Here is a 56,997-nt window from a genome sequence, read left to right as displayed (position 1 = left end):
TGGGCTTCGTTGGCGTCGTGGGTGGCACTGGCCGCGGCGCTGGTGGCCTGGGCGAGGAGGCTGTCGATGGCGGCGTTGTGGGCGGCGGTGTTCTGGTCGCGGCGGGCCGCGGTGAACTGGCCGACGGCCAGGAACTCGTGCGTCAAGGCCGGCGGCCCGTCCAGCGCGGCTTGTGCGCCGGCGACGACCTCGCGGGCCCCGGCGGCCCGGGCGGCCGACTGAACCTGGGCCACCTTCACCTGGTCGTCGATCTGCAGGGCGATGTACTGGCCGGTGTCGATGAAGTCCCGCAACGCCTTGGCGGTTCCGGCGTCCAGCGCGTTCTGGCCGTGCTGGACGACCACGGTGCGACCGGCCGCCCTGGCGGCGGACATGATCTGGCTGACCTGCAGGGTGTCATCCTGCAGCCGGCCGGGGTAGTCGCGGCTGCGCAGGAAGTTCCGCACGTCGATGTCCGTACCGGCAAGTGCCGTGGCGGCGGCCGTTTTGAAGCCGGACGTACCGGCGTCGGCGAGCTGGGTGAGGATGACGCGGTCGTCCTGCCCCGCGGCCGCGTTCAGGCCGGTGGTGATGAAGTCGACGGCTTCGTCGTCGACGGCGGCGACCGCGGCGAGCGCCGCGGCCTTGACCCAGGGGCCGCCCGTGTCCGCCAATTTCAACGCGACCTTGCGCGCATCACCGATGACGGTGGCGCGTGCGGTGCCCGGGGCGGTCGCTTCGGCGATCAGGCGGTTGGTGTCCGCGTCCCACGTGCCGGCCTGGTCCAGGTCCCACCGTGGCGGAACTGTCCGGGTTGCGTACATTGCGGCGGCAGCGAAGGCTGCGTCATCGGCTTGCTGTCCCGCCAGGGCGATCCGGTCGTCGTCGGCTTTGCGGGCCACCTGGGCGATCTGTGACGCCTGCTGCGCCGCCGTCACCGCCGTGTTCGCCGCCGCCGTCGCCGCATTGGCGTGGTCGGTGGCCTTCCGGGCCGCGTCCGCCGCGTTCCCGGCGAAGACCGCCGCGTCGGCGGCGGCGTTGGCGGCCGCCGTGGCGTTGGCCGCGGCCGCGTCGGCGGCATCGGCAGCCTGGCCTGCGGCAGTACCGGCCTGATCCGCCCACGACTGGCTGGCCTGCGCCGCGGCCACTGCACGCGCGGCCTGCGCACGCGCCTTGGCCGCCGCAGCCTGCGCTTGGCGGGCGTCGGCCCCGGCGGCCGCGGCGTTGTTCGCCGCATCCGTGGCCGCCTGCGCCGCCGTGCGCGACTGGTTCGCCGCGTCGGTCGCTGCCTGCCCGGCGGCCTTGGCCTGTTGCGAGGCCGTCCGGGCGGATCGCGCGGCATTGGCGGCCGTCGTCGCGCTCACCGCAGCGTCGCGGGCGGTCTGGGCTGCCGCGTTGGCATCCGCCGCCTTGGTCCTGTCGCCCAGTGCCGCCGCCGCAGCATCGTAAGCGTGGGAGGCGGCCCTGCCGGCTTGGGATGCGGCGGTCGCGGCTCGCGACGCGGCCACCGCCGCGGTATGCGCGGCGGCCGTGGCCGCGTTGGCCGCGCCGATCGCCCGGCGCGCGGTGATCGCGGCCTGATCAGCGGCATAGGCGGCCCGGTTCGCGGCGTTCGTCGCCGCGGCGGCGTTGCCCTGCGCCGCCGCGGCCGCGTCCTTCGCTTCCTGGGCGGCCTTCTGCGCAGCAGCGGCCTCGGTGACCGCTCGGTCCGATTCGTCCTTCGCCTGCTGCGTCTGAGTCGCTGCCTGTTCCGCAGCAGCTTTGGCCGTGGCCACGAGCTGGGTGATCGACGTGGTTTCCGCGTCCCGCGACTGCGCGATCGGCAGATCGATGATCAGGAACTGGTTCAGCGCATCGAGGGTCCCCGCGTCCAGCGCCTGCTGGCCTGCACGCTTCACCTCAGGGCCACCGCCGGATCTCGCGCGGCTGACCTTCACCGTCTGATCGATCTCGAACGGAACCTGCCACCCGGAATCGAGGAACGTCTTGAGCGCGTCGTCGGTACCGGCATCGAGCGCCTTTTGCCCGGCTTTCCTGACCTCCGCGCCACCGGCCGACATGACCTGGCTGACGCGCACAGTGAGGTCGATCCCGTGCGGCGTTTCCCAACCGGTGTCCAGGAACGCCTTCAGCGCGGCGTCGGTGCCGGCGTCCAATGCCTGCTGACCGGCCGAACGAGTAGCCGGCCCGCCGGCCGACATCATCCGGCTCACTCCCACGGTCCGGTCGATCGACGCATCCGTGTCTTTCTGCGTCGTCAGGAACCTCGTCACGTCCGCGTCGGTGCCCAGCAAGGCGAGTGCGGCATCACGTTTCGTGGCCGGGCCGCCGACCCGCCACAACAAGGCCACTTTCGCCCGATCCGAGCCGGCGGCGGTGGACGACGCCGTCTGCGCCGAGCGGATCTCCGCGGACGCCGCCGGAACGGCCACGCCCCCGGCCGCCAGCGCAACGGTCATCGTCATTGTCAGGGCAGCACGAAACCCGAGCCTTGCCGCACGCATCTGAGTCCCCCTCGATCGACCGGCGCGAAACTTCGCCCCGACGTAAATCGCGCAGAAGCAGATTTACCGGGCACGCGGGTAGCCGTCAACCGCCAAAAGATTGTGATCAACATCACAATGTAGTTTCGTGGATTTTTGCTTTAGCTTAGCGCTGCTACGCCGAGTCGGCCGTGAATACTGCCCGGGTCTCGCTGTGGCGATTTGTCGCAATTGCGACGAAGGGGGCACGAAAGAAGGGGGAGTAGGCAAGTGCGTTTGTTTCATCGGACGTCTTTCGTCATCGCAGCCGTCGCGGTCACGGCTGCGGTCGGCATCTCGGTGGCGGCGGCTGTCAGCGGAGCAGCGACCACGGCGGACGAGCAGCCGTCGACAGTGGAGGACTTCGGTTATCCCGGCGCGGCCGCGATCCTGGCCGCCGATCACGTGCAGCTGATCAGCGGCGACGGGCACATTCTCTACAAGACTTGTCCGCCGACGGAAGCTCCCGGCCTCATCATCGTCCGCACCAGCGACACCATCGGTCCCGGCGCGAGGGGGAGGATCTGTTTCCAGGTCACGGGCCCGGTCGGGCACCTCACCCTGAAGGTGCCCAACGTCTTCGCGGTCCGTGGTGACGGCACCTCCGGCGGGCAGGGGCACAAACTCAAAGCATCGCTGAGCACCGATGCGGGGATGCACACCACGGTAGATGTGAACCCCAACGCCGACACCGAAGTCGGGATCGCCGCCACGCCGCCCGGTGATCCCACCACATTGCTGCAATTGGACGCCGCGTCTTGAGGTGCACGACAGCAGATGTTCAGAGGGGATCTTCAATGCTTCGCCGTGAATTGAACGATGGCGCGCGTCCGGCCGGGGGCAAGGCGATTCGGCGGCTGACGGTGGTCGCGACGGGGCTGCTCGCCGCCGGAGCGCTCTCGGTTGCGCCTGCCGATGCGGTCGCCGGAGGCTCGGCGGCGGTAGACGGTTCGTACGGGTTCGTGGCCAAGATCAACGGCGCACTCGGGTGCACCGGCGCCCTGATCGACGCGGAATGGGTCATCACGGCCAAGAGCTGTTTCGGGACCGACGTGGTCGCCGGTGCTCCGGCAACGCCGGTCACGGCGACCATCGGAAAAGCCAGCCTTTCGGCCACCATCGGCCATACGGTGAACGTCGTGCAGCTGGTTCCGCATGCGGACCGCGACGTCGTGTTGGCCCGCCTCGCCCTCCCGGTCTTCGACGTGGCGCCGATAGCGATCGCGGCGACGCCGGTTGCGGCCGGCAACGTGCTCCGGGTGGCAGGTTTCGGGCGTACCACCACCGAGTGGGTGCCTGACAGGTTCAGCACCACCCAGTTCAAGGTCGACACCGTCGCTCCGTCGACGCTGGCCATCACCGGCACCGCTCAGGCCGACGCGACAACCTGCAAGGGCGACGCCGGTGGTCCGGCCTTCCGCGAGAACGGTGGGACGTTCGAACTCGTGGGGATCAACCTCAGCTCATGGCAGCACGGGTGTTACACGGAGAGCGAGACGAGAATCGGCACGACGGAAAGCCGGGTCGACGACTTGGCGAGTTGGGTCGCCCAATCGACCGCGGCTCAATCCGCGGTGATCAAGGGCAAGGCCAGCGGTCAGTGCTTGGACCAGGACTACACCGGTAACCAGGAGCATCCGACTGTGCAGGCTTGGCAGTGCTGGACGCCTACTACCGGGAACCAGCAGTGGACCTTGGTGCGGGTGGCCGGCGCGGACACCGTCCAGATCGTCAACAAGCTGTCCGGTAAATGCCTGGATCAGGCGTTCGCGAACAACCAGCCGACCGCGCTCGTGCAGGCCTGGCAGTGTTGGACCACTGTGCAGGACAACCAGCGGTGGGTCATCCAGCCCCACTATGAAGACAACACGATCACGCTGGTCAACAAGAAGAGCGGGCAATGCCTGGACCAGACCTTCACCAACGGCACGGCGCAGCCGGCCGTGCAGGCCTGGCAGTGCTGGAACCCGAGTACGCCCAACCAGCGCTGGGCGCGCAACTAGTTGCGGAGCTTTCAGGGCGTTCGTCGGGTCTGGTCATTCGGCTGGGTTGACGAACGCCCTGAAGGGCTGCTGCTTCGCAGCGATCAGCAGGATCCCGCTGGTCCAGGCCTGCGACGTGCCGTGTAACGTCTCTCGTCGTCGTGCATGTTGAGTACGCCTGGGTGGGGTCGACATTCGTTCGGCACGTGGTGAGGTGGCGGTCCAGGAGGCGCGGCGAGATCACCTCCCGGAGAGCGAAGGCAGTCCTAAGCCCATGCAGACCGCGACCGACATCACGCCAACGGCCGAACCTGAGCCTCGGCTGCCGACGTCGCGACGACGTCCTTGGCTCCGGCCGGTGATGTGGGTCCTCGGTATTTTGGTGCTGAGCGCCGCCGTCGTGGCGAGGGTGGGGCGGTTCGGCTTCAACCCCACCGACCAGGGTTTCGTACTGGCGCAGAGCTGGCGGATCCTGCACGGGGAAATCCCGCACATCGATCTCGGCTCCCCGCGGCCGCTCGGCTCGGCCTACCTGCACACAGTGGACTTCCTCGTGCCGGCGCCGCTGATGGTGTCGTCCAGCTTCGTCATGATGGTCCAGCTCGCCGTGGCCACCATCGCGTTGGCCGCGTTGCTCACCGGCACGTCGCCGCTGACGTGGGGTCCACTCCGGACCGCGTTGGTTGCCGCAGCGGCGATCGTGAACCTCAACACCTACCCTTTGATGGCCTGGCACACGGTCGACGGCGTCTTCCTCACGGCTGTCGGCTGGTGGGCGCTGGACAGCGGGCTGCGTTCCGGCGTCCGGTGGCAGCGGTGGCTCGGCCTGTTCAGCCTGGGTTTCGCGGTGATCGTCAAGCAGAGCTTCGCGTTCGCGGTACCGCTCGGCATCCTTCTGCTGCTGTTCCACTCCGGGACCGGGGCGAAGAACGGCCTTTGGTGGCGACGAAGCATCGTCGACCTGCTGTGGCTCGGTGCCGCGCCGCTGGGGTACTTCGGGTTGATCACCGTCCGGGGCGGGCTTCCCGAGGCGATCGCGCAGCTCACCGGCGGGCAGCAAACCTGGGGCGAGACGCTGTACGGATTCTGGTCGGCCGGCTTCCACGGATTCCGCAGCGACCCGCGTACGTTCATTCTGCTGACCGCACTCGGCGCGCTCGTCATCGCGGCGCTCTGGCTCTTCCGGCAGCGGCTCGGCGTGGCGGGTCGCGTCCTGCGCCTGGTGACTGCGGTCGCTATCACGGCGGTAGTGGCTTTCGTGCTGGTCAACGGCAAGTTCGAGCACGCGAACTCATGGCCGCTCGCCGTGCTGTGGATCTTCCTCGTGGCTGCCGGGATGGACGCTGTCGTCCGTCGGCGGTTCCCTTGGCAACAGCTGCTGGTCGCCCTGCTCGGCTGGATGTCGAGCCTGTCCTGGGGTTACCAGCTGCCATCGCTGGTCGCCGGGACGATGGCGCTGGGCACGCTCGACCTGCTGGTCGTCGCGCTGTCCGATCTGCCGAAGCCGAATGTGCGTCGCCTTTCGCTTGTCTCGTTCAAGGTCGCCGGGGCACTGGCCGGTGTGGTGGTTTTCCTGCTCGCCGGTGTGCAGTTGATGACGGCTCACGACAAGGCGCCGTACGCGGACCGCCCGCAGGGTGAGTTGACGAAGGACCTCGGCGATGTCGCCGCCCCGATGAGGTGGGTGCGCACCAATCCGAGCGTGTTCACCTATGTTTCGCAGATCCGCGACTGCCTTGCGCGGTATCCGGCGAAGAACGTCGCCGTCCTGCCGGACAACCCCTTCGCCTATCCGGTCTTCAAGGTGCGCAACCCGTTCCCGATGGACTGGCCGCTGCCGCAAGAGCTGGTCGGTAACACGAAGCAGCAAATGCTGGACACGGCGCAGCGCCTCGACCGCGATGGCGACTACCTTGTGCTGTTCCAGACCATTCAGGTCGAGGTGCTCATCGCGGCCGACCCGGTACCCACGGATGTCGCCCCCGACGCCGAGACCTTCGGCCGTTCCTACGTAGAACCCGCTGTGCGTAAGGCACTGCACGGCCAAGCCGTCAGTTGTGGGAACTTCGCCGGGGTGTGGGCCGCGGCGCGCTGACTTCTGCGAGTGGCTCACTGCGTTACGACCGCGTGCGTCAGCGGAACGTGTTCCGCGGGTCGTACTCCCGCTTCAGCCGGGCAAGGCGCTCGAGGTCCCGGGCCGGGTGGACGCTCTCGGCGACCTCCTCCGGCGCGTGCTCGCCGTACACGAACGGCAGCAGGCGCCCGGTCGTCCACGGCGCCAGCGCGTCGAACAGCTTCGCGTGCGTACGACGGACGGCCGCGACGCCGTCGTCGCCGATCACCGACAGCGCCCGGACGACGTACTCGGCCGAGCGGTCCCAGCCCACGCCCGGCGTCTCGGGTGTCCGGGCGAGCGCGCCGCCGAGCCGGTCGATGATGAGCACGGGCGGTGCGGCCGCGCCCGGGCCGGCGTGTTCGCCGATCGCGTCGAGCATGGCGTCGTTCAGCTGCGAGACGGTCGCGTTGGTGCCGTGGTAGCCGTGCGGCTGCCGCGGCTCGGCCGCGATCGACCCGGACTCGGTGAACGGCATCGGCCGCAGCGTGTCGAGCAGGGCGGGGGCGGCGGCCCGCAGCGGCGCGACGAGGTCGTCGCCGTCTTCGCCGAGGTAGGCGATCCGGACCTGGGCGATGTGCCGGCCGCGGACGGGCTCCGGCACCATCGGCAGGTCGGGGTACCGGATCATGGCGAGTGACGTCGTCAGCGTGTCCGGCGCGGCCGCCGACCACGTCCGCCAGGCCCGCAGCACGGCCGGCACGTCGGCGCTGTCGAAAGTGAGGCTGCCGCCGTAGAGCCGGCTGACCGGCAGGAGGCCGAACTCCATCGCCGTGACGACGCCGAAGCCGTCGCGGCCGCCGCGCAGCGCCCAGAACAGGTCCGAGCCCGGCTCGACGCGCCGGAGCTCGCCGTCGGCGGTCACGACGTCGAGGGCGCGGACGTGGTCGGCGGCGCGGCCGTACCGGCGGCCCATCAGCCCGAAGCCGCCACTGAGGGTGTAGCCGACGACGCCGACGTCCGGGGAGGAGCCGCTGAGCGGCGCCAAGCCGTGTTTCCCGGCGGCTTCGATCACGGCTTCCCAGCGGACGCCGGCTTCGACCCGGGCGGTGCCGGCCGAGGCGTCGATCTCGACGCCGGTCATCCGGCGGGTGCTGATCAAGAGCCCGTCGGTGCCCGCGGTCAGGCCGTGCCCGGTGGCCTGGACCGCGACGGGCAGCCGGTGCTCGGTCGCGTAGCGCACCGCGGCGGCGACGTCCTCGGCGCTTTCGGCGGCGACGACGACCGCGGGCGAGCTGGGCACCGCCGTCTGGAACCCGGCGACTTCTTCGGCGTAACCGTCCTCACCTGGGCGGAAGCTGGGCATTTCGGCTCCTTTCGTTGCGTTGCCTCCAGCTTGGGCCGACTTTGATCAGAAGTCCAAGATCTGATTTGTCTACTGACTAGAATCAACTCTTATGGAACTGCACCAGCTCGCCTACTTCGTCGCTGTAGCGGAGGAAGGCAACTTCACGCGCGCGGCGGAGCGGCTGCACGTCGCCCAGCCCGGGGTGAGCGCGCAGGTCAGACGGCTGGAGCGGGAGCTGGGGCAGGAGCTGCTCGATCGCTCCGGCCGGACGGTCCGGCTCACCGACGTCGGCGCCGCGGCCCTGCCGCACGCCCGGGCCGCGCTCGCGGCCGTGCAGGGGGTGCGCGAAGCCGTCGAGGAGCTGGCCGGGCTGGTCCGCGGCCAGGTCGCGATCGGCGCGGTGACGTCGGCGGGCCCGGTCGGGCTGCCGGACCTGCTGGCCGGCTTCCACGAGCGGTACCCGGCGGTGGAGATCACGCTGTCGGAAGCCAACTCCGACACGATGCTCGCGGCGCTGCGCGACGGACGGCTCGACCTCGCCGTCGTCGGCCTCGCGACCGGCCCGCCGCCCGGCATCGCGACGCAGGTGCTGCTCGACGAGCCGTTCCTGGCCGTCACCGCACCCGGCGGTCCGCTGGCTGACCGGGACCAGGTCGAAATCCCCGACCTCGACGGGCTGCCGCTGATGGCGCTGCCCAAGGGGACGGGCTTGCGCACGGCCTTGGACGCCGCCTTCGCGCGGGCGGGGCTGACGCCGCGGATCGCGTTCGAGGCGGCCGACCCGAACGTCCTGGTGCAGCTGGCGACCCGGGGTCTCGGCGTGGCGATCGTGCCGGAGTCACTGGCCCGGTACCACCAGGCGGAGCTGCGGGTCGTCGGCATCGGCGGCCCGGGGTTGCGGGGCGTGCTGGCGCTGGCGTGGCGGACCGAAGGGCCGTTGAGCCCGGCCGCGCGCGCCTTGATCGCGTTCGCCCGGGCTGCTTACCGCTCGGGACGCACCGGAGGCCCGTCTGAGAGTTGACCGCTTCGCGCGCGGACGAAAAGGTGGGCTGATGAGCGGCGATGAGGTCCGGCACGGCGTCAAGCTGAGCAGTCTCGACCAGGAGGTCTTCCCCGGCGCGGGGGTCACCAAGCGGGAGCTGCTCGACTACCTCGAAGCGGTGTCCGGCCGGATGCTGCCGGAGCTGCGCGACCGGCTGCTCAGCGTCGTGCGGGTGCTGCGCGGCCAGGGGCCGTTCATGCAGAAGAACCTGCCGAAGTACACGCCGGAGTGGGTGGAGCGCCGGGCGCTGTGGGCCGACCGGTCCCGGCGCGAAGTCACCTACGCGCTCTGCAACGACCTGCGCACCCTGCTGTGGTTCGGCAACCAGCGCGCGATCGAGTACCACACCACGTTGTTCCGCGGCGAGCCCGCGAGCGGGCCGACGCACCTGATCCTCGACCTCGACCCGCCGGAGGACAGCCCGTTTTCCCTGGCCGTGGGCGCCGCGAAGCTGGTGCGGGAGGCGTTGCGCAACGACGGGCTCGACGGCGCGGTGAAGACCAGCGGGTCCAAGGGCGTCCACGTCTTCGTGCCGCTCGCGCCAGGCCAGTCGACCGAGGACATCGCCGCGGCGACCCGGGCGGTCGCCGCCCGCGCGGAACGCATCGACCCGGCGCTCGGCACGACGGAGTTCGTGCGCGAGCGCCGTGAGGGCAAGGTGTTCCTGGACTCGACGCGGGCCGGGGGCGCGACGGTCGTGTCGGTCTACAGCCCGCGCCACCGCCCGGGCGCGCCGGTGTCGTTCCCGGTCCGCTGGGCCGAGCTCGACGGGGTCAAGCCGGCCGACTTCACCGTGCACACGGCCCCGGACCTGCTGGGCGCCGGCGACCCGTGGACCGAGGAGATGCCGGCGCCGTTCGTGTTGCCGGCGGACCTGGTCGAGGAGGGGCACACGATCCCGATCGCCCGGGTGGTCGCGATGCACGAGGGCAAACGGCGGGCCCGCGCGGCCCGCGAGTCGGGCTCCTGACGACGGTCAAGCAGCTTGGTTGTGGCCCGGCCGGACGTGGCCCATGGGGCGGCGCAGGGACGCGCGGGTGATCGCGACGATCCGGCCCGGCGCCTGCTCGACCCGGTGCCGGGCCAGCCACCGGACGTCCCGGCCGAAGGACCACACCAGCGACGTCAGCGCCGCGGCCACGAAAGCGAACAGGACGGCGGCCGGCAGCAGCTCGGACACCGCCACCACCAGCACCACGCCCTGCACCGCGGCCACCGTCTTGCGGGCCATGCTCGGGTAGAGCGGCGCGGTCAGCCAGGGCATCGCCCAGGAAGCGGCGACGAACACGTACCGCATCAGGCCGATCGCCAGCACCCACAGCCCGAGCGCGCGGGACACCTGGATGCACAGCAGCAGGATCAGGAACGCGTCGACTTCCATGTCGAACCGGGCGCCGAACTCCGAGGCCGTCCCCGTGCGGCGGGCCACCTGGCCGTCGAGGCCGTCCAGGAGCAACGCCAGCCCGACCAGCCCGACCAGCCACGCAATCGGAAAGCCGCCGTCCGCGATCAGCGCCGCGGCGCACCCGACGAGCAGCGCGCGGGCGAAGGTGATCCAGTCCGCCGGCCCGAAGGCCGGACGGCCGCTGCGGCGCAGGCCCCACTCCGTGAGCAGCACCAAGGCGAGGCCGTAGACGACTCCGGTCGCCCAGGCGAGCGGGGCGAGACCGCCCACGACGACCCCCGCGGCGAGCACCGGCGCCGGAATCACCGCACGCAGGAGAAGGTCCTGTTTGATCATCGTCGACTCCGCGGATTGCTCATAGGGTGGCGACACCAGCCTCCGGTCGCCTGCTGAGGAGAAACACGTGGAACAGGCTTTCTGGGTTCAAAGCCCCGGCTCGGGACAGCTGCGCGAGGAGCGGCTGCCCGAGCCCGGACCGGACGACGTGCTCGTCCGCACGCTGTGCTCCGGCGTCAGCCGCGGCACCGAAACCCTCGTCTTCCGCGGGGGCGTCCCGGCGAGCCAGCACGACGTCATGCGCGCCCCCTTCCAGGAGGGCGAGTTCCCGGGCCCGGTGAAGTACGGCTACCTCAACGTCGGTGTGGTCGAGCAGGGCCCCCCGGAGTTGACGGGCAAAACCGTCTTCTGCCTCTACCCGCACCAGACCGCGTACGTCGTCCCGGCGACCGCGGTGACGCCGGTCCCGGACGCCGTCCCGCCCGGCCGCGCGATCCTCGCCGGCACGGTCGAGACCGCGGTGAACGCCGTGTGGGACGCGCGGCCGCGGCTCGGCGACCGGATCGCCGTCATCGGTGCCGGGATGGTCGGCTGCAGCGTCGCGAAGCTGCTCGCCGGCTTCCCGGCCGCGCGGGTGCAGCTGATCGACGTCGATCCGGCCAAAGCGGACATCGCCGCGGCGCTCGGCGTCGACTTCGCGGCCCCGGACCAAGCGCTCGGCGACTGCGACCTCGTCGTGCACGCGAGCGCGAGCGACGCCGGGCTCGCCCGCGCGCTGGAGCTGCTCGCGCCGGAGGGGGAGGTGGTGGAGCTGTCGTGGTACGGCGATCGCCGGGTGAGCGTCCCGCTCGGCGAGAACTTCCACTCGCGCCGCCTGGTGATCCGCAGCAGCCAGGTCGGGACGGTCGCGCGCCCCGGCCGCAGCTACGCCCAGCGTCTCGGCGTCGCCCTGGATCTGCTGGCCGATCCCGCGTTCGAAGCGCTGGTCAGCGGCGAATGCATGTTTGAAGATCTCCCTTCCGTGTTACCCCGTTTGGTGGCGAATGAACTTTCCGCCCTTTGCCTCCGTGTCATGTATCAGCCGCAGTGACCACGTCCAACCGAACGCATCGGAGGTCTTGGTGTTCAGCATCACCGTCCGTGATCACGTGATGGTCGCCCACAGCTTCCGCGGGGAAGTCTTCGGACCCGCGCAACGCCTGCACGGCGCGACCTTCGTGGTGGATGCGACCTTCCGCCGCGCCGAGCTCGACGAGGACAACATCGTCGTCGACATCGGCAAGGCCACGGAAGAGCTCGGGGCGGTGCTGAGCGACCTGAACTACCGCAACCTCGACGACGAGCCGGTGTTCAAGGGGATCAACACCTCGACCGAGTTCCTCGCGAAGGTCATCGCCGACCGCCTCGCCGACGCCGTCCACGCCGGACGCCTCGGCGAAGGCGCGCGCGGCCTCGACGGGATCACCGTCTCGCTGCACGAATCGCACGTCGCCTGGGCGAGTTACGAGCGTGCTTTGTGAACCGCATCTACGTCGTTCTGCCCGGGGACGTCGACGACGCGTCCGTCCCCAGCGGCGGCAACACCTACGACCGCCGGATGTGCGACCGGCTCGCCGCCGCCGGCCTCGACGTGCACGAGATCGCCGTCTCCGGCAGCTGGCCGCGGCCGGACACCGAGGCCCGCGCGGTCCTCGGCCACCTGCTGGCCGCGCTGCCCACCGGCTCGGCCGTGCTGCTCGACGGCCTGGTCGCGTGCGGCGTGCCCGAGGTCGTGGTCCCGCAGGCGCGGCGGCTGTCGCTGTCGGTGCTGGTGCACCTGCCGCTGGCCGACGAGACCGGCCTGCCACCCGCGCTCGCCGCCGAGCTCGACGCGCTGGAACGCGACACGCTGCGGGCCGCCAGCTCGGTCGTCGCGACCAGCGAGTGGGCCGCGCGCCGCCTGATCCGCCACCACGGCCTGGCCCCGCACCGCGTGCACGCGGTCACGCCGGGGGTCGACCCCGCGCCGCCGGCCATCGGCACCGACGGCATGTCCCGCCTGGTCTGCGTCGCCAACGTGACCCCGCGCAAGGGGCAGGGTGTGCTCGCCCAGGCCCTCGAGACCGTCGCCGACCTGCGGTGGACCTGCGAATGCGTCGGCGGGATCCGCCGCGAAACCAAGTACGTCGAGCGGCTGCGCGAGCACCGGCTCGGCGCCCGTTTCACGCTCACCGGCCCCCGCACCGGCGCGGCGCTCGCCGCGACCTACCACACCGCCGACCTCGTCGTGCTCCCTTCGCGCGCCGAGACCTTCGGCATGGTCGTCACCGAGGCCCTCGCCCACGGCGTGCCGGTGCTGACCACCGACGTCGACGCGCTGCCCGACACCCTCGGCGTCGCGCCGGACGGCTCGGTGCCCGGGATGCTCGTCCCCGGCGACGACGTCGAAGCGCTCGGCGCCGCCCTGCGCCGCTGGCTCACCGAGCCGGCGCTGCGGACGCGGCTGCGCGCGTCGGCGAGACTGCGCCGCGAGACCCTGACCGGCTGGGACGACACCGCCCGCCGGATCGCCGACATCCTGCAGCGGCAGGAGGCGGTGGCATGACCGCGTTCGCCCCGGACTGGCTCTACCTGCGCGAACCCGCCGATGCGGCGGCCCGCGCCACCGAACTCCTCGGCCCGCTGCGCTCGTTCTTGCCGTCGGACGAAGAGGTCGTCGTCCGCGACCTCGGGTGCGGCACCGGCTCGCTCGGCCGCTGGCTGGCCGCCCGCCTGCCCGGCGCCCAGCGCTGGATCCTGCACGACCACGACACCGACCTGCTCGACCACGCGCGCCGGAGCCTGCCGCGGACCGCGCTCGACGGCAGTCCCGTCGACGTCGTCACCGAGCAGCGCGACATCACCGCGCTGCGCGCGCCGGACCTCGCCGGGACGTCGCTGGTCACCGCCTCCGCGTTGCTCGACCTGCTGACCAGGGACGAGGTCACGGCGCTGGCCACGGCGATCGTCGAAGCGGGCTGCGCGGCGCTGCTGATGCTGTCGGTCACCGGCAAGGTGGAGCTGTCGCCCGCCGACCCGCTCGACCCCGCCGTCGCCGCCGCGTTCAACGCCCACCAGCGCCGGGTCACCGAAGACGGCCGCCGGCTGCTCGGCCCCAACGCGATCGACGTCGCCGCCACCGCGTTCGGCAGGCTCGGCGCCGAGGTCGTCCGCGCGGACAGCGCCTGGCGGCTCGGTCCGGACCAGGCCGAACTGCAGCGGCAGTGGCTCGAAGGCTGGGTCGGCGCCGCTGTCGAACAGCTGCCGGAGCTGCGCCCGGTCGCCGACGTCTACCTGCAGCGGCGGCTTGAGATGGCCGCGGCCGGCGAGTTGCACGCGGTGATCCACCACGGCGACCTGCTCGTCCTGCCGCCGAGCCTGGAGGCGGCGGCGTGAAGCGCGCACTGGCCTGGCTGCGGATCCTCGGCGCCGTCGGCATCCTCGCCGTCCTCGTCTGGCAGCTCGGCAGCGCCGCCTTCCTCGACGGGCTCGGCCGGATCAGCGCGCCCGGCGTCCTGGCCGCGCTCGGCATCGGCTTCGCGACGACGCTGTTCAGCGCCGGCCGCTGGCAGATCGTCGCGACCCGGCTCGGCCTGCGGCTTTCGCTGCGCACCGCCGTCACCGACTACTACCGCGCGCTGTTCCTCAACGGCGTGCTGCCCGCGGGCGTCCTCGGCGACGTCCACCGCGCGGTGCAGCACGGCCGCGACGCCGGCGATGTGCCGCGCGGCGTGCGGGCCGTCGTCCTGGAACGCACCGCGGGCCAGGTCGTGCTGATCGCGTCCGCGGTCACCGTGGTGCTGGCGTCGCCGGGAGTCGTCCCGGACGCCTTCCGCGAGGTCGTGGTGGTGGCCGGGGTGGTCGTCGTGCTGGCCGCCGTCGCCGCGCTGGTCGTGGGCCGCGTGCTCGGCGGGCGCTGGATCCACAGCCCGTCGAGGTGGCGCCGCGGCTTCGCCGTCACCCTCGCCGACGTCCGGCTCGGCCTGCTGACCCGCGAGACCTGGCCCGGCGTGAGCTTCCTGTCGGCCGCGACGCTGGCCGGGCACCTGGCGCTGTTCGTCGTCGCCGCCCGTGTCGCCGGCGTCGACGCGCCGGTCGGGCAGCTCCTCCCGCTGATGATCCTCGCGCTGCTCGCGATGGGGCTGCCGCTCAACGTCGGCGGCTTCGGCCCCCGCGAGGGCGTCTGCGCCGTGCTCTTCGGCGCGGCCGGGCTCGGGGCCGCCCAAGGTGTCACCGTCGCCGTCGTCTACGGAGTGCTCACGCTGGTCGCGAGCCTGCCCGGCGCCGGTGTCCTGTTCGTCCGGAGTGTCGCCGGGGTCCGCGCGACCCGCGCTCCGCACACCGGTGTCGTGCCCGCTCCGCGCACGGCGGCCGACACCGGGATCGAATCGGAAATGGGGTTGAAGTCATGACCGCAAGTGACGTCGTCGGGGATCTGCCGCACCAGGCCGTGGTCGAGCGGGTGGTCGACACCCGGCTCCCGACCCGGCACGGCACGTTCCGCGCGGTCGGTTACCTCGACCGCACCGGCACCGAGCAGGTCGCGCTGGTCTACGGCGACATCGCCGAGCTCGGCACCCTGACCCGGGTGCACAGCGAGTGCCTGACCGGGGACGTCTTCGGCTCGACGCACTGCGAGTGCGGCGACCAGCTGGCGGTGGCGCTGGACCGGATCGTCGAGGAGGGCTCGGGCGTGCTGGTCTACGTCCAGGGCCACGAGGGCCGGGGGATCGGCCTGCTCGCGAAGCTCAAGGCGATGCGCCTGCAGGACGAAGGCCTCGACACGGTCGACGCGAACGTGGCGCTCGGCCTGCCGGTGGACGCCCGCGACTACCACGCGGCGGCGGGCATCCTGACCGATCTCGGCGTCCGCTCGGTGCGGCTGCTGTCGAACAACCCGGCCAAGGTCGAACAGCTCACGCGCTACGGAATCCGCATCAGCGAGCGGATTCCGCTGCTGGTCCCGCCGAATCCGGAAAACCTGCGCTACCTCCGGACGAAGGCCGAGCGAATGGCCCACCTGCTTCCGCACCTGGACCAGGCCCTCACCGCCCGCTGACCCTCACCAAGGTGCGTGAAGCCACCTTGAGGGACTCAACGTCCCTCAAGGTGGCACTCACGGCCTTTCCGGCGTGCCCAGCACCTCCAGGACCCCGGCGAAGCGCTGGACCAGCGTGTCCAGCACGACGTGCCCCTTGGCCGCACTGGCCAGCGAGGGACGGCCGACCACCCCCGACTCCGTGTACGCCCGCAGGCCCAGCGTCAGGAGGTGGTCCCGGTCGGTGACGTGGTCGGCCGTCTCGTGCCCCGGCCGGACCAGGTGGGGGTGGGCGTGCAGCAGGATCGACGTCTCCAGCTCGCCCGCGTGCATGTCGTCGTCCAGCGACGTCCGCAGGCCGGCCGCGGTGTGCGCCGCCTGCCAGTCCGCGACGCCGGGGAACAGCGCCATCGCCCCCGCGGCTTCCTGGACCACATTGGACAGTACGTAGTTGCCGCCGTGCCCGTTGACCAGCACGAGCCGGTCCACGCCGGACGCTTTCAGCGACGTGGCGACGTCGGTGACCACGGCGTGCAGCGTGCGCGCCGAGATGCTCACCGTGCCGGCCCACGCCGCGTGCTCGTGCGAGCACGAGATCGTGATCGGCGGCAGGTGCAGGACGGGGTGGGCGTCGGCGACGGCCTTGGCGAGGGTGGCCGCGATCACCGTGTCGGTCACCAGCGGGAGGTGGGCGCCGTGCTGCTCGAAGCTGCCGACCGGCAGCACCGCGACCGACGCCCGCCGCTCCTGCTCGTCGGCGGTGGTGGCGAGCGGGAACAGATCGGTCATGGGCGCGTCCCTTCTCTATGTTGGTGGCATGACCGAGCATGCCGCACTACTGGACGTCGCGCGCGAAGCCGTGGCGAAGGCGACGGAGATCGTCCGTTCGCGCCCGAGCTTTTCCGTTTCCGCGAAAGGCGATCGCGACCTGGTGACCGACGTCGACACCGCGGTCGAGGACGCGCTGCGGGAATTCCTCGCCGCCGAGACACCCGAGATCGGCGTCCTCGGCGAGGAGCGGGGCCGCAGCGGCGCCGAGGGCGGCCGCTGGTGGGCGCTCGACCCGATCGACGGAACCGCGAATTTCGCGCGTGGAATTCCGCTCTGCGGGATTTCCCTGGCCTTGGTGGACGGCGAGCACAGCACGGTCGCCGCGATCGCGCTGCCGTACCTCGGCGTCACGTACACCGCCGCGCGCGGCGAAGGCACCTTCGCGAACGGGGAGCGCGTCCGTGCGTCTGTCGCGACCGAGATGCCGGACGCCATGATCGCCGTCGGCGACTTCGCGATCGGCGAGCTCGCCGAGGAGAAGAACCGCGCCCGGCTGACGCTGCTGTCGGACCTCGGCGCGCGGGCGCAGAAGATCCGGATGCTCGGCACCGCGGCGATCGACCTCGCCTGGGTCGCGGACGGAAAGCTCGACGCCGCACTGATCCTGTCCAACAACCCGTGGGACACCATGGCCGGTGTGCTGCTCGTGCGCGAGGCCGGCGGCGCCGTCGTCGACCGCGACGGCAGTGAGCACACGGTCGGTTCCGCGGCGACGATCGCCGTCGGCGCCGGGCTGCGCAAGGAGATCGTGGACGCACTTGATCGTGCGTACGGGGTTGTTCGTTAGGATTCCTGGGTACACCGTGGGCGGCGCCACTGCTCGTTTGCGCTGTCCGCGCAAGGTTTTCGGTTACGTTGGTACCGGTCGGCCGCCCAGGCTGGCATGCTGACCGGATCTCGTCGGCCACTTCGGAGAATGGTGGATGCTCGTGGAAAGTCGCCGGATCCGCGATCGGTACCGGCTGCTCGAGCCGATCGGCGGCGGCGCGATGGGCACGGTGTGGCGGGCCCAGGACGAAAAGCTCGACCGCACCGTGGCGATCAAGGAACTCCTGCTGCCGCACGACCACGACGAGCACCGCACCGAGGAGGCGAAGAACCGCGCGATGCGCGAAGCGCGGATCGCCGCCCGGCTGCAGCATTCCCACGCGATCACCGTCTTCGCCGTCCTCGAGGAGGAGGACCGGCCGTGGCTGGTGATGGAATACCTGCCGTCGAAGAGTTTGGCCGCCATGCTCGGCGAGGAGCCGGCCACGGTGGACGACGCCATCCGCGTCGGCGCGCAGATCAGCTCGGCGCTGGCCGGCGCGCACCGCGTCGGCATCGTGCACCGCGACGTGAAGCCGGCCAACATCCTGGTCGCCGAGGACGGCACGGCGAAGATCACCGACTTCGGCATCTCCCGCGCGATCGGTGACGTCAAGCTGACGGCCACCGGCGAGATCGCCGGCACGCCCGCCTACCTCGCGCCGGAGGTGGCCCGCGGCGAGGACGCGGACTTCGCCGCCGACGTTTTCTCACTCGGCGCCACGCTGTACGCCGCCGTCGAGGGTCAGTCGCCCTACGGCACCGCCGACAACCCGATCGCCTTGCTCTACAAGGCCTCCAGCGGCGAGATCGTGCCGCCGGAGAAGGCCGGCAGGCTGACCCCGCTGCTGCTGCGGATGCTCGCCACCGAGCCGGCCGAGCGTCCTTCGATGGACGAGGTCGAGCAGGAGCTGCGGGCGCTGCTGCCGGACGAGGAGCCGGGGGAGTCGGTGCTCGCGGCCACGGTGCCCGAAACCGAGCCGCCGGCGGTGCCGACCGTGCCGGCCGCGGTCACCGTGCCCGCGGGGGAGGTCACCGCGGTGTCGCCGGGCGCGCGCAAGGGCCTGATCGCCGTCGGGGCGGGCGCGGCGCTGCTGTGCGTGGCGGTCGTCGTGGCGATCCTGCTGGTCGTGCGGCAGAAGGCGCCGCAGGACACCGCCGCCCCGCCGCCGTCGGAGACGCCGTCCACCTCGGCTTCGCCGACTCCCTCGCCGACGCCGTCGTCGTCGCCTTCGCCGTCCGCCACACCGACGTCGGCGACCTCGGCTCCGACTCCCTCGCCGACGGTGTCGACGGTGTCCTCGTCGAAGACCGCGGGCGAGGCCCTGACCGCCTATTATTCGCTGCTCCCCGGCAACCTTTCGCAGGCGTGGAACCTGCTGACGGATCGTTTCAAGGCGTCCAAGCACCAGACCCTCGCGACCTATGAGGGGTTCTGGGGCCAGTACAGCCGGGTCAGCGCCTCGATCATCTCGGAGAGCGGTCCCGGCCGGGTGACCGCCCAGATCTCCTACGTGTCGAAGGGCGGGGGAACCAAGACCGACACGAACACCTTCACCCTGATCCAGGTGAACGGCGGCGTTTGGATGATCGACGCGCAGAGCTGAACCATCGCGGGCCGGGGTGCGTGTGACGTATGAGCCGTCACCGCCGTCGACCCACGCTGGAGGTTGCCGTGTCTGTTTCCGAACCCGACCTGCTCCGGCGCGCGCGATGAGGCCCGCGGACCCGATGGTGTTCATCCTCCCGGCCGCGCCGCCGGGCAGCGACACCTACGACAAGCGGATGTGCCAGAACCTGCCCGCCGTCGGGCAGCCGGTGCTGGAGCTGCCGATCGCCGGCGACTGGCCGGAGCCGGACGCGACGTCTCGCCGACGGCTGGCACGTTCACTCGCGGCGCTGCCGGACCGGACGGTGGTGCTGCTCGACGGCATGATCGCCTCGGGCGTACCCGAGATCGTCGTCCCGCACGCGCGGCGGCTGCGGCTGGCCGTGCTGGTGCACCAGGCCCTCGCCGACGAGCCCGGCCTCGCCCCGGCGCACGCCGCGGAACTGGACGCCTGCGAACGCGAGACGCTGCGGATGGCCGGGATGGTCGTCGCGACCAGCCCGTGGCTCGCTCGGCTGCTGATCGACCGCCACGACCTGGACCCGGCGCGCGTCTACGTCGCCAAGCCGGGCACCGACGCGGCCCCGCTCGCGGCGGGCGCGGACGGCGTGTCCCGGCTGCTGTGCGTCGGCGACGTCACCCGCCGCAACGGCCAGGACCTGCTGGTCCAGGCCCTCGGCGAGATCGACCACCTGGCGCTCTCGTGCGTGTTCGCCGGCTCACTGGAGACGGACCGGGCGTACGTCGAGGAGCTCGGCTGGTCGATCGAGCGGCTGGGCCTGGGCAACCACATCACCCTGGCCGGCGACGCGGTCGACCTCGCCGCGGCCTACAACGCGGCGGACCTGCTGGTCATCCCGGCGCGCGCGGCGACGTCCGGCATGTTCGTGGCCCAGGCGCTGGCCAGGGGCATCCCGGTCCTGGCCACCGAGGTGGGCGGGGTGTACGACGCGCTCGGCGTCGACGCCGACGGCGAGATGCCGGGCCTGCTCGTCGACCCGGACGACCCGTTCGCGCTGGCCGACGCGCTGCACCGCTGGTACGCCGACGCGGAGCTGCGCCGCTCCCTGCGCACGGCGGCACTGGGCCGCGGCAGCGCACTGGAGGAGTGGGACGTCGCGGCCCGCCGCCTCACCCACGTCCTGTCGCGGCTGGCGTCGGAACCCCGGATCGTCGCTTGACGGCCTTGCCGGTCTTGCCGGGGCACTGAGGATCGCCGTCTTCGGCTGCCCTGACCTGGCGGAACGGTTCGCCGGCGAACCGGCGAACCGGACCGTCACGCCAGGGTGAGCACGTAGATCTCCACCCGCGGATCATTCGGCAGGCTCACCGACTGCACGGTCTTCCCGCCGTCCAGCGCCGCCGAAATCCCGAACAGCCGGACCGGCGGGCCGTCGACCCCGCTGCCGGCCTTGATCCGGTGCGGCATCTCGAGCACCACCGGGCTGCCCGACCCGGCCCAGTCGCCGAACGTCACCGCGAGGTCGGCGCTCGTGCCGTCCGTGTAGTGCGCCGTCACCGTCGTCGACACCGGGCCGTTGTGCGACGACCCGACCAGCTTCAACGCCGTGTGCTGACCGGCCGGGAGCAGCAGCGACTGCCCGCGGGCCTCGACGAAGTTCGCCACCGTCCCCGAAGCGTCCGGCGCGGCGTACGTGACGCCGTCCCAGGTCACCGGGCCGGCCGGCGGGAGCAGGGCGGCGTCGTAGCTCCAGCCGCCGCCGTCGAAGTTGCCTTCCGACGACGACGCCACCGTGGCCGTGCCGTCGTGGTTGCGATCGCGGCCCAAGTCGACCGGGCACTGCGTCCCCGCGGCCAAGCACGCCGACGGCGCCCGGACCTCGATCGTCGCGGACCGCGTCACGGTGTTCGCACCCACGCCGGACACCTTGACCTGCACCGGATACGTCCCGAGCGCCGTCCCCGCGGGCACGCTCACCGTGATCGGCACCGTCTGCTGCACCGGCAGCCGTCCGGACCAGATCAGCCGCAGCGGCTGCACCTGCGTCTTCCAGTTCGAAGGAGCCGAGACCGACACCGTCACCGGCTGCACCACCGGGTTCTGCGCCAGGACGTCGAGGTCGAGGTGGACCTGCTGCGCCGCACCGCCGGGGATCACCACCGACGTCTGCCGCAGCGACGCGTCGACGTGCCGCCGAAGGTCACCCGCGGCGTTGTTGACCGAAGGCGGCGCCGCGGCCGCGGACGTGCCCCACTGGGAAGGCCGGGACCCGAGCTTGTGCGAAAGCGTCCCGCCGTGGGCCAGCGAAGACCAGTCCAGCGACGTCTGCCGGACGTCCCGGCCGTTGAGCGACACGCTCTGGATGTACCGGTTCACGTCGCTCGCGCCGGGCGCCGACACCGTGAGCGTCCCACCCTGCGCGGAGCCGTACTGTCCGATCCGGACGGTCGCCGACTCGAACTGCGGGCTCGACAGCGCGAGGAAGTTCGCGCCGCTCATCGTCGGGTACAGCCCCAGCGACGAGAAGACGTACCAGGCGGACATGGTGCCGAGGTCGTCGTTGCCGGTCATACCGTCCGGGCCGGTGGTGAACAGCGTCATCGCCGCGCGGACGACGGTCGCCGTCTTCGCCGGCGCGCCGACCCAGTTGTACGTGTAGGGCGCGAGCAGGTCGGGCTCGTTGTTCGGGTTGTAGGTCGGCTTGCCGTAGTAGTCGTACGGGCTGGCGATCCAATCCTTCCGCGCCGTGCCGGCCGGATCGGTCAGCAGCTTGTCGTACGCGAAGAAGGAGTCCAGGCGCTTCTCGGTAGCCGTGCGGCCGCCCATCAGCGAGACGAGCCCGCCCGGGTCCTGCGGCACGAGCCACTGGTACTGGTAGGCGCCGCCCTCGTGGAACTGGTGGTCGGCGTCGACCGGGTTGTACGGCGTGAGGAAGGTGCCCTCGGCGGTGCGCGGGCGGAACTGCTGGATCGAGGAGTCCCAGAGGTTCTGGTACCACTGGCCGCGGTCGGCGAACACCCGCGCGTCGGCCTGGTGGCCCAGACCCCGCGCCATCAGCGCGAGCGCCGCGTCGGCCGCCGAGTACTCCATGGTCGCCGACGCCGGGTGCTCGCAGTCGTTGTCGCCGCCCTTGGCCGCGCAGTCCTTGCCGAGTTCGAGCCCGCTGGGGACGTAGCCGCGGTCGTTGTAGTAGTTGACGCCGGAGCGCCCGTTGTACGGCGAATCGGCGGGCGGCGTGCTCGTCGCATTCTTCTTGAGCAGCGCGTACGCCTCTTCTTCGTGCCCGGCGAGCAGGCCCTTCGACCACGCCTCGACGAGGAACGGCGTCACCGGGTCGCCGGTCATGATGTTCGTTTCGCTCTCGGCCAGCGCCCAGCGCGGCAGCCAGCCGCCGTCCCGCCCGATGGCGACGACCGACAGCGCGACGTCCCGCGCGACCTGCGGTTCCAGCAGCTCGAGGAGCTGGTTCTGCGGCCGGTAGGTGTCCCACAGCGAGAAGTTCTGGTACGGCGTGTAACCGTTCGCGGTGTGCACCTTGCCGTCGAAGCCGGTGTACGTGCCATCGGTGTCGCCGGCCAGGTTCGGGTGCAGCTGCGCGTGGTAGAGCGCGGTGTAGAACGCCGTCTGCCGCTCGGTCGTGCCGCCGGCGATCTTGATCGCGCCCAGCCGGTCGGCCCATTGCTGGTGCAGCGCGGCACGGGTGGCGTCGAAGTCGTAGTTCGACGTCTCGGCCGCGAGGTTTTTCCGCGCGCCGTCGAGCCCGGTGTAGGAGAGGCCGACCTTGAGCACGACGTCGTGGTCGGTGGTCGCCTCGAAGCTCGCCCAGGCGCCGTTGCTCCCGGTGCCCGCGGCGTCGCGGCCGGCGGGCGTGCGCGTCGAGCCGCGCCAGGTGCCGAACGAGCTGAACGGCCGGTCGAAGGTCGCGGTGAAGTAGACGGTGTGTTCGTCGTGGCCGGCGCAGAACCCGCCGGCGCGGACGCGGCCTTCCAGGGTCCGGTCGCCGACGACGTGGATCTCGGAATCCTTGACGGACTGGTTCGCTTGGCCCGTGTTGAACAGGACGTTCGCGGCGCCGGTCGACGGGAACGTGTAGCGCTGCCAGCCGGTGCGCGCGGTCGCGGTCAGCTCCGCGTCGATCCCGTACTTCTCGAGGCCGACGCGGTAGTAGCCGGGCTCGGCGTGCTCGTCGTCGTGGCTGTAGGGCGACTTGTAGGCGTCCTTGTCAACGTTGTCCACCGCCCCGGTGGTCGGCATGATCGGCAGTTCGCCCATCACGCCGCAGCCGACGCCGGACAGGTGCGTCTGGCTGAAGCCGTAGATCGCGTTCTGCAGGTAGTCGTAGCCGCCCTGACCGCCGGTGTCCGGGCTGACCTGCACCATCCCGAAGGGCGCACTGGCCCCGGGGAAGGTGTTGCCGAAGTTCTGCGTGCCGACGAACGGGTTGACGAGGCTCACCGGATCGACCGGCGCGGCGGCGTGTGCGGTGGCCTGGGTCGTGGCGGCGACCACGAGCCCGACGGCCGCGGCGGCGACCAGCCGTCTGCTTTGCGACCCCATGGGGCGCACCTCCCAGTGTTGACAACGTTGTCAGGCGTGGCCTGTCCAGCAGCCTTTCACATCGCCGGGCCGTTTGGAAGGCGGCAACCAGGTCAAGCCGTTGTCATCGCCTGCCGCAGCAGCCGCGCGGCCGCTTCGACGCCGGAGTCGGCGAGGTTGCCGTAGCCGAGGACGAGCGCGGGCTCGCCCGGCGCGGTCCGGTAGCCGTCGAGATCGGCCACCTTGACGCCGGCCGCCTTCGCCTTCCGGACCACCGCCGCGGCGTCCTGGTCGAGGTGGAGCAGGAGGTGCAGCCCGGCGGCGGCCCCGGAGAGCCGCGCGGGCCCGAGCGCGGTGACGAGCCGGTCGCGCCGGGCGCGGTACCGCAGCCGGGCGCCGCGCAGGTACCGGTCGTAGCCGCCGCTTTCGACGAAGCCGGCGAGCGCGAGCTGGTCGACCACGGGTGGCGGGTGCGCTCGCACTGTCCACTGTGGAGGTAGCACGGCCCAGCCGAGCCCGAGCGCGGGGCTGAGCGTCTTGCTCACCGACCCGAAGAGCGCGACCCGCGCCGGGTCGGTGCCCTGGACGGTGCCGACGGGCCGCCGGTCGTACCGGAACTCGGCGTCGTAGTCGTCTTCGAGGATCAGGCCGTCGACGTCCCGCGCCCAGCCGAGGAGTTCGGCCCGACGGCGCGGCGAGAGGACCGAGCCGGTGGGGAACTGGTGCGCGGGCGTGACGAGCACGGCGCGGACGCCCGCCGGAATCCGCCCGACGTCGATGCCTTCGTCGTCGACCGGCACCGGGTCGACGGTCATCCCGGCGCCTTCGGCCGCCCGCCGCAACCGCGTCCACCCGGGATCTTCGACGGCCAGCCGCGTGCTGCCGCGCTCGACCAGGGCGCGGCACACGCCCGTCACGCCGTCGGTGACGCCGCCGCAGACCAGCACGGTGCCGGGCGCGGCGCCGCGGACGCGCCGCAGGTACTCACCCAGGACCCGCCGCAGCCGGGGGTGGCCGCCCGGTTCGGGCAACCCGAAGTCCGGGTGCGGCGTGGTCGCGAGGACCTCGCGCACCGCTTCCGCCCACGGCCGCCGGGGAAAGTTCCGCAGGTCGGGCAGGCCCGGAGCGAGGTCGTACCGGGGCGGCGCCGCGTGCGCCGGTTCCTTCGCCGCCACCGCGCCACCCACCGGCCGGACCCGGGTGGCCGACCCGGTGCGCCCGGCCAGGTACCCCTCGGCGACGAGCTGGGCGTAGGCCTGCGTGACCACCCACCGCGAGCACCCGAGGTCGGCGGCGAGCCGGCGGCTCGCCGGGACGGCGCCGGTCAGAACGCCGTCCCGGATCGCCTGGCGCAGGGCCCTGGCCAGCTGTTCGTGCTTGGGGCCCGGTCCGCTCAGCTCCAGCAGCACGCCCCAATCGGTCTGTGATTCCGGCACAGGATTGGACTGTAGTACCGGACCGATTTCGGCTTAGCGTGGTCGGCATGAAGAAGGTGGAACTGGGCCGGACCGGCCAGTACGTGAGCCAGGTGTCGCTGGGCTGCATGACGATGGGCACCTCGACGGACGAGCCGACGTCGGCTCGCATCCTGGACGCGTACCTCGACGCCGGCGGCGACTTCCTGGACACGGCGAACTGCTACGCCTGGTGGGCGGGCGAGGAGTTCTCCGGCGGCGAAAGCGAATCAATGCTCGGCAAGCTGCTGCGCGGACGGCGCGACCGGGTGTTCCTCGCCACGAAGGTGGCGGCAGGCATCACGGACCTCCCCACCGCTCGCACGGCTGACCGCCCGGACGGCTCGACGGACTGGGCGGTGCGGGAGCGCACGTACGAAGGCGCGAGTGCCGCGGTGATCGAGCGCGAGGCGGAGGCGAGCCTGCGGCGCTTGGGCACCGACCACATCGACCTCTACTACGTCCACGTCGACGACCGGGCCACGCCGCTCGAGGAGACACTGTCCGCATTGGACTCTTTGGTCCGGGTGGGCAAAGTGCGGTACATCGGCTGGAGCAACGTCCGGACGTGGCGGCTCGAGCGCATCCGTTCACTGGCGCTTTCACACGGTTGGGCCGCACCCGTGGCGGTTCAGCAGCAGCACTCTTACCTGCGCCCGGCGGCGGGGGCCGACGCGGCCTCGATCGCGGGCGGGGAATTGCTGGACTGGCTGTCTGTGTATCCGGACGTCTCGTTGGCGGCGTATTCGTCACTGCTGCGCGGAATCTACGACGACCCCGAGGCTCGGGAATCGAAGCCGATATGGCGCGCTTATGCGGGCCCGGACGCGGAAGCTCGCCTGGCCGCAGTGGCGAAGGTGGCCGCCGCGCTGGGTTGCTCCGGTGGCCAGGTCGCGCTGGCGTGGCTGCTGCGTCAATCCCCGACGGTGATCCCGCTGATCGGCCCGCGCACCTGGGAACACTACGAGTCGATCGCCCCGGCGTTCACCCTGGAGCTGCCGGACGAGCTGGTGTCCTTGCTGGACAACGCGTAGGCGGTGGCGAGCAGCGCGGCGACGCTCGGCTTGTGCTCGTCGCGCCGCCGCCACGTCATGGTGATCTCGGTGGTTGCCCCGGCCAGGGGAACGGCGACCGCGCCTTCGTGTCCGACCAGGGCGGGCACGATCGCGCACCCCAGTCCGGCGGCCACGCACCGCGCGAGGGCGGCGAGGCTGCCGACTTCGGCCTCGACGACGGGTCCGTCGATCCGGTCCAGCATCTCCCGGAAGCCACAACCTTTCGGGGTGGCGAGGAACCCGACGCCCCGGAGATCGCCGGGCCGGATCTCTTCCTCGCCCGCCAGCGGGTGTCCCGGTGGGACGATGACGACGAGCTGTTCGGTGCCCAGTGACGCACTGGCGAGAGCCGGGTCGGCGGGTGGGACGCCGAAGGTGAAGCAAACGTCCATTTCGGATCGTTGCACCGCCTGGTAGAGCTCGCCCCGCCCGCCCTCTTCGAGCGTGACCCGCACGCGCGGCCACCGCGTCCGGTACGCGCCGAAGAGCGCCGGGATCCGTTGGGCGCACAGCGTTTCGAGGGCGCCGATCGTCAGGTCGCCCTCCGGTTCACCGCGCTCCTCGTCGACCGCGGCCCGGGCTTCCTCGACGAGTTCGAGCACCTGATCGGCGTACCCGACGAGCCGTTCCCCGGCGCCGGTGAGCCGCAGCCGCCGCCCGCGTTCGAACAGCTTCGAGCCGAGTTCGGCTTCCAGCGCCTGGATTTGTTCGGTCACGCTGGACTGCGCGTAGTGCAGCTCGCCGGCGGCGTGCGTGAAGTTGAGCGTCCGCGCGACGACGCGGAAGGTGCGCAGGTGGCGCAGTTCCATGGCATCCCCCATCGGCGTTCCCGATACCCGCCATCGTAACTCCCTGCTTCCACCGGTGTCACCGAGCGTCCAGGCTTCTCGGGTGGCAAAACTCCTCACCGGCCTTTCGCTGGGCTACTTCCTGGTCATGCTGGATACGACGATCGTGACCGTCGCACTCCCGGCCCTTTCGTCTTCTTTGTCGGCGCAGCAATGGATCTCGAACGGCTACACGCTGACGTTCGCGGCATTTCTCCTGACGGCGGGAGCGTGGTCCGACCGCTTCGGCGCCCGTCGGGTGTTCTTCACCGGCCTGGTCTCGTTCGCGGCGCTGTCCTTGCTTTCGGCTTTCTCGGCGTCACCGGCGATGTTGATCGCGCTCCGGGCGTTGCTGGGCATCGCGGGAGCGCTGCTGGTGCCTTCGTCGCTGTCCCTGATCGCGGCGGCTTATCCGGTTCCCGCTTCCCGCGCCAAGGCGATGGGCGTGTGGGCGGCGTTGAGTGGAACGGGCCTGGTCGCGGGCCCTCTGCTGGGCGGAATTCTGACGGAAGCCTTCGGCTGGCGCGCGATCTTCCTGGTGAACGTCCCCGTGGCGGTGGTCGCGCTCGCGCTGTCCCGCACCGCCCCCGCGACCCCCCCGAAGCCTGGCCGCACCGACGTGACGGGCCAGCTGTCGGCGGTGGTCGCTTTGTCGACATTTACGTACAGTCTGGTCGAGGGCAATCCCTGGGTGTTGCCGGTGTCGGTGCTCGCGGCCGCGGTCTTCGTGGCGTCCCAGCGTCGTCCCGACGCGATGCTCCCGCCGCGCCTCCTCTCCTGGAGCCTGCCGGCGGGCGCGATCGTGAACTTCGGGCTGTCGGGTGTCCTTTTCGTCCTGTCGTTGTACTTCCAGGAAACCCGGGGCTACCCGCCCTCATCGGCCGGCTTGGCGTTTCTCCCCCTGACGATCCCGACGGCCTTCAACCCGATCTTCACCGGCCGCCTGGTCGCCCGGATCGGCCCCCGGATCCCGGCGGTCGCCGGTTTTCTGCTGATGTCCGCGGGCACGCTGATCCAGGCGTTCTCGCCTCCGGTCGCGCTCTCGGCGCTCGGGCTGGCGCTGCTGGGGTTCGGGGTTTCCCTGGCCATCCCGGCCCTGCTGACCGCGGTGGTCGGCTCGGCCCCGCCGGAGCTGGCGGGTCTCGCAGGAGGAGCGTTGAACGCCTCCCGTCAGACGGGCGCTGCCCTGGGGGTGGCTGTCCTCGGTGCTCTCGTATCCGGAACGTCGACGGCTTTCGCGTTGGTCACCGCCGCCGTGGTGCTGCTCGCCGGCGCCTCGATCGCCGCCGCGGCTCTCGATGAGTTGCCTGCTTGAAAGGCTCACTTTCGGGTGGCCGGCTGCGTCGTGAAGTGCTGCTAAGGTCGGGTCACCAGTTCGCCGCGCGGACGAAAGAAGCGGTCACGATTCTCATTCAGGACTACCGGGCGAAGGTCCCTCAGTTGAAATCCGGTATTACGCATGACCAAGACCAAGTTGACGGTTCTGATTCCGGCGGCCGTGCTGCTGGTGGCGGGAATCGTCGTCGTCGCGGGCGGGAAACTGCCGTGGTCAACAACTCGTCGCGTGATCGGTGCGACATCCCGGACAAAGTCTCTGGAGAGGCGGCTTCGGCAGCGGCCGCGCCGGGTGGCGGCGCAGTGCACGTCGTCGAACAGGGTTTCACCCAGGATCCGAACAGTGCGGTGAGCCTCGGGGCTGTCCTGGAGAACACCAGCAGCAGCGTCGCCTACCGAACCAAGGTCACTTTCCGCTTGTTCGACGCGGCACACACCGAGCTGCCCGAAACCGGAACTTCGCCGTTGACCGTGGAGGTTCCGATCATCCTGCCGGGTCAGCGAATCGGAACAGGCGAGGGTTCGTACCGCAAGGCGAAGGTGGCGTCCGTCGAGTTCGGGATCGGCGCGACCACGTGGGTGTCACGTGAGGCAGTGGGCAGTTTCTCTCCGGTCACCGCGACGTATGTGCGAACGGCCCGCTTCAACCCCCGGATCCCCACGAGCGTGGACATCCACTACAAGGAGACGTCGACAAACTGCCGCGCGCTGAACAGTCGCACAACGGCAGTGGTGTTCCGCGCCGCGACAGGAAAGCTCATCGGCGGCGGCGTAGCGTCTCCGGACACACCGATCACCTTCCGTGACGAGCAAGGCCGCGACCTGGGCGGCGAGACGCAGCCCCCACCAAGTCCGTCGTGCGCTCAGGGCGAGCGGGAAACCTGGATCGTCCCCCCGACGGGCAGCCCATCCGCCGACGACGCACGAACCGAGATCTACCCGTACTGCGACGTCGCCGGCGGGTGAGCCGCAAATAGCGGTCGGCGGACGACCCCCAGCCGCCCCTCGGGGTCGCGACGACGCGGCCGCGGTCGAAGAGACGGGTTGACGCCTCGCAGGCCCGCAACGGCCGCTGACGACAGAGGCCGCGTTCCGAGGGGAACGCGGCCTTTTTCGTGTGTTTCCTGTTTCCTGCTGCATTGTGAAACAGTAAACACCTTGTCGTCGAAAGGTTCATGACGAATCCTGATTGCAGGGCACGGGAACTCCGGAAAAGCCCTGAACAATCACCCTTTCCAAGGAGGATTCGCCATGTCCATGTCCAAAAAGCTGGCCAAAATCGGCGGCCCCGTGCTCGCCCTCTGCATCATCGCGGCGGCGCCGGTGATCGGCTCCACCTCGGCGTACGCGGACGGCGACGGCGGAACGCCCCCGCCGCCCGCCACCAGCACGCCGCCCCCGGCGGGCACCGACGGCAACCCCTGGCACGGGTGATCGGGGCCGGGCCGGTCGCGACCGGGTTCGCGGCCGGCCCGGCAATTGCGCGGAAGCCGGTGAAACGATGTGCTCGGTGTAGCCAGAATGGAGTTCCGCATGCCCAAAACATTCGGGGCCCTGTTGCGGGAATGCCGGGTCGCCGCCGGCATATCGATGAGCGAGCTGGCCAAGCGGGTCAACTACAGCGAGAGTTACATCAGCAAGATCGAACGACCTGAAGCCGCCGAACGCGATGCTGGCGCGGATCGGCGACCGCGTGCTGGACGCCGGTGGCGCGCTGGTCGGAGGAGCACGAGGCGCGGGCGCGGGTCGCGAACACGCTGGACCGCCGTCAGATGCCGGCCGGCGCCGGCGCTCGCCCGCGGCTGGCCGACCTCGGCCTGCCCGGCGACCCTGCTGGGCGGGGAACTGCCCCGGGTGCCGGCGACCAACCGCCGCACCAGGGCGCGCTTCGGCGTCCGCCGGTCACTGGCCCACGCGCTGGACAGTGACGTCACCGCGAGCAGTCACACGCCAGCGCCGAGCGCTCTTCGCGGACCTCTCCGGCCTCCGGCAGGTCGAGTTCGGCGAACCCGGCCTCGGCCGCCGTCCAGTGGGGCACCGCCTCTTCGTGCGCGCCCATCGCGTGCAGCGTTTCCGCGACACCCCGGTGCGCCCGGGCCTGATAAGTGCGGTTCCCGTCGCCGGCGGCCAGGTCCAGGGCCGCCTTGCCGGCGCTGAGCGCGTCCGGGTGCGCACCACGGGCCAGTGCCGTCGCTCCGCGGTCCAGGTACAGCTGGGTGCGCAGGTCGGCGTCCGGCACGTTCGCCGCGACCTCTTTCGCCTTGTCGTGGTAGCGCACCGCTTGGGTGAACCGGCCCTGCTGCCGGTGGACGTTGCCGATGTTGTTCAGCGCGTAGGCCTCGACGCAGTGATCGCCGATCCGGGCGGCGTGCCCGTGCGCCTCCGTGTAGCTGGCCAGCGCTTCGGCGAGCTGGCCGAGCTTCTCCTGCACCGACCCGAGGTTGTTCAACGTGTGCGCCACGCCCTGGACGTGTCCGACCTCGCGCAGCATCCGCGCGGCCGCCGAGTGCTGGCTCAGCGCGACTTCGAAATTGCCGTGCAGCTCGTTGAGGTACCCGAGCATGCTCAGCGCGTGGGCTTCGCCCCGCGGGTCCTCGGTCTGCTCGTACTTGGTCAACGCCGCCTCGAGGTGGGCCATCGCCTGGTCGTGCTGCCCCAGCTCCATGGTGGGGATGGCGAGCGCGCACAAGGTCGCCGCCTCACCGCGCGGGTCACCGACGCGGCGCCACTTGGGCAACGCCTGCGCGGCCAGCTCCAGCGCCTCGGCGAGCCGTCCGCTCCGGTCGTGGGCGGTCGCCAGCCGGAGCAGCACGTGGGCTTGGCCCAGGTCGTTGCCCGGGTCCGCGGAGACGACTTTCCAGGCGAGGTCGAGGGTGCCGATCCAGTCTTCGAACTGGTTGGTCGTGTTGAAGTAGCGCCACAACAGCACCGCGAGCCGCCACGTGTGCCCGGGCAGGTCGTGCGTGGCGGCGTAGTGGATCGCGGCCACGAGGTTGTCGCGCTCGGCGACGATCCACCGCAGCCCGGCGTCCGCGTCGGCGAAGACCGGGGTCACCGGACAGGAGCGGTCCGTCGCGGGCAGCTGGGCACGGTCGAACGGGTACGCGGCGCCGACCGCGGCCGCCAGCGTGACCAGGTAGTAGTCGAGCAGCCGCAGCAGGGGACCCGTCCGGTCGGACGGCTCGTGGGCGGCGAACTCCTTGAGCGGGTCCAGCATCTGGTACCGCTCCGGCGCGGCCTCCTCCAGCAGGCTGACCTCGTGCAGGTCGTCGAGCAACAGCCGTGCTTCGGTGGCATCGCAACCGGCGAGCGCCGCTCCGCCGGCGACGCCGACGTCCGGCCCCGGCAGGTTGCCGAGCAGCCGGAACAGCGCGCGCTGCGGCTCGCCGAGCTGCCGGTAGGACACCCGGACGGCGGCGATGCCGTCGGCCTCGCCCCAGGGGCCGCCCTCTTCGAGCAGGTGGAGCAGGTGCTCGAGGGGCCACCGGGGGTGCCGCCGGAACAGCGCGGCCGCCACCCGGATCGGCATCGGCAGGAAGCCACAGCGCTTGACGATCGACGCCACTTCGGCCGCCCGCCCGCGCAGCCGCGGCGGATCGGTCAGCGCGTGGAACAGGTCGGCCGCCTCGTCCGGAGACAGCGGGGAAAGCCGCACGGGTTCGCCGGTGTCGCCCATCCGCCGGCTGGTGACGATGGCCGAGCAGCCGTCCGCCTCGGGCAGCAGCGGCCGGATCTGCTCGGACGATGCGGCGTTGTCCAGCACGACCAGCGTCCGCGTGCCCCACAACGTCGTCTGGTACAGCGTGACCTTCCGGCCCACCGTCGCCGGGATCTGCTCGGCCGGTACGCCGAGCTCGACCAGCAGTTCGGTGAGCGCGTCACCGACGCTGGTCTCGGACACTCCGGGGGTGAACCCGTTCAGCCGGACCAGGAGCTGCCCGTCGGGGAACCGGTCGCGCAGCCGGTGCGCGGCCTCGACGGCGAGGCCGGTCTTGCCCACGCCGGGCGCACCGCTCACCCAGACCGCGCGGCGACCGCCCGTGGTGGCCGTTTCGATCGTGGCGAGCTCGGCGGCACGTCCGGTGAACGCACCGGGCCGCGACGGCAGCGAGCTCGGCGGATCGCCGCGTTCGGCGCGTGCGGCGAGGTTGCGCAACACCGGCCCGGGCGCCATGCGCAGTTCGGCGAGAGCGTCGCGGGTACCGGCGAAGACGCGCAGGGCCGCCATCCGGTCGCCGCCGGCGATCAGGGCGCGCATCAGGAGTTCGGCGTGTTTCTGGCCGGCCGGGTCGGATCGGACGAGCGGCCGCAGCCGGTCGCGCGCCGAGCGGTGGTCGCCGGCGGCCAGCTCCAGCTCGGCCAGGTCGCCCACGGCATCGGTGAGGCTCTCCTCGGGGACCACGACTTCCGGGCCGCCGACGCGGTCGATGTCGATGTCCTCGAGGAACCGGCCGCGCCACAGGCCGACGGCTTCCCGCAGGAGTTCGATCGCCCGGCGCGGGTCACCGGTCCGCGCTGCTTCGGCGCGCAGGCGGTCGAAGCGGACGGTGTCCAGCTGGTCCTCGCCGATCCGCAGCAGGTAGCCGGTCGGCGTCGTCTCGATGCCGACGTCGCCGGCGGCCTGGACGACGTCGCGCAGCCGCTTGATGTAGCTGCGGACCAGCGTCGGCTTGGCTTCGCGGTCGGCCCAGACGATCTCGGCGAGGCGGGCGGGCGTCACCGGCCGGTTCGCGTGCAGGAGCAGCACGACGAGGACGAACCGCTGCTGCTGGTCGCCCAGCGGCACCGGCACGCCGTCGTGCCACGCCTCCAGCGGGCCGAGCATCCGAAACTCCACGCGCAGCCTCCCCGACGTCAGCTTGCTGTCCTCGATTGATGTCGCGCAATCAGCCGTTGGGGTTTCGGTAATCAGCATTTCTTGCACATTCGATACACACGCGGTCGCCACACTCCGCCGGTCGAACAGGGGTGAAGGAGAAACCGGTATGGGGTCCGACGTGTTGCCGTGCTACGTGGCCTGTGACGTCTCGCTTTCGATGTCCGACCACATCGACGAGCTGAACACCGGGCTGCGGGAGTTCCGCGGCGCGGTGCACGCGGACGCGTCGGTCGCCGACCGCGTGTTCTGCAGTGTGGTCGGGTTCGGCGAGAAACCGCAGGTGGTCCAGTCACTGCTCCCGATGGACGACCTCGCCGAGCTGCCCGAACCGGCCCCCACCGCCGGCACGAACTTCGGTCCGCTGTTCACGTTCCTGCGCGCCCGGATCGACGGCGACGTCCGCGCCCTGGAGCGCCATCGTCTCCGCGTCCACCGCCCGATGCTGTTCTTCCTGTCCGACGGCCAGCCGACGGACCCGGTGACCTGGCCTTCGGCGTTCGCGTCGCTGACGGACCCCACCTGGCCGTTTTGCCCTCGCGTGGTGACGTTCGGCCTGGGTGACGCGGACCAAGAGGCGCTGGACCGCATCGGCACGTTCCGCACGTACCTGAGCCGCGACGGCGTCCGCCTGGGAACGGCGCTGATCGCCTCGGTGATGCACGTTCTGTCCACTTCCCGTCCACCGGCTGACCGCACCCTGTCCAAAAGGGGGTCCGCAAGGGGGTTGCCATGGAAACGCACTGAAGGAGAAGGCCGTGGAGCGCGCTGAGCTGATAAGGGAGCTGAAGTCCCTCCGCAAGGGCCGCGGTTTGCAGGCGACCAGGCTTCCGGACCGGGTAGGGCCTACGTTGAGGAAGGCCTGCGCGGTCTCGGAGTCGGACGGAATGGTGACGATCCGGGCCAAGGTGGCGGGCAGGTTGACGGAGCTGGCGGCTCACCTGTCCGAGGACCTCCGGCTGGCGGTGCTGGCGGCCTTCGCGATCTCACCGGAGGCCCGCCGCCCGCTCTACCAGGAGCGGGTGCGGTGGGCGGCCGACCGCTTGGACCGCGACCCCCGCACGGTCCGCCGTCGCGTGGACGAGGCGATAGATCTGCTGGCGGAGCTGGCCACGGGCACACCGGTGAGTGCTCCGCCGGGCAGTTGGCACACGGCGGCGTTGACGGTGGCGCTGGTACCGGACGAGTCGTGCGTGTTCGAGCAGCACCGGGTGGTGGCCGACCAGGACGGTCTCCGGTCGTTCGACCTGGCTGTTTCCGCGGGTGAGGGTCTGGTGCTGTACGGAGGAAGGTTGACGGAGGGCTTCGCCGTGGAGCCGCCGCGTCCGCTGTCCCGTGGCGAGTCGTGGGAGTTCGCGGCGGTGTTCACGGTCGAGTCGGTTTCGCAGATGGTCTGGGTCCCGCGGCACCGGTGCGAGGCGTTCGACCTGCGGGTGCGGTTCGGAAAGGAGGGGCCGGCGGAGGTGCTGGCGCTGGATGGGGCGTTCGAGAGGGACGTCGCGGACCCGGGTTATCGGGGCCGGTCGCAGCCGGTGGATGCGGCGGGGGAGGTGCATCTGCAGTTCCGGCACCTCACGCCTGGGCTGGTGTACGGAGCCCGGTGGGCGGAGGGGAGCGAGTGGGTCCAATGTGGACATTAATGGCCTGCTTGTAACGAATGCGGCCACCGGGTCCGATCAGTGGGTCATGCTTGTCAGTCTCACGCGCGTCGGCGCGTCTCGCCAGAGGTTCGACAAGACCTTCGCGGTCGTCGGGGTCAAGCCGGACGTCGTGACGCATGCCTTCGCCCAGGCGGACCTCCGGCTCGGTGGCGAAAGGCTGCGGGTGAGCGCTGGTGTCCCGGGTCTGTTCGCGGTCGGACTGCCGATGAGCTGGCTCGGCACCCGCCCGGCACGCGGCGACGTCTTCACCGAACTCGCGAGCGTCCTGGCCGAACTGGCGACGATCGCCGAGCGGATCGGCGGGGTGCTGGTCCCCGCCGGTGTCGCACCGGCACCGCACCCGGCGGTACCCGGCGGTGACCTGCATGTGCTGGAAGTCATCGGTTCGGTCGAGCAGGAAGTGCTTTGCAACCTGTTGCGCAGCTGTGTTCCGGCGCTCATCGCGATGACCGGTCGCGGCGTGACGGTGAGCGGAGGCCGGCCGGACCGCGTCGGTTCCAGGTGGCTCGCGGGATCCACCACCCACCTCGCCACGAGGTTTCTCGCTTCGACGGCAAGCGACCACCTGGACCGCGTCAAAGCCGAGCTGCGGCGCCGGGACGGGGTCGCGCAGCTCGACCGCATGGACATCTCGCCGGTCGAGTTGCCAGACGGCGGCCGGGGAGTTGTCGTGCGGTGCCTGGAATCGGCGCCGACGCTGGCCGCGGTCCGAGCGCAGGCGCTGGTGCTCAGTGCCTTGGCGATGCGCGCCCGCCGGCTGGTGCGCGACGGCAGGCGCGCCGGGCACGAACCCCAGCGAACGCTCGAGGAGAACCGCGCTCGCGCGGTGGCCGACGGATTCCGCGCCCGGTTCGTGGTGGAGGAACGCCCGCGCGGCCAGACCGGCCGGCGCCCGGAAACGAGCAGGCTCCCGGCGAGGGACGCGGTGCGGCGGCTGCTGCAGGAGACCGCCGTCGAGTTCCGCGGCCTCGACGCCGGCGTCGACGAGCTGGCGCCCTTTCTGCTCGCGGTCGATCTCGCCGGGCTCGGCCTGCGGAACGCCGCCGCTGAACGGGATTTGCTCACGCAGTGGGCCGGCGCCGGTGATGTGGAGCTCGTCGCACGATGCCGGGGCGCCCTCACCGACTCGAACGCCGGCGGGCCACTGCTCGCGGAGCTGACGGCCGCGGCGCCCGGCCGGGTAGCGGTCGTGCTCGGCGAGTGGCGCCGGACGTTCGCCGACGCCGTGGCCGAGCGCCCGCCGAAGCGGACGAGCGGCCGCTCCGCGGCGGATCGGCAACAGCGGCGGCGGGACCGGGAGGCTGCCCGATGAGCCAGGACGTCGAGCTGGTGCTGGACCTGCGAGAGCTGCGGAATTCTCCCACCGACCAAGAGGGTTTCGCGCGTCTGTGGGTCGACCTCGAGCTCGCGCTGACCGGGCGCGATCTGAGACGTCGCCCCGTTCACGAACTCGACGGAGCGGACGGCACGGTGCGGCTCGAAGTCGTCAGGTTGCCCTCCGGCACGACGGTCGCCGGGGCGGACACGACGTTCGCGGTCGTCGCGGTGCGGGAGCGTCCGAAGATCCGCTACCGGTGCCGCCACTGCACCCGGAAATCGCAGTACGCGCCCTTCGTCTGCAAATCCTGTCCGCCGGACGACAACGACAACCGCGTGTGCGAGCAGCACGTGTCGATCCTCGACGGCGCGCTCGTGGCCACCTGCCGAGACCATCGGCCGTCCTGTCACGGCTGTGGCGAACCGGCCGAGTTCCGGTGTGCCGGCCGGACGTGCCGGCGCGAGCGGGCGTGGTGCCGGGCGCACCGCCGTCCGCACCCGAGGGATGCGGACCTCGACTTCTGCCCTTCCTGCTACGAAGACGCGTTCCCCCGCTGCGAAAGCCCCTCCTGCACCGACCTCGGCTCCGTCCGCTGTGAGTACCTCACCCGCGACTTCCGCCGATGTCCCCGCCGGATGTGCACCAGGCACGCTCAACGGTGGCAGGTCTTCGGCGGTGAGCGCGTGGGACTCGGCCGGTGCGCCGCCCACCGGACAGTGAAGGCGGTGCCGCCGGCCGATCTGCTCTTCCAGATCGTCACGGGAGCTGGCCGGCGCCGGCGCAAGGAGAGGCTGCCGAGCCTGTCCGGATTCGGGCACACGCTGCGGAACTGCGAACACGGGAAGCTGGCTCGCGACTATCCGGCCATCCACCGGATCCTCCAGGAGCTGGAGCGGGAAGCCGGACGCGATCCGGCCACGGCGACGGCGATCGCGGAGTCCCGGCGGGGCTGGGACCGGCAACTGGCCGAAGCCGAAGAGGATCGGCGCGAAGGCGAACGGCTCGTCGAAAGACTCCGGGGGATCGTCAGCCCGAAGCTCGCGCACGTGATCCGGCTCGGCGAGTACAAACGCGCCAGCCAACGCCGGGACAACACGCGCAAAGCCATGCTGTTCGTCGAAGTGCCGCCGCACCTCAGAGGTGTCTTCATCGGACCGAAAGGGACCAGCATCCGCTCCTACCGGGAGCGCCTCGAGGTCGACGTCCAGATCGAGGGAGGCGACCGATGACGCCCCCGGCCGTCGCCGCATCGGACACCCACCGGCTGGCCGTGGTTCCCGGTGGCGGTCCCGTCTCGGGCACCCGGATCGGGGTTCCCGAGGGCGCTGGCGCCGGCCCGTGTGTCATGAGCGTCCGGTCAGGACAGGGGTGGCTGCGCACCGCCGTGCTCACGACCGAGCTCGCGGAGGTTCCCGCACACCACGTGGCCGTGGACGACGACCTCGCCGCGGACTGGGACCTGGATGTCGCGGACCGGTCGCAGTGGCAGCTCGAACGCGTCGAGCCGGCGCCGATCCGCAAGATCGTGCTGGAGCTGCCCACCGAACGCGACCCCCGCGACGCGGCCAAGGATGTCGCGCGGGCCGGCCTGGTGGGCGAACTGCTGTGGGTACCGCGGAACCACACGGACCTTTCGGTGCCGGTCGACGGGGTTCCGCACCGCGTCCGTGAACTCGACGTCGGCGGGCAGCACGGTGTCGTCGCCCGGATCACCAGGAGCACGGTGGTCGAGCTCTACGCACCAGCGGCCCGGGCCGGGGTCGACGTCGTCGTGCTGGCCGACACCAGCGCGTCGATGGCCGTCGAGGACCTGCCTGCCGGGCGAGACCCGGGTCACGGCTCGGGAAGCCGGTGGATCACCCGGATCGACGCCCTCCGGGAGTCACTGCGGCAGCTGCTGGAGATCAGGATGCAGGTCTCCGGCCGGGTGTCGCGGTTCGCGTTGCTCGAGTTCGATCGCCGGGTGCGGCACAGCTTCCCCAAGGGCGGCGGGATGGTGCAGCTCGACGCGGGCGCGGCCGGCCAGCTCGTGACCGATTTCCGCCAGGCCACCGCCTTGATGCGGCCATCGGGCGGGACGGACATCGGCAACGCGTTGCACGCCGCGGCCAACCTTCTCTACCAGCACGGCCGTCCGGGCAACGACAAGCTGATCGTGCTCGTCAGCGACGGCGCGAACTGGGTGCCGAAAGGCGAGGCCGGCACTGGTGAGGTCGTGCACACGGTCGAAGAGCCGGTGAGCCTGATGGCGCATTTCCAGCGCGATCTCGGGATCCGCCTGCACGCGATCGGCATCAGCACCGTCGCGATGTACCAGCAGCGCGGCGGCGACATGGCGCGGCCCGAACTGATCCCGAACCACACGCTGCTCGGTGAGCTGGTGAAGGTCGGCGGCGGTGATCCGACCACGATCGGCGGCCTCGACGTCGTCGCCGAATACTTCGGCGGCCTGGGCGGCGGCATCATCCACCGCGTCACGGACCGGCTCACCGACATGGCGAGACCCGGGCCGCTGCCGGAGCGCACCCGCGCCGCGCTGCGAGCGTTGCAGCACGGGGGAACGGAGGACTGGGACCGGCACCGGGAGGAGCTCAAAATCCGCATCATCGAGCTGGCCGGTCGGTGCGACACCGAGTTCCTGCGGGCCCACAACCGCAGTGTGTGGGTGGATCGCTTCATCCTGCAGTTGTCCGGCCGGGAGCTCGGCGCACTGGTGACGAACACCGCGGGCACGGCCGGCTTCCTCCTCGGTGTGTCGCGCGGGCTACGACCGCAGCAAAGCGACGCGCCCTTCGCGCCGCTTCGGGCCTTGCTCGACGAATTGGCCGTGATCGGTGAAGGGGGCGGGGCCGACTACGCCCGGGTGGCGGGCTTGTGCGGGACGCCGGCAGACTCGCCCGCCGGTACCCAGGTCGCCGTGATGCGCCGGCTGCACGACGTGCTCGAAGCGCTGCACCGGCAGCTCACCGTGCCGGTGGCGGCTCAGGCGCACGCGCAGCGGCCGGTCGTGCCGCCGCGGGCCGCCGAGCCGCGGCGCAACGACGTGCCGACCTTCGTCTACCGGGATTGACGGCATGGCGGACGTGACGGCGGGAATGCGGGTCGGCCCGGCGGGGGCCGCCGACCGGTACGAGCTGCGGGAACGGATCAACGAGGGCGGCGAAGGGGAGGTGTGGCTGGCCGCCACCGCCCGCCGCGACGGCGACACCGAACACCGCTGGGCGGTCAAGGTGCTGCACGCCAGGCATCTCAGCCAGGAGCACTACGAGACGCCGGATCAGGCGCTCGGGCGGTGGTATCGCCGGGCGCAGGAGGCCCGGGAGGAGACGAGCCAGCTCGTCGTCCCGGGTGTGGTCGGCGCGACCGAAGTGTTCGTCGGTGCCCCGCCGCACGCTCCGGGGAGCACGGAAGACAGCCGGACACTTTACGTCGTTTCACGCTGGATCGACGGCGACGACCTGACCAGGTGGGTGCGCAGGCGCAAGCCGTCCTTCGTCGACATCTGCGACGTCGCGCGGCAGCTCGCCGAGATCATCGACGCGATCGGCACGGGCCCGCTCGCCGTGCACCACCGGGACATTTCCCCGGCGAACGTGATGGTGAACGAAGCCGGCCAGGTCCACCTCATCGACTTCACGTTCGTGGTACCCACCCGAAGCGGTCCGGTGACCCGGGTGGGCACCAGCGGATTCACCGCACCGGAGGGCAAGGACAAGGGCACCGCCGAGGCGGACCGCTACTCCTTCGGCGCGGTGGTGTACTTCCTGCTCACGGGGCACGCGCCGCAGGAGACCGACGCCGCGTCGACCAGCCGGAACGCGTTGCGCCGGGCCGACTTCCCCGACGCCGTCGCCGGCCACATCGCGGCGCTGCTGGCCACGAACCCGCTGGATCGGCCGCGTTCCCTGCGCGATTGGGCCGCCACGCTGCGGGCCATGACCGCGGCGGTCGACGCGCGATCGGAGCGTCCGCGCATCGGTGACCTCGACCTGGCCGTCGACGGGACCGGAACGCCGACCGTCGTCGCGGTCGGCGCCGGCGTCGAGCGGGCCAGGCTCGCCGTCGGATCATTGTGGACACTCGTGGCCGACGCGGCCGCGCCCGGTTTCCCCATGGGCGTCCGGGCCGCCGTCGACGGGGCGGGGGAGACGGTCCAGTTCGTGATCGATCGCTCGGACCGGCTCTGGGTGGGCCGGTCGGCCCGATGGCACGAAGAAGGCATGGCCGTCCTGGACGGCGGGATCGCCGTCGTCCGGCAGGCGGACGGCGCTGTCACGGCCTTCGTGGTCGACCCGGACGGCATGCTGACGGCGGTCACCGCGGGCGTCGGCGGTCCGGTGCGCCGGATCGCGGAACGGCGCTACGTGCGAAAAGTGCTGGCGGCCGCGATGGACTCCGACGGCCGTCCCGCGATCGCCGTGCTCACCCCGGACGGCGATCTGGCGGTGACCAGCGGCGACCGCCTGGATCGGCTGTACCCGGGCAGCACGGCCGCGGCCGGCCTGTGCCTGAGCACCTGGGGTGAACTGCAGTGCCACTGCGTCCTGCGGGGCAGCCGCGAGCTCATCGTCTTCGAGCAGCAATACGGGGTGTGGAGCAAGCAGAGCACCGTGGAGATCCCCGGATCCGCGACGGACATCGCGTGCGTCGGCCAGCGCGACGGCGTCACCGTCGCGATCGCGGGTGACGACGGGCTGTGGGTGACGACGTCACCCGGCACGGCGGCGCCGGCGTGGCAGCGGCTGGCCGGGGAACCGAGCCACCGCGTCGCCCTCGGCGTCGGTGCGGCATGGCGCCTGCGGCTCGCCGCCGTCCTCGGTGGGCAGGTGGCCGTCGCCACCGAGGACTTCACCGGATCGTGGCCTGCCGCGCTGCGGAAGATCTGACAGGAGTTGCCGATGTTCCACGAGTACGTGTACCTGTCGGACGCCAAACTGCGGCAGTTCGTGCCCAGCGAGCCGTCGTGGTGGTCGAGGCTCCGGGTCCGGAAGTTCGCGGGCAAGGCGCGGGTCGCGTCCCTCGAGACGTCGGTCGAGATCGACGTCGCCGATGTCGCGGACGCCGAGGTCCGGAAGCTGATCGACCACCTCGGCGAAGACGCTCAGTGGTACCGGCAGGACGGGCTGATCCCGGGCACCTGGGTCTTCTTCGAAGGGCGGATCGGTTACCAGTCGTTGCCCGAAGGCGCCGCGTTGTTCTGCGAGGCCGGCAGCAGGGACAAGACTTCGACGCGCATCATGCTGCACGGTTCCGCGAACCACCTGGTGGGCAGGACGGCGGCCGGTCAGCCGAACGGTTCGTACTCGCACATCGACGACGTGCCGTCCGTGCTGCACTCGGCGGTCGCGAAGTCCGTGCTGCCGGGCGACGAGCGCGCGATCTGGGCACGTCTCGGCCGGCGACATGCACCGGCGCCCCGGCCGGCCGAGCTGGCGGATCAGGTCGAAGCCGTGTTCCGCCGGGCCGCGTGCACCGACTCGTACTTCGACGCGGCGCCGTACCTGGCCGGCTGCGCCCGCGTCAGCGCTGTCGTCCGGCCGGCCGGGCTTCCGTTCGACGTGGTGGTCGCGTCGCCGTTGTTCGTCCGCCACGCGCGCCCGTGAGCACGCCGGTCACCGGCTGCGGAACCACTTGCGGATCAGGCTGCCGGTGGTGGCCATGAGGAACAGGGAGATCCCGGCACGCCACAGATCGCCGCTGTCGCCGTAGCGCCCGGTGTAAGCGGCCGCGCCGTAGAAGAAGAACGCGATGTCGAGGACGACGAAGCTCAGCACCGACCAGCCGATCCAGGGACGGGGCCGCCGGGCCGGCACCGGCGGGTACGGGTAGACGTTGGTGGTGTTGTTCGTGGTGTTGATCTGCGGGCCGTTCTGGTTGACATAGCCCGTGGCGCCGGGGCCGAAGGTGTTCTGCTGGTTGTTCCGCGGGCCGGCCCGCGGGCGGGGGTGCGGGGTGTTCATCGCGACCTCCGGTCGTCGCTGGGCGACGAGATGCTGTTCACCTGGTGCCCTTGGTTCACGAAGACGGTGCTCCGGTCCGCGGTGATGTGCTGGACGTTCCGGCCCGGCTGGGGCGCCGGGGAAGGTGCCGTGCCAGGCAGTCCTTCGATCAGCTCGCACACGTCGGACTCGAAGCTGTGGTGCCGCACGTGCCGTGGCGCGAGTACCGGCGGGAGGTCCTCGGGACGGGGCTGCGAGGTGCTGTCGAGGAGGACAGGCACGACGGGGATCCGGTGTTCGAACGCCGTCCGCAGCTCGGCGCGGACCCGGTCGCCGGGGTCGTCGAGCCACCGCGGACCGATCAACGCCAGCACGACATCGCTCCGCCGCACGGACTCGCTGTCGCGGAACACGTTCTCGCTGCCGAAATGCCGGGCGAGCCGATTCCCGATCGCGGTGGCGACCGGGACGTTGTCGCCGATCCGGTGGCTGATGAACAGTTTTGGCACGGTACGCCCCTCCTGCGCTCGGCGAGCTCGTTCGGGCGGGTCGTCGGAACCGGTCGGCCATATGTTACAAGGCGGCTTTCCACGAATCGCGCCGGTGCGCACTTCGTCCGAAGTGGACAACTTCTGGACAGATCCGCGAATTTCAGGGTATCCGGCCCGGGTCGCTGATTTGTTAGCCGGGTTGTCGTAACGACCGGCCGGTCAGCCCGATAACTCACCCGTGGCCGGGCGGGCGGCCGGTAACCGAAGGGAAGGGGGCTGGGGTGACGCTGACCATCGAGGGCGCCGATCTCGGCAAGCTGGGCGACCAGCTCGGCCGTGGCGGCCAGGCGGTGGTGTTCGAAGCGCCGGACGTGCACCTGCCCGATGTGCCGGGACCACTGGTTTTCAAGGAGTACAAGAAGCCGCCGAATTCCGGTGACGAGCTGCGCAAGATCGTCCTGCAGCGTGACAAGCTGTCCGCCGTGGACCGTGCCCGGCTCGACGCGTACACCACCTGGCCCCTTCGGGTGGTGGAGCGCGCGGGTGTTCCGTGTGGGGTGTTGATGCGCCGAATACCGGCGGAATTCGGAGAACAAGTCAAAGATTGTTATACCGGGGCCACGAAGTGGAAGCCTTGCGAAGTGCAGTTCCTGTTCGTCGATCCCGATCGGCTCGGCGGTCCTCTCGTCGGACGGCGGGTGCCCACCTGGGAACAGCGGCTGACGATCTGCCGAGACTTCGCCGGAATGCTCGAGTTCTACCACGAGCGTGTGAACGCGGTATTCGGCGACATCAACCCGAAGAACGAGCTCTACCGGCTCGACGGCACGCCTTCGGTGATGTTCATCGACTGCGACGGTGTGCGGCTGATGAGCCAAGGCGCCAGCAATGTCCAGCTCAACGTCGACGATTGGCGCCCGCCGGAAGGCGGCTCCCTCAACCGGCTCACCGATCGGTACAAGCTGGGGTTGTTCGTGCGCCGATCCCTGCTGCCGGGTGCCAGGGCGTCCATCGCGACCGATCCCGTCGCCATCGCCGGCGTGCTCGACGGGGAGGGGGTGGATCTGCTCACCAGGGCGATTGCCAAGGGCGCGGATCCGCGGCAGCGTCCGTCTCCGTACGAATGGTGGCGGTACTTCAGCCTCCTGCTCGGTGACGTCCTCGACCCGCCGACGCTGACACAGGCCTATGTCGATCGCTCTTTCGTGGCCGAGGGGCTGACAGTCGGGCTGCACTGGCAAGCGACCGACGCGGTCACCCTCGACATCGTCGCCGGCGGCCGGACCACCTCGATCGACGCCCGTCAGGGTGGTGGGGTCGTGCCGCTCCGGCTCGACCGCACCACCCACGTGACCGTGACAGCGGTCAATCCGATGGGGGTCGACACGCGGGTCCTGGACCCGGTGGCCGTCATCCCGCCGCCGAACGTGCTCGGCACCCCGATCGCGATGCCGGAACTGCCGCGGGTGGCCGCGCTCGTGGACACGCTGCCGCGGCCGGCCCTGCCACAGCTGCCGGACGTCGTGCTCCCAGAGCGGTTTTCTCCGCTGCTCGGTTCGACGACCGAGCCCGGCAGCCGCTTCGACTGGCCGGACTTCGAGGTCGCCGGCTTTCCCCTCGATCTGAACGATCTGCTTCTCGGTGGCCCTTCGCTCGTCGAAGAGCTGCTCACCGACTCTGAGGAAACGACATGAGACTGCGTCTAGCGCTGGCCGCACTGGCGGGCGCCCGACCGGAAATCCTGAAGAAAGCCCCTGGCGATCTCACCAAGCACGCCGTCATGGGCGGTGTCCTGCTGAGCACCGCGAGCCTGGCCGGGGTGGCGGCGTTCTTCACGCTGTCCAGCACCCTGGACCTGCCGTGGTGGGTCGCCGTGCCGAGTGCGCTGGCGTGGTTCGTGATCGTGCTGAACCTGGACCGGTTGCTCGTCGTCACGCTGAACGCCGCGTCGGGGTGGCGGGCGTTCGCCGTCGCCGTCCCGCGCATGGCGATGGCGGTGGTCATCGGTGCGGTGGTCGCCACCCCGCTGGTGCTGCGGATCTTCCAACCGGAGATCAACGCCGAGCTGGAGACCATGCGTATCGAGGCCGCCGCCACGGTGCAGGTCAAGATGAAGGACGCCTACCGGCAGGTCGACGACCTCGAGAAGCAGGAACGCGGCCTGCGGGACGCCATCGAGGGGCGCAACGGTGCCACGGTCTCGGCCGATCCGGACGTCAAAACCGCGCAAGCCGCCTACGACAAGGCGCAGGAGACCTACCTGCAAGCCGACCGCGAAGCGCAGTGCGAGCTCGACGGTACCTGCGGGACGAAACGACCGGGCGAGGGGGATTCCTACCGCGCCAAGCGGGCCGCCGCCGATCGGGCTCTCCAGGCGCGTGACGACGCCAAGGGCAAGCTCGACAACAAGATCACCGAAGTCGCCACCCGCATCCGGAACGGTTCGTCGACCGCTGCCGAAGAGGCGAAGAAGAAAATCGGTGCGGTGCAGGCCGACCTGGCCAGTGCCCAGGAACGCAAGCGCAAGGCGGAGAAGGAGGCGCTGGACGCCCAGGAGCTGAACAAGGGACTGCTCGCCCGTCTGGAAGCGTTGGACCGGATCACCGACGGTCATCCGTCGGCGACGACCGCGCGGCTCGCGCTCACCGCGTTGTTCTTTTTGATCGAAGTCCTGCCGGTGCTCACGAAGCTGCTGATGATGTTCGGGAAGCCGACGCTCTACGACAGCATGCTGGCCCGCATCGACAGCGCCGACGATCACCGGGACCAGGTGCGGTCCGAGGCCCGGCGGCGGGCCGCCGAAAACGAGGCGGATGCCTCCGTGCAGCTGGCGAAGCGGAAGTCCGACGCTCAGCTGCGGACCGCGCAGGCCACCATCGACGAGCTCGTCGACCAGCAGTCGCGGATCGCCATGGACGCCGTCCGCACCTGGGCGGAGGTGGCGAAGCTGCGCGCCGACGAGCAGCTCGACGAGTGGTACCGCGACCACGTCGGGCCGCACGTCCGCCCCGGTCGTCAGCCCGCCCCCGCCGCGTCCGTCACCTTGCCGGCCTTCACCCCGTCGATGCCGGGTCCGTCGGACGTGACGATGCCGTTGCCCGTCTACCCACCGGCGAACGGGTCGAGTCCCGTCTCGCACAACTCGCAACCGTGAACCCTTGATCGGAAAGGACGACGATGGAAAACGAGAAGGGCAAGCTTCTCCCGTTCTACCTGGTGATCGACGCTTCGTGGTCGATGGACGGCCAGAAGATGGCCACGGCCAACAAGATCATGCCACGAGTCCAGCAAGCCGTCGCCGATGCACCCATCCTCTCGGACAAAGTGCGATTCTCCGTGATCGATTTCGCCGATGACGCCAAGGTGCTGCTTCCGTTGTGCGACGTGCTCGAGAACGGCATACTGCTGCCCGCTCTCACGCCTCGCGGCGCCACCTCGTACGCCGCTGCGTTCCGGCTGCTGCGCACCCAGATCGAGATCGACGTCAAGCAGCTCAAGGCAGACGGGTACGCGGTGCACCGGCCCGCCGTGTTCTTCATCAGCGACGGCGAGCCCACCGACCAGGAAAACCAGTGGAAGTCCGCCTTCACAGACCTGACCAAGTACGACAAGGGCACGCTCGCCGGCTTCTCGATGTACCCGAACTTCGTCCCCTTCGGCGTGGACGCCGCCGATCCGAGAACGTTGAAGGAGCTCATCCACCCGACGACCGGGAACAAGCCCATGCGCATGTTCCTGCACGAGGACGGTGATCCGGGAGCGGCGATCGCGGCGATGGCGGAGGTGCTCATCTCCAGCGTGCTCGCCTCGGGCGAAAGCATGGCCCAGGGCGATTCGGGGATCATCCTGCCGCCCGACGAGGACCTGCCCCCGGGACTCGCCTCCTACACCGCCGACGACGACTTCGTGTGATGTCGACTGTGCAATCGAACTGGGAAGAACTGCCTGTCGCCGGCTACCCGGACGTCGATGGCGTGCCGACCGACGTCTTCCCCCTGCCCGCGGAGGTTCCGGTCGACATCCCGAACGTTCCGGGCCGGCACCGTGCCGAGCACGTCGAAAGCGAGCCGCCCGCGTGGACGGGGCAATACCTGCCGTACTCGGTGGGGGAACCCGGACGTGCGGCCACGGAGGTCGTCTCGGTGCCGGACCCGGAGAACTGGCATCGCCGCGACTCCGTCGTCGACGGGTTCGCGGTGCGTCCGGAGGGCGGGCCGCCGCTGGCCGAGTTGCGCGCGGCCAGCCTGCGCGGGCTTTCGCACCGGGCCTACGGCCGGACCCGTCAAGACGAGTACGCCTACCAGCTCACGCCCGACGGGCGCTACCTGGTGCTGTGCGTCGCCGACGGGTTGTCTTCGGGCTCTTGGTCGCACTACGCCGCCGAGGTGGCCGCCCGGACCGGGGTGACTCTGCTCGTGAACGCCCTTGCGCACACCGAGCCTGCCGAGCTCGGCTGGGATCGGCTCGTGCGCGAAGTCGCGGGGCACATCGTGGCGTTCGCGCGCAAGCGGTTGCCCGGCGGCTCCGAGATGGAGGTGTCCGAGGTGGCCGAGTGGATGTCCACCACGGCTGTCTACGCGGTGGTGGGACTCGCCGACGAGGTAGCGGATGTGCACGTCGGGTCTGTGGGCGACAGCTCGGCCTGGGTGCTGGCCGAGCACGGCTGGATACCGATGGCCGACGTGAAGAACGCCGACGCCGACGTGCACAGTTCCGCGGTGGGTGCGCTTCCGCTGGTGCCCGCCCAGCCGGTCGTCCGGCGTCATGCGCAGGTGGCGCCCGGCGAGGTGCTGGTGCTGATGAGCGACGGCGTCGGCGACCCGCTGCACAACGGAACGGGCGAGGTCGGCAGGTTTCTCGCGCAGTCGTGGCGAAATCCGCCGGACGATCTGGCGTTCGCGGCGCAGGTCGGGTTCCACAAGCGCAGTTACGACGACGACCGGACGGTCGTGGCGGTTTGGCCGCTCCCGCGGTGACGGAGCAGGCTCACCCCGGGCTCGAACCGATGAAGCCGGAGACCTGCGTCTGGTGTGGCCGTCCCCCGGTCGCCTCGTACGAAATCTCGATGCACGGAGAGCTCACCTGCGCCGGCCACGGCGTGGCTGAGCGCTGCGGCCTGTGCACGCGGCCGAAGCCGCCGGGCCCCGGCTGGAGCCGGTTCTCCGGTTCCGGGGTGCGCTGTCCCACCTGCGCGGCCGACGCGGTCGACACCCAGGAGCGGGCCCGCAGGTACATACCGCGGGTGCGCGAGCAGCTGACGGCGCTCGGAATCGAATTGGACCAGCGCGTCCGGGTGCGGCTCGTCGAAGCCATCCACCTGCCGGACGGCACCGCGGCCACGGGGCTGACCCAGGAGTGCGAGCAGTCCCGGACGGTCGCGGGTATCGAGGTGGTGCGCGGCCTCACGAGTGTCCATTTCGGAGCCACGGTCGCCCACGAGATCGGACACGCGTGGCTGATCCAGCGAGGCGCCCCGATCACCGGCCCGGTGCTGCTCGAAGGTGTGTGCGAGGTCTTCGCCTCGGCGTGGTTGAAACGCCAGCCCGGAAGGCTGCCGGCGGCACTGCGCGAAGCGATGGCAGCCAATCCCGACAACGTCTACGGCACGGGCTACCGACTGGTGCGGGCCGCGGTGGAGCGTTCGGGCATTCGCGCGGTGTTGCAGGAACTTTGCCGGTCGGGAAGGTTGCCGTGAACCGGTCAGCGAGGCCGGGACTACGCTGCCACTTCGTGACACGAGGTGACGGCATTACTGGCGTTGACGAACTGGATGGGCCGTGAGCGAGTACCAGTATTACGAGTTCCTGGCGATCGATCGGCCGCTGGACGATGGCGAATAAGCTGAGGTCAGGTTCTTGTCCACCCGGGCGAGGATCAGCGCCACCAGCTTTGTGAACGAGTACCACTGGGGCGAATTCAAAGGTGATCCTAGCCGGTTGATGGAGCGCTATTACGACGCGCACCTGTATGCCGCGAACTGGGGCACCCATCGCGTGATGTTCCGCCTGCCGTGTGCTGTGCTCGATCCGGATGTCGTCGAGCGGTACTGCGCCGGCGACGGGGCGAGCGCGTGCGCCACGGGCGAGTTCGTCGTGCTCGACCTCACCAGCGAGGACGACGGCGGCGAGTTCGACGACGACCCCGAGGACTTGCTGTCGGCGATCGTCGGAGTGCGCGCCGAACTCGCCGCCGGTGACCTCCGGCCGCTTTACCTCGCCTGGCTGGCGGCTTACGGCGCTTGGGAGCGCGACGAGGACGCTTTCGACCGCGAAGCCGACAACGATCTCGAACCGCCGGTTCCGCCTGGGTTGGGCACGCTCACTGCCGGGCAGCGAGCACTGGCTGACTTCCTCCGCCTCGGCGACGACCTCCTCGCCATCGCGGCCCAGGCGTCTCCGCCGCTGGAGGACACCGCTGACGATCCCGATGACCTCGCCGCTTGGGTGTCCCACCTGCCGGCCGCCGAAAAGGGCCGACTCCTCGTGCGGGTCTTGCTGGGAGAGGGCGCGCGGGTGCGGATGGAGCTGCTAGGCCGCTACCGCGGTGACACATCTCCGGTCAGTCCCTCCCCAGCCCGCCGGACCGTGGCCGACCTGCTCGACGCCGCGGCGCGCCGACGGGCCGCGGCGAGCATCGCCTGACCGTCCAGCGTGCGTCTGCCCTGATTGCAACCCGAAACCAGCGGACGCCGCCGCCGTCCGCTGCTCACCGATCTCCAAGCGCTCGCCGAACGCGAGGACATTTATGACAGGTTCGCCTTGCGTACCAACACACTGCGGCAAACATACACGCGCAAACCCACACTCATCGAACGCTTCAACCGAGCCGGCATTTGACCACCCTCGTTACGGTGGATTCCGTGGAAGACGATCTCCAGCCGGCGGAGGGTGACCGAAGCATCCGAGTGCGACTCGTTGAGGTGCCCCCGGCAGGATTCGAACCTGCGACACCCGCTTTAGGAGAGCGGTGCTCTATCCCCTGAGCTACGAGGGCATGTACTGCCAAGCCCAGACTAGCGGACGGGGGCCGCGAGGAGCACAGGGGCACGGATGGAGCAACCCGACTCTCGTCGTCACCCAGGTGAGTGGTTCTCGGGGGCTTCCCGCATCGTGGATACACCCACGCGCAAGGTCGACCGCACCTGACCTGGACGGACCAGCGCGTCACCTGGTCGTGTCTGGTTTCGAACTGCTGAACAACAGTAGGTAACCTTCGTTAACGGGACGCGGGGAGCCGCTCCCACCGGCTGTTGCGGAGGGCTTCGTTGATCAAGCTCATGTTCGCCGACGACGAGGAACTGGTGCGCTCGGGGCTGCGCGCGATGATGTCCGGGGCCCAGGACATCGAGATCGTGGGCGAAGCCTCCGACGGCAGATCCGCGGTCGAGGTCGCCCGCCGCTATCACCCTGACGTGGCCCTTCTCGACATCAAGATGCGCGCTCCGGATGACGGCATCCGGGCGCTCAGGGCCATCCTCGCCCTTCCCGATCCGCCCACCGTGGCCATGCTGACCACCTTCGACATCGACGAATACGTCAGCCTCGCCCTCCGGCTCGGCGCCAACGGCTTCCTCCTCAAGGACATCGACCCCGCCGCCCTGCTCAGGGCGGTCCGGGACCTCGCGCGCGGGGGCGCGGTGCTGGACCCGGGCGTCGCCGCGCGGATGGTTCAGACCCACCGGGACGAACAACGCGCTGCTCAGCCCGCCCGCAAGCTCCTTGCCTCGCTGTCCGAACGGGAACGTGAAGTCGTCGCGCTGATCGGCCAAGGGCTGAGCAACGCCGAGATCGGGGGGCGGTTGCACCTCTCCGAAGCCACCGTCAAGGGGTACGTCTCCGCCGTGCTCTCCAAGATCGGGGCGGCGAACCGGGTGCAGGCCGCGCTGCTGGCCTACCGCGGTGGGCTGCTCGACCAGTAGCGCATGCTGCTCACGGCGCTGGAGTTCGTCGGGCTCGTCGCCTTCGCCGCGTCCGGGGCGCTTGCCGCCGTGCGGGCGCGGCTCGACGTCTTCGGGGTTGTCGTCGTCGGGCTCACCACCGCGCTCGGCGGGGGTGTCATCCGGGACGTCCTGCTCGGCATCCACCCGCCCACGACGCTGCGGAACTGGTCCTACCTCGCCGTCTGTGCCGTGACCGCCCTCTTCGTGTTCGTCTTCCACCCGCAGGTTGCGCGGCTGCGGCGGGGCGTGCTGCTCGCCGACGCGCTCGGGCTCGGCGTCTTCGCCACCGCCGGGACGACCATCGCGCTCAACGCCGGCGCCACCGTCTACGCCGCGTGTCTGATCGGGATGACGACCGGCATCGGCGGCGGCGCCGTGCGCGATCTGCTGCTCCGGGAAATACCGCTCGTCCTGCGGAAGGAGATCTACGCCGTGGCCGCGCTGGCCGGCTCGGCGCTCGTCGCCGTCGGTCACTCAGCGCAACTTCCGCAAGGGCCGGTGACCGTGATCGCGGCCGCCGTCGTGGTCACCGTCAGGATGGTCGGGCTTTGGCGGCACTGGAACGCCCCGGTGGCGCGCGGTCCGGAGTGAGAAATCCTTTGTTAGTTCTGTGTGTGTTCTTAGGCGGGTCTCAGCACGCTGAGTAAAACTATCGCCATGCGCATCCTTGTGGTGGACGACGACCGCGCCGTCCGTGAGTCGCTCCGGCGGTCCCTGGAGTTCAACGGCTACCAGGTCCAGCTGGCCACCGACGGTGCGCAGGCGCTCGAAGCCATCATCGCCGACCGGCCGGACGCGATGGTCCTGGACGTCATGATGCCGCGGCTCGACGGCCTGGAGGTCGCCCGCCGGCTGCGCAGCACCGGCGACGACCTGCCGATCCTCGTGCTCACCGCCCGTGACACCGTCTCCGACCGGGTGTCCGGGCTGGACGCCGGCGCCGACGACTACCTGCCGAAGCCCTTCGCGCTCGAGGAACTGCTCGCCCGGCTGCGGGCACTGCTGCGCCGCGCCATCCCGGAGGGTCCGAACGGCCAGGCCTCGGAGGTCCTGTCCTTCGCGGACCTGACCCTCGACCCCGGCACGCGGGAGGTCCGCCGCGGTGACCGCGAGATCAGCCTGACCCGGACCGAATTCGCCCTGCTCGAGCTGTTCCTTTCCTACCCGAAGCACGTCCTCACGCGTGGCCGGATCCTGGAGGAAGTATGGGGTTACGACTTCCCGACGTCGGGCAACGCGCTGGAGGTCTACGTCGGCTACTTGCGCCGCAAGACGGAGGCCGAGGGGGAGCCCAGGCTGATCCACACGGTGCGGGGAGTGGGGTACGTCCTGAGGGAAACCCCGCCGTGACCGAGCCCGGCGATCCCCGCGGCACGCGCTGGGGAGCCCGCCGGTTCTCGCTGCGCGGCCGGGTGACGCTGCTCGCCGCCGCCTGTGTCGCCGGTGCCGTCGCGCTGGTGTCGATCGGCGCGTACATCGTCGTGCGCAGCAACCTCTACCAGCAGCTCGACGACAGCCTGATGGCGCGCGCGCAGGCGGCGGCCGACTCGCCGCAGGTGCAGACCGAGCTGCGGCAGGTCCCCGGCGCCTTCCTGGCCAGTGCCGACCTGCAGATCGGCCAGCTCAACGCGGCGCCCGACGTCCAGCACGCCGTGATGACCTACCCGCTGTCGAGTTCGGCCCCGCCGTTCGGGCAGGACGAGCTGGCCGTGGCGAACGGCGATTCGGCGGAGTCGCTGCGGACGGACTTCCGCTCCGACAGCCGCGTGGTCGCGCTGCCGACCGGGCACGGCGAGGCGATCGTGCTGGCGCAGTCGATGGGGCCGACCAAGCGCACGCTGAACGAGCTCGCGCTGGTGCTCTTCCTGATCGGCGGCGCCGGCATCCTGGTCGCCGCCGCGGCGGGCACCGCGGTCGCGCGCACCGGCCTGCGCCCGGTCGACCGGCTGACGTCGGCCGCCGAGCGCGTCGCCAAGACCGGCGACCTGCGGCCCATCCCGGTCAGCGGCGACGACGAGCTGGCGCGCCTCACCCAGACCTTCAACACCATGCTCGGCACGGTCGCGGACTCGCAGGAACGCCAGCGCCAGCTGGTCGCGGACGCCGGGCACGAGCTGCGGACACCGCTGACGTCGCTGCGCACCAACCTCGAGCTGCTGCTCGCCGCGAGCAAGCCCGGCGCGCCGCCGCTGCCGGACGAGGACCGGATCGACATCGTCGCGGACATCAGCGGCCAGCTCGACGAGCTGACGCAGCTCATCGGCGACCTGGTCGAGCTCGCGCGCCAGGACGAACCGCAGGAGCGCTTCGAACGCGTCGAGCTGCTGGAGGTCGTCGAGCGGGCGCTCGACCGGGCGCGGCGGCGCGCGGGCGACATCAACTTCGACGTCTCGCTGCAGCCGTGGGTGCTCACCGGCGACAACAGCGCGCTCGAGCGCGCGGTGCTGAACCTGCTCGACAACGCGGTGAAGTTCTCGCCGCCCGATGCGACGGTCTGGGTGCGGCTGTACCCGCTCGGCGACGGCACCGCCGTCGTCGAGGTCGCGGACGCCGGGCCGGGCATCGCCGAAGAGGACCTGCCCAAGGTCTTCGACCGCTTCTACCGCTCTTCGGAGGCCCGGACGCTGCCCGGCTCGGGCTTGGGGCTGGCGATCGTGAAGCATGCGGCCGAGCGGCATGGTGGAGCCGTGTACGCCTCGCAGGCGCCCGAGGGAGGCGCCTTGATGACGATCCGGTTGCCGGGCGCTCCCGGCTGATTCAGGCACCCGGCGACAGCACCGCGGCCGGGTTGCATTCACTGGGCCGGTGGTGGTCTTGTTCGCCTGGAAGGTGGTGCCCTGGACGCAGTTCGACCGTGACCTGCTGTTTCCTATTTCACCCTCGTCGACCCAGCGGATTCTGTGTTGAATCATGTAGGATTTTGTGTGCTTGGGGCAGACGGGACGGAGTTGAACGGTGCTGGCGCGGCAGCGACAGGCGGTGATCCTGGAAGAGGCACGCCGGACCGGTGCGGTCCGGGTCAGTGACCTCGTGACCAGGCTGGGCGTGTCCGACATGACGGTGCGCCGCGACCTCGACGTCCTCGCCGGGCGAGGACTCGTCGAGAAGGTGTACGGCGGCGCCACTTCGATCGTCGGCAAGAGCACCGACGAACCCGGGTTCGAGGCCAAGTCCGTGCGCCAGCGGGCGCAGAAGGAAGCCATCGCCGAGCTCGCCGCGACCCTGGTCCGGCCCGGCACCGCGATCGGCATCTCCGCCGGCACCACCACGTGGACGCTGGCGCGGGCCCTCGACGCCATCCCCGGGCTCACCATCGTGACCAACTCGATCCAGGTCGCCGACGTGCTCCGCGGGTCGACGCAGCCGGACCGCACGGTCGTGCTCACCGGTGGAGTCCGGACGCCGTCGGACGCGCTGGTCGGGCCGGTCGCCGTGCACAGCCTGCGGTCGCTGCACCTCGACGTCGTCTTCCTCGGGGTGCACGGGATGGCCGACGGGCCGGGGTTCACGACGCCGAACCTCACCGAGAGCGAGACCGACCGCGCGCTGGTCGAGGCCGGGCGCAAGCTCGTCGTGCTCGCCGACCACACCAAGTGGGGCACCGTCGGGATCTCCACGATCGCCGACCTGGACGAGGCCGACGTCGTCGTCACCGACGACGGGATTTCCCACGAGGCCAAGGAAATACTCGCCGAAAGGGCAGGAGAACTGATGATCGCCGAAACGGCGGAGACGGTCGAGGCCGAAGAAGCGTGAAGCGAACTGTACGACACCTGGCCGACGGCCGGGAGATCATCTACTTCGACCAGCCCGGTGCGCCCGACCGCGTCGCCGAGGACACCCGCGACCTGCCGCCGGTTTCGGCCGCGTCGGAGATCCGGCTGGACCCGCTGACCGGCGAGTGGGTGGCGATGGCCGCCCACCGGCAGACTCGGACCTACAAGCCGCCCGCGGACCTCTGCCCGCTGTGCCCGAGCAAGCCCGGCAAGCCGAGCGAGATCCCCGAAAGCGACTACGACGTCGTCGTCTTCGAGAACCGGTTCCCGTCCTTCGCCGAGGACGTCGTCGGTGAGCCATCCACTGTGGATGGTCTCGGGCTGGTGCCGGTGCGGCCCGGCCGCGGCCGCTGCGAGGTCGTCTGCTTCACCAGCAACCACGACGGTTCCTTCGCGCAGTTGAGTCCGAAGCAGGTGCGGGCCGTGGTGGACGCGTGGGCGGACCGGACGGCCGGGCTGTCCGCGGTGCCCGGTGTGGAGCAGGTCTTCCCGTTCGAGAACCGCGGCGAGGAAATCGGCGTCACGCTGTCGCACCCGCACGGGCAGATCTACGGCTACCCGTTCGTCACCCCGAAGACCGAGCGGATGCTCGAAGTCGCCCGCGCCTACCAGGCCGAACACGGCCGCCCGGTGCTCGGCGACGTGCTCGCGGCCGAACTCAAGTCCGGCGCGCGCGTGGTGACCTCCGGCGAGCACTGGACGGCGTACGTGCCGCCGGCCGCCCGCTGGCCGGTCCAGGTCCAGATCGTGCCGCACCGGCAGGTTCCGGACATCCCCGCGCTGACCGACGCCGAGCGCGACGACTTCGCCGACGTCTACCTCGACGTGCTGCGCCGCTGCGACGCGCTGTACGACCGGCCGCTGCCCTACATCGCCGCGTGGCACCAGGCGCCGGTGCGCCGCGACCGTGAGCTCGGCTGGCTCCACCTGGAGCTGTTCTCCGTGCTGCGTGCGAAGGACAAGCTGAAGTACCTGGCGGGGTCCGAATCGGGCATGGCGGTGTGGATCAACGACGCGACGCCGGAGCAGATCGCGGAACGGCTCCGCGCGGCGGGCTGAACCCGGCCATACTCATCTCCGATGCACAGGTTCGGCTCAGCAACCTCTCAGGACCGTCCCGCAAGGTGATGACATGACCGAGAACGACCCCAGCACGCACGACCCCGCGGCGCCGCGGCACCCGGAGACCGGCCAGCAGCCGGCTCAGGGCGGTTGGGCGGGGAACCCGTACGGTGAGCAGGCCCAGCCCGAGTCCGGCGGTACACCGCAGTACTCCGAGCCGTCCTACCACGCGGTGACCGGGGCCGATCCGTCGTACGGCGCGCAGACCGCGAACCCCTGGTCCGCCCAGGGCGCGCCGATGCCGTCCGGCCAGCCCCAGCAGAGCGTCTACCCGCCGCCGAACCCGTACGGGCAGCCCGGCACGTCCGTCTACCCCGCACCCGCGCCGGAGCCCAAGCGGTCCGGCGGGAAGCTGCTCGCCGGCGTCGCGCTGATCGCGCTGCTGGTCGGCGGCATCGCGGGCGGGACGGTCGGGTACCTCACCGGCGGGACGTCCGGCTCGGTCGGCAACGCGCTCGACGCGCCGAAGCCGGCCCAGCAGACCGGCAACGCGCCCGCCGGCTCGGTCGAGGCCGTCGCGCAGAAGCTGTCGCCGAGCGTCGTCGAGCTGCAGGTCAGCGGCCAGCAGGGGGCCGGCGAGGGCTCCGGCTTCGTCATCAGCACCGACGGCTACATCCTGACCAACAACCACGTCGTCGAGGTCGCCGCGAACGGCGGGCAGATCCAGGCGGTGTTCCAGGACGGCAAGAAGGCCGCCGCCACGGTCGTCGGCCGCGACCCGACGACCGACATCGCGGTCGTCAAGGTCAACGGCGTCGCCAACCTGACCCCGGTGGAGCTCGGCCGGTCCGACGACCTGCGGGTCGGCCAGTCGGTGGTCGCCATCGGCTCGCCGTTCGAGCTGGCCGGCACGGTCACCTCGGGCATCGTCAGCTCGCTGCACCGGCCGGTGCGCGCGGGCGGCAGCAGCGGCGACCAGACGACGGTGATGGACGCGGTCCAGACCGACGCGGCGATCAACCCCGGCAACTCGGGCGGGCCGCTGGCGAACATGTCCGGCCAGGTCATCGGCATCAACTCCGCGATCTACAGCCCGCAGTCGGCGAGCGGCGGCCAGGGCGGCTCCGAAGGCGGCAACGTCGGCATCGGCTTCGCCATCCCGATCGACCAGGCCCGCCGCACCGCGGACACGATCATCAAGACCGGCCAGGCGGTGCAGACCTACATCGGCGCGGAGGTCAAGAACGCCCCGCAGGGCGGCGCCGAGCTCGGTGCCATCAAGGCCGGCAGCCCGGCGGAGAAGGCCGGCTTGAAGGCGGGCGACGTCGTCACCAAGATCGACGACCGCCCGATCGACTCGGCCGACACGCTGGTCGCGGCGGTCCGCACCCGGGCCCCGGACGAGAAGGCGACGTTCACGCTCGCCGATGGCCGTACAGCCGAGGTGACGCTCGGCGGGCAGCCCGTCCAGCCCAACTGATCCAGACGCTCGGCCGCGGTAGTGCGGCCGAGACCAACTTCGGCTCGACCCCCGTTTTCGGGGCCGGACCCACAAGGCCACGCGCGACCGGGCACTCCATGCCGGTCGCGCGTGGCCGCATTTATGCCCCGGGTCAGGTGCCGGGAGGGTTGGCTGGCGTGCCTGGGAGGTCGGCTTGCGTGCTTGCAGGTGTGGTTGGCGTGCCGGGCGGGTCGGTCGGCGTGCCGGAACCGTCGGCCGGCGTGCTTGCAGGGGCGGTCGACGTGCCGGACGGGTCGGCTGGCGTGCTTGCAGGGGCGGTCGACGTGCCGGACGGGTCGGCTGGCGTGCTTGCAGGGGCGGTCGACGTGCCGGACGGGTCGGCTGGCGTGCTTGC

49 protein-coding genes, 1 tRNA gene and 1 pseudogene (1 of these 51 running past the window's edge) are annotated in these 56,997 nt (G+C 70.9%); 40 read left to right on the top strand and 11 right to left on the bottom strand.

Going from position 1 to position 56,997, the window contains the following annotated elements; all coding sequences use genetic code 11:
* On the bottom strand, window positions 1–2,438 hold the 5' portion of the coding sequence (locus AB0M80_RS24240; RefSeq protein ID WP_364568902.1) for a polymorphic toxin-type HINT domain-containing protein. The gene continues 1,702 nt to the left of window position 1, outside the view; only the first 2,438 of its 4,140 coding nucleotides appear in the window; the start codon lies at window positions 2,436–2,438; its stop codon lies beyond the left edge, outside the window.
* Between the two features lie 294 nt (window positions 2,439–2,732).
* On the opposite strand from AB0M80_RS24240, the gene AB0M80_RS24235 reads away from it, so the two are divergent.
* From AB0M80_RS24235 to AB0M80_RS24225, 3 genes are all read left to right on the top strand, one after another.
* Window positions 2,733–3,263, top strand: coding sequence for a hypothetical protein (locus tag AB0M80_RS24235; protein ID WP_364568899.1), 531 nt, complete (start codon window positions 2,733–2,735; stop codon window positions 3,261–3,263).
* Between the two features lie 35 nt (window positions 3,264–3,298).
* On the top strand, window positions 3,299–4,504 hold the full coding sequence (locus tag AB0M80_RS24230; protein ID WP_364568896.1) for a trypsin-like serine protease: 1,206 nt from the start codon (window positions 3,299–3,301) through the stop codon (window positions 4,502–4,504).
* 253 nt (window positions 4,505–4,757) lie between these two features.
* The gene (locus AB0M80_RS24225; protein ID WP_364568893.1) at window positions 4,758–6,578 is read left to right on the top strand and encodes a hypothetical protein; all 1,821 of its coding nucleotides are present in this window, start codon (window positions 4,758–4,760) and stop codon (window positions 6,576–6,578) included.
* Window positions 6,579–6,615: 37 nt separating this feature from the next.
* On the opposite strand, the gene AB0M80_RS24220 is transcribed toward AB0M80_RS24225, so the two are convergent.
* Window positions 6,616–7,902, bottom strand: coding sequence for an FAD-binding oxidoreductase (locus AB0M80_RS24220; protein ID WP_364568890.1), 1,287 nt, complete (start codon window positions 7,900–7,902; stop codon window positions 6,616–6,618).
* Window positions 7,903–7,993: 91 nt separating this feature from the next.
* On the opposite strand from AB0M80_RS24220, the gene AB0M80_RS24215 reads away from it, so the two are divergent.
* Window positions 7,994–8,905 carry a LysR family transcriptional regulator gene (locus AB0M80_RS24215; RefSeq protein ID WP_364568887.1) on the top strand — a complete coding sequence of 304 codons (912 nt, stop codon included), beginning with the start codon at window positions 7,994–7,996 and terminating at the stop codon, window positions 8,903–8,905.
* 31 nt (window positions 8,906–8,936) lie between these two features.
* On the top strand, window positions 8,937–9,896 hold the full coding sequence (locus AB0M80_RS24210; RefSeq protein WP_364568884.1) for an ATP-dependent DNA ligase: 960 nt from the start codon (window positions 8,937–8,939) through the stop codon (window positions 9,894–9,896).
* Window positions 9,897–9,902: 6 nt separating this feature from the next.
* Here AB0M80_RS24210 and AB0M80_RS24205 read toward each other — a convergent pair whose 3' ends face one another.
* Window positions 9,903–10,667 carry a CDP-alcohol phosphatidyltransferase family protein gene (locus AB0M80_RS24205; protein ID WP_364568882.1) on the bottom strand — a complete coding sequence of 255 codons (765 nt, stop codon included), beginning with the start codon at window positions 10,665–10,667 and terminating at the stop codon, window positions 9,903–9,905.
* A 67-nt stretch (window positions 10,668–10,734) separates the two neighbouring features.
* Here AB0M80_RS24205 and AB0M80_RS24200 point away from each other — a divergent pair, with 67 nt between their 5' ends.
* Genes AB0M80_RS24200 through ribA form a run of 6 tightly spaced genes read left to right on the top strand, consistent with a single transcriptional unit; the run spans window position 10,735 to window position 15,684 of the window.
* Entirely contained in the window at window positions 10,735–11,697 is a 963-nt protein-coding gene (locus AB0M80_RS24200) for a zinc-binding alcohol dehydrogenase (protein ID WP_364568879.1), read from the top strand.
* A 31-nt stretch (window positions 11,698–11,728) separates the two neighbouring features.
* Window positions 11,729–12,127, top strand: coding sequence for a 6-carboxytetrahydropterin synthase (locus AB0M80_RS24195; protein ID WP_364568877.1), 399 nt, complete (start codon window positions 11,729–11,731; stop codon window positions 12,125–12,127).
* Window positions 12,124–13,191, top strand: coding sequence for a glycosyltransferase family 4 protein (locus AB0M80_RS24190; protein WP_364568875.1), 1,068 nt, complete (start codon window positions 12,124–12,126; stop codon window positions 13,189–13,191). The genes AB0M80_RS24195 and AB0M80_RS24190 overlap by 4 nt, the downstream gene beginning before the upstream one ends.
* Window positions 13,188–14,021: a class I SAM-dependent methyltransferase gene (locus AB0M80_RS24185; RefSeq protein WP_364568872.1), complete on the top strand. Its 834-nt coding sequence runs from the start codon at window positions 13,188–13,190 to the stop codon at window positions 14,019–14,021. Before AB0M80_RS24190 ends, AB0M80_RS24185 begins: the two co-directional genes overlap by 4 nt.
* Window positions 14,018–15,037, top strand: coding sequence for a lysylphosphatidylglycerol synthase transmembrane domain-containing protein (locus AB0M80_RS24180; protein WP_364568870.1), 1,020 nt, complete (start codon window positions 14,018–14,020; stop codon window positions 15,035–15,037). Before AB0M80_RS24185 ends, AB0M80_RS24180 begins: the two co-directional genes overlap by 4 nt.
* Entirely contained in the window at window positions 15,034–15,684 is a 651-nt protein-coding gene (gene ribA / locus AB0M80_RS24175) for a GTP cyclohydrolase II (RefSeq protein WP_364568867.1), read from the top strand. Before AB0M80_RS24180 ends, ribA begins: the two co-directional genes overlap by 4 nt.
* 57 nt (window positions 15,685–15,741) lie before the next feature.
* On the opposite strand, the gene AB0M80_RS24170 is transcribed toward ribA, so the two are convergent.
* Window positions 15,742–16,452, bottom strand: a complete 711-nt coding sequence (locus tag AB0M80_RS24170) for a creatininase family protein (RefSeq protein ID WP_364568864.1) — start codon at window positions 16,450–16,452, stop codon at window positions 15,742–15,744.
* Between the two features lie 28 nt (window positions 16,453–16,480).
* Between AB0M80_RS24170 and AB0M80_RS24165 the strand changes: the two genes are divergently transcribed.
* From AB0M80_RS24165 to AB0M80_RS24155, 3 genes are all read left to right on the top strand, one after another.
* Entirely contained in the window at window positions 16,481–17,281 is an 801-nt protein-coding gene (locus AB0M80_RS24165) for an inositol monophosphatase family protein (protein ID WP_364568861.1), read from the top strand.
* 136 nt (window positions 17,282–17,417) lie between these two features.
* Window positions 17,418–18,908: a serine/threonine-protein kinase gene (locus AB0M80_RS24160; RefSeq protein WP_364568858.1), complete on the top strand. Its 1,491-nt coding sequence runs from the start codon at window positions 17,418–17,420 to the stop codon at window positions 18,906–18,908.
* Between the two features lie 124 nt (window positions 18,909–19,032).
* A complete protein-coding gene (locus AB0M80_RS24155) occupies window positions 19,033–20,091 on the top strand; it encodes a glycosyltransferase family 4 protein (protein WP_364568855.1) in 1,059 nt (352 codons plus the stop codon).
* Window positions 20,092–20,186: 95 nt separating this feature from the next.
* Here AB0M80_RS24155 and AB0M80_RS24150 read toward each other — a convergent pair whose 3' ends face one another.
* Together AB0M80_RS24150 and AB0M80_RS24145 are read right to left on the bottom strand one after the other, a co-directional pair.
* Entirely contained in the window at window positions 20,187–23,429 is a 3,243-nt protein-coding gene (locus AB0M80_RS24150) for a GH92 family glycosyl hydrolase (protein ID WP_364568853.1), read from the bottom strand.
* 92 nt (window positions 23,430–23,521) lie between these two features.
* Window positions 23,522–24,844 (bottom strand): PLP-dependent aminotransferase family protein, encoded by a 1,323-nt coding sequence (locus AB0M80_RS24145; RefSeq protein WP_364568850.1) that lies wholly within the window; start codon window positions 24,842–24,844, stop codon window positions 23,522–23,524.
* 47 nt (window positions 24,845–24,891) lie between these two features.
* On the opposite strand from AB0M80_RS24145, the gene AB0M80_RS24140 reads away from it, so the two are divergent.
* Window positions 24,892–25,896, top strand: coding sequence for an aldo/keto reductase (locus AB0M80_RS24140; RefSeq protein ID WP_364568848.1), 1,005 nt, complete (start codon window positions 24,892–24,894; stop codon window positions 25,894–25,896).
* Here the strand turns inward: AB0M80_RS24140 and AB0M80_RS24135 are convergent.
* On the bottom strand, window positions 25,824–26,738 hold the full coding sequence (locus AB0M80_RS24135; protein WP_364568845.1) for a LysR family transcriptional regulator: 915 nt from the start codon (window positions 26,736–26,738) through the stop codon (window positions 25,824–25,826). The genes AB0M80_RS24140 and AB0M80_RS24135 overlap by 73 nt on opposite strands.
* A gap of 70 nt (window positions 26,739–26,808) precedes the next feature.
* Here AB0M80_RS24135 and AB0M80_RS24130 point away from each other — a divergent pair, with 70 nt between their 5' ends.
* The 4 genes and pseudogenes from AB0M80_RS24130 to AB0M80_RS24115 all read left to right on the top strand — a co-directional run.
* Window positions 26,809–28,059: an MFS transporter gene (locus AB0M80_RS24130; RefSeq protein WP_364568842.1), complete on the top strand. Its 1,251-nt coding sequence runs from the start codon at window positions 26,809–26,811 to the stop codon at window positions 28,057–28,059.
* Complete coding sequence (locus AB0M80_RS24125) at window positions 28,056–29,045, top strand: hypothetical protein (RefSeq protein WP_364568839.1); 990 nt, start codon at window positions 28,056–28,058, stop codon at window positions 29,043–29,045. Before AB0M80_RS24130 ends, AB0M80_RS24125 begins: the two co-directional genes overlap by 4 nt.
* A 285-nt stretch (window positions 29,046–29,330) precedes the next feature.
* Window positions 29,331–29,513, top strand: a complete 183-nt coding sequence (locus AB0M80_RS24120; RefSeq protein WP_364568837.1) for a hypothetical protein — start codon at window positions 29,331–29,333, stop codon at window positions 29,511–29,513.
* 87 nt (window positions 29,514–29,600) lie between these two features.
* Window positions 29,601–29,717, top strand: a pseudogene (locus tag AB0M80_RS24115) (helix-turn-helix transcriptional regulator); the annotation flags it as partial.
* 292 nt (window positions 29,718–30,009) lie between these two features.
* Here AB0M80_RS24115 and AB0M80_RS24110 read toward each other — a convergent pair.
* Complete coding sequence (locus AB0M80_RS24110; protein WP_364568834.1) at window positions 30,010–32,916, bottom strand: tetratricopeptide repeat protein; 2,907 nt, start codon at window positions 32,914–32,916, stop codon at window positions 30,010–30,012.
* Between the two features lie 148 nt (window positions 32,917–33,064).
* Between AB0M80_RS24110 and AB0M80_RS24105 the strand changes: the two genes are divergently transcribed.
* The 7 genes from AB0M80_RS24105 (at window position 33,065) to AB0M80_RS24075 (ending at window position 41,537) form a co-directional block, all read left to right on the top strand.
* A complete protein-coding gene (locus tag AB0M80_RS24105) occupies window positions 33,065–33,727 on the top strand; it encodes a hypothetical protein (RefSeq protein WP_364568831.1) in 663 nt (220 codons plus the stop codon).
* 115 nt (window positions 33,728–33,842) lie between these two features.
* On the top strand, window positions 33,843–34,595 hold the full coding sequence (locus tag AB0M80_RS24100) for a hypothetical protein (protein WP_364568829.1): 753 nt from the start codon (window positions 33,843–33,845) through the stop codon (window positions 34,593–34,595).
* Window positions 34,596–34,641: 46 nt separating this feature from the next.
* Complete coding sequence (locus AB0M80_RS24095; protein WP_364568826.1) at window positions 34,642–35,928, top strand: hypothetical protein; 1,287 nt, start codon at window positions 34,642–34,644, stop codon at window positions 35,926–35,928.
* Window positions 35,925–37,163: a KH domain-containing protein gene (locus AB0M80_RS24090; RefSeq protein ID WP_364568823.1), complete on the top strand. Its 1,239-nt coding sequence runs from the start codon at window positions 35,925–35,927 to the stop codon at window positions 37,161–37,163. The genes AB0M80_RS24095 and AB0M80_RS24090 overlap by 4 nt, the downstream gene beginning before the upstream one ends.
* Window positions 37,160–39,004, top strand: coding sequence for a vWA domain-containing protein (locus AB0M80_RS24085; protein ID WP_364568820.1), 1,845 nt, complete (start codon window positions 37,160–37,162; stop codon window positions 39,002–39,004). Before AB0M80_RS24090 ends, AB0M80_RS24085 begins: the two co-directional genes overlap by 4 nt.
* Window positions 39,005–39,008: 4 nt before the next feature.
* Entirely contained in the window at window positions 39,009–40,820 is a 1,812-nt protein-coding gene (locus AB0M80_RS24080) for a protein kinase (protein ID WP_364568817.1), read from the top strand.
* Between the two features lie 12 nt (window positions 40,821–40,832).
* Complete coding sequence (locus AB0M80_RS24075) at window positions 40,833–41,537, top strand: SAVMC3_10250 family protein (protein WP_364568814.1); 705 nt, start codon at window positions 40,833–40,835, stop codon at window positions 41,535–41,537.
* A 9-nt stretch (window positions 41,538–41,546) separates the two neighbouring features.
* Here AB0M80_RS24075 and AB0M80_RS24070 read toward each other — a convergent pair whose 3' ends face one another.
* Both AB0M80_RS24070 and AB0M80_RS24065 read right to left on the bottom strand, forming a co-directional pair.
* Window positions 41,547–41,894, bottom strand: coding sequence for a hypothetical protein (locus tag AB0M80_RS24070; protein ID WP_364568811.1), 348 nt, complete (start codon window positions 41,892–41,894; stop codon window positions 41,547–41,549).
* Window positions 41,891–42,382 (bottom strand): toll/interleukin-1 receptor domain-containing protein, encoded by a 492-nt coding sequence (locus tag AB0M80_RS24065; protein WP_364568808.1) that lies wholly within the window; start codon window positions 42,380–42,382, stop codon window positions 41,891–41,893. The genes AB0M80_RS24070 and AB0M80_RS24065 overlap by 4 nt, the downstream gene beginning before the upstream one ends.
* A 263-nt stretch (window positions 42,383–42,645) precedes the next feature.
* Here AB0M80_RS24065 and AB0M80_RS24060 point away from each other — a divergent pair, with 263 nt between their 5' ends.
* From AB0M80_RS24060 to AB0M80_RS24035, 6 genes are all read left to right on the top strand, one after another.
* Complete coding sequence (locus AB0M80_RS24060) at window positions 42,646–44,058, top strand: hypothetical protein (RefSeq protein ID WP_364568805.1); 1,413 nt, start codon at window positions 42,646–42,648, stop codon at window positions 44,056–44,058.
* A complete protein-coding gene (locus tag AB0M80_RS24055) occupies window positions 44,055–45,518 on the top strand; it encodes a DUF4407 domain-containing protein (protein WP_364568803.1) in 1,464 nt (487 codons plus the stop codon). The genes AB0M80_RS24060 and AB0M80_RS24055 overlap by 4 nt, the downstream gene beginning before the upstream one ends.
* Window positions 45,519–45,541: 23 nt before the next feature.
* On the top strand, window positions 45,542–46,276 hold the full coding sequence (locus AB0M80_RS24050) for a VWA domain-containing protein (protein ID WP_364568801.1): 735 nt from the start codon (window positions 45,542–45,544) through the stop codon (window positions 46,274–46,276).
* The gene (locus AB0M80_RS24045) at window positions 46,276–47,340 is read left to right on the top strand and encodes a protein phosphatase 2C domain-containing protein (protein ID WP_364568798.1); all 1,065 of its coding nucleotides are present in this window, start codon (window positions 46,276–46,278) and stop codon (window positions 47,338–47,340) included. Before AB0M80_RS24050 ends, AB0M80_RS24045 begins: the two co-directional genes overlap by 1 nt.
* Window positions 47,341–47,606: 266 nt before the next feature.
* Window positions 47,607–48,059 carry a protein DA1 gene (locus AB0M80_RS24040; RefSeq protein ID WP_364568795.1) on the top strand — a complete coding sequence of 151 codons (453 nt, stop codon included), beginning with the start codon at window positions 47,607–47,609 and terminating at the stop codon, window positions 48,057–48,059.
* A 160-nt stretch (window positions 48,060–48,219) separates the two neighbouring features.
* On the top strand, window positions 48,220–49,005 hold the full coding sequence (locus AB0M80_RS24035; protein WP_364568792.1) for a hypothetical protein: 786 nt from the start codon (window positions 48,220–48,222) through the stop codon (window positions 49,003–49,005).
* 279 nt (window positions 49,006–49,284) lie between these two features.
* Here the strand turns inward: AB0M80_RS24035 and AB0M80_RS24030 are convergent.
* A tRNA-Arg gene (locus tag AB0M80_RS24030) sits at window positions 49,285–49,357 on the bottom strand.
* Window positions 49,358–49,628: 271 nt separating this feature from the next.
* Here AB0M80_RS24030 and AB0M80_RS24025 point away from each other — a divergent pair.
* From AB0M80_RS24025 to AB0M80_RS23990, 8 genes are all read left to right on the top strand, one after another.
* On the top strand, window positions 49,629–50,282 hold the full coding sequence (locus tag AB0M80_RS24025) for a response regulator transcription factor (RefSeq protein WP_364568789.1): 654 nt from the start codon (window positions 49,629–49,631) through the stop codon (window positions 50,280–50,282).
* A 3-nt stretch (window positions 50,283–50,285) separates the two neighbouring features.
* Window positions 50,286–50,894, top strand: coding sequence for a TRIC cation channel family protein (locus AB0M80_RS24020; RefSeq protein WP_364568786.1), 609 nt, complete (start codon window positions 50,286–50,288; stop codon window positions 50,892–50,894).
* Between the two features lie 66 nt (window positions 50,895–50,960).
* The gene (locus AB0M80_RS24015) at window positions 50,961–51,653 is read left to right on the top strand and encodes a response regulator transcription factor (RefSeq protein ID WP_364568783.1); all 693 of its coding nucleotides are present in this window, start codon (window positions 50,961–50,963) and stop codon (window positions 51,651–51,653) included.
* Window positions 51,650–53,059 (top strand): HAMP domain-containing sensor histidine kinase, encoded by a 1,410-nt coding sequence (locus tag AB0M80_RS24010; RefSeq protein ID WP_364568780.1) that lies wholly within the window; start codon window positions 51,650–51,652, stop codon window positions 53,057–53,059. Before AB0M80_RS24015 ends, AB0M80_RS24010 begins: the two co-directional genes overlap by 4 nt.
* 199 nt (window positions 53,060–53,258) lie before the next feature.
* The gene (locus AB0M80_RS24005) at window positions 53,259–54,059 is read left to right on the top strand and encodes a DeoR/GlpR family DNA-binding transcription regulator (RefSeq protein WP_364568777.1); all 801 of its coding nucleotides are present in this window, start codon (window positions 53,259–53,261) and stop codon (window positions 54,057–54,059) included.
* Window positions 54,056–55,138 carry a galactose-1-phosphate uridylyltransferase gene (gene galT, locus AB0M80_RS24000; RefSeq protein WP_364568774.1) on the top strand — a complete coding sequence of 361 codons (1,083 nt, stop codon included), beginning with the start codon at window positions 54,056–54,058 and terminating at the stop codon, window positions 55,136–55,138. Before AB0M80_RS24005 ends, galT begins: the two co-directional genes overlap by 4 nt.
* A 73-nt stretch (window positions 55,139–55,211) precedes the next feature.
* A complete protein-coding gene (locus AB0M80_RS23995; RefSeq protein ID WP_364568772.1) occupies window positions 55,212–56,621 on the top strand; it encodes a trypsin-like peptidase domain-containing protein in 1,410 nt (469 codons plus the stop codon).
* Between the two features lie 179 nt (window positions 56,622–56,800).
* Window positions 56,801–56,997 (top strand): hypothetical protein (locus AB0M80_RS23990; RefSeq protein WP_364568769.1); only part of this gene is annotated, 197 nt, incomplete at its 3' end.

Origin of the sequence: Amycolatopsis sp. NPDC051045 (assembly GCF_040682955.1) — a bacterium.
Taxonomy (GTDB): domain Bacteria; phylum Actinomycetota; class Actinomycetes; order Mycobacteriales; family Pseudonocardiaceae; genus Amycolatopsis.
The sequence above is the reverse complement of the archived record's forward strand: the minus strand, read 5'-3'. Positions and strand labels throughout refer to the sequence as shown.

What these genes read in the sequence shown, in the direction of transcription:
- AB0M80_RS24230 (WP_364568896.1), top strand. Translation starts at nt 3,299, where the DNA reads ATGCTTCGCCGTGAATTGAACGATGGCGCGCGTCCGGCCGGGGGCAAG.
- AB0M80_RS24225 (WP_364568893.1), top strand. Translation starts at nt 4,758, where the DNA reads ATGCAGACCGCGACCGACATCACGCCAACGGCCGAACCTGAGCCTCGG.
- AB0M80_RS24220 (WP_364568890.1), bottom strand. Translation starts at nt 7,902, where the DNA reads ATGCCCAGCTTCCGCCCAGGTGAGGACGGTTACGCCGAAGAAGTCGCC.
- AB0M80_RS24215 (WP_364568887.1), top strand. Translation starts at nt 7,994, where the DNA reads ATGGAACTGCACCAGCTCGCCTACTTCGTCGCTGTAGCGGAGGAAGGC.
- AB0M80_RS24210 (WP_364568884.1), top strand. Translation starts at nt 8,937, where the DNA reads ATGAGCGGCGATGAGGTCCGGCACGGCGTCAAGCTGAGCAGTCTCGAC.
- AB0M80_RS24205 (WP_364568882.1), bottom strand. Translation starts at nt 10,667, where the DNA reads ATGATCAAACAGGACCTTCTCCTGCGTGCGGTGATTCCGGCGCCGGTG.
- AB0M80_RS24185 (WP_364568872.1), top strand. Translation starts at nt 13,188, where the DNA reads ATGACCGCGTTCGCCCCGGACTGGCTCTACCTGCGCGAACCCGCCGAT.
- ribA (WP_364568867.1), top strand. Translation starts at nt 15,034, where the DNA reads ATGACCGCAAGTGACGTCGTCGGGGATCTGCCGCACCAGGCCGTGGTC.
- AB0M80_RS24170 (WP_364568864.1), bottom strand. Translation starts at nt 16,452, where the DNA reads ATGACCGATCTGTTCCCGCTCGCCACCACCGCCGACGAGCAGGAGCGG.
- AB0M80_RS24165 (WP_364568861.1), top strand. Translation starts at nt 16,481, where the DNA reads ATGACCGAGCATGCCGCACTACTGGACGTCGCGCGCGAAGCCGTGGCG.
- AB0M80_RS24160 (WP_364568858.1), top strand. Translation starts at nt 17,418, where the DNA reads ATGCTCGTGGAAAGTCGCCGGATCCGCGATCGGTACCGGCTGCTCGAG.
- AB0M80_RS24155 (WP_364568855.1), top strand. Translation starts at nt 19,033, where the DNA reads ATGGTGTTCATCCTCCCGGCCGCGCCGCCGGGCAGCGACACCTACGAC.
- AB0M80_RS24150 (WP_364568853.1), bottom strand. Translation starts at nt 23,429, where the DNA reads ATGGGGTCGCAAAGCAGACGGCTGGTCGCCGCCGCGGCCGTCGGGCTC.
- AB0M80_RS24140 (WP_364568848.1), top strand. Translation starts at nt 24,892, where the DNA reads ATGAAGAAGGTGGAACTGGGCCGGACCGGCCAGTACGTGAGCCAGGTG.
- AB0M80_RS24135 (WP_364568845.1), bottom strand. Translation starts at nt 26,738, where the DNA reads ATGGGGGATGCCATGGAACTGCGCCACCTGCGCACCTTCCGCGTCGTC.
- AB0M80_RS24120 (WP_364568837.1), top strand. Translation starts at nt 29,331, where the DNA reads ATGTCCATGTCCAAAAAGCTGGCCAAAATCGGCGGCCCCGTGCTCGCC.
- AB0M80_RS24105 (WP_364568831.1), top strand. Translation starts at nt 33,065, where the DNA reads ATGGGGTCCGACGTGTTGCCGTGCTACGTGGCCTGTGACGTCTCGCTT.
- AB0M80_RS24100 (WP_364568829.1), top strand. Translation starts at nt 33,843, where the DNA reads ATGGTGACGATCCGGGCCAAGGTGGCGGGCAGGTTGACGGAGCTGGCG.
- AB0M80_RS24095 (WP_364568826.1), top strand. Translation starts at nt 34,642, where the DNA reads ATGCTTGTCAGTCTCACGCGCGTCGGCGCGTCTCGCCAGAGGTTCGAC.
- AB0M80_RS24090 (WP_364568823.1), top strand. Translation starts at nt 35,925, where the DNA reads ATGAGCCAGGACGTCGAGCTGGTGCTGGACCTGCGAGAGCTGCGGAAT.
- AB0M80_RS24085 (WP_364568820.1), top strand. Translation starts at nt 37,160, where the DNA reads ATGACGCCCCCGGCCGTCGCCGCATCGGACACCCACCGGCTGGCCGTG.
- AB0M80_RS24080 (WP_364568817.1), top strand. Translation starts at nt 39,009, where the DNA reads ATGGCGGACGTGACGGCGGGAATGCGGGTCGGCCCGGCGGGGGCCGCC.
- AB0M80_RS24075 (WP_364568814.1), top strand. Translation starts at nt 40,833, where the DNA reads ATGTTCCACGAGTACGTGTACCTGTCGGACGCCAAACTGCGGCAGTTC.
- AB0M80_RS24070 (WP_364568811.1), bottom strand. Translation starts at nt 41,894, where the DNA reads ATGAACACCCCGCACCCCCGCCCGCGGGCCGGCCCGCGGAACAACCAG.
- AB0M80_RS24055 (WP_364568803.1), top strand. Translation starts at nt 44,055, where the DNA reads ATGAGACTGCGTCTAGCGCTGGCCGCACTGGCGGGCGCCCGACCGGAA.
- AB0M80_RS24050 (WP_364568801.1), top strand. Translation starts at nt 45,542, where the DNA reads ATGGAAAACGAGAAGGGCAAGCTTCTCCCGTTCTACCTGGTGATCGAC.
- AB0M80_RS24045 (WP_364568798.1), top strand. Translation starts at nt 46,276, where the DNA reads ATGTCGACTGTGCAATCGAACTGGGAAGAACTGCCTGTCGCCGGCTAC.
- AB0M80_RS24020 (WP_364568786.1), top strand. Translation starts at nt 50,286, where the DNA reads ATGCTGCTCACGGCGCTGGAGTTCGTCGGGCTCGTCGCCTTCGCCGCG.
- AB0M80_RS24015 (WP_364568783.1), top strand. Translation starts at nt 50,961, where the DNA reads ATGCGCATCCTTGTGGTGGACGACGACCGCGCCGTCCGTGAGTCGCTC.
- AB0M80_RS23995 (WP_364568772.1), top strand. Translation starts at nt 55,212, where the DNA reads ATGACCGAGAACGACCCCAGCACGCACGACCCCGCGGCGCCGCGGCAC.